Genomic DNA, 57,671 nt, shown 5'->3' with positions numbered 1-57,671 from the left:
GCCAATTCCAAACACAGCAGAGCATGGTAGCAGCTTTGCTGTGTTTCTTCCTTTATAGTAGGAGAAGTGAACAAGAAAAAAGGAACGCGGCTGTTTGTGGCCACGTTCCTTTTTGGTTAAAACACCGCCCAGGCATTCGGCAAGTAACGTCCGCGATAATACGGACAGGAGGTTTTGGTAATGGCCTCGCCATTGTGCAGCATCATCGAGCTGGACCCGCCGTCCATCGCCATCGCGTTGACGACACCGCGCTCCTGTAAAAGGTCTGCGAGGTCTTTCATCGTGGCGCCGATGGAGTGGTCAGGCTGGCGGCCGTCGATCACAACGAACAGGATGGTGCCATCTGCCTTTTGCCCGACCGCGGTGCGCGGCTGAATGCCCCAGCTTTTCGCGGCTTGATCGGCAAACATGTTTTTGCCGTTGACGATCAGCTGCGGGCGGAAGCTCATGGCATCGCGCGCGCCCATCTCAATCAGCTCTTTTGCCGTGTAGTTGCCGGTGACAAGGCGGCCGTCATAGAGCAGCGCGAGTGCGGTTTCGCCGCCTTTCGCATTGTAGTTTTGCAAAATCTTGCCGTCATGAATGACGAGGCCGAATGCTTTCGCTCCTCTCCCGTATCCATCCGGGTCGCTGAAACCGCTCGCATTGACGATCCCGATCGCATTGGTTTTTTTCGTGAATTCATCCAGCAGATCGCCGCGCCCATCCTTGCGATTGGTGATGACGAGGTGCACGCGATTCGGGTCGGAGATCGACATGATCTTTCCTTTGAAAAAATAACCGGATTTCTTGACGTTGATGTCCTCGATTTCGACGAGTTCCCGCGGCTTTGTTTCCGGAAGCGTTTCTTCCTTCGCCTTTTCCTCCGCTTCGACTTCAGGCGACATCGCTACCACGGGCGCGGAATTGACGACGGTCGGATTTTGGATCTGGTTTTTCAACTCTGCCAGCTTGGCAGCCGGGAGAAATGTATATTTCGCCCAATAGTCGTGCTGTGTCGTGAGCAAGGTTCCTGCTGCCCATTCGCGCAGTTCTTCGCCAGCATCGGTTGCAAAAAGAAAGATTGTGCTCCCCAGCGCCATGCCAAAAACGATAACGAATAAGATTGCCGTGGTTCGCAGCAGAAGGCGGATCACATGGGGTCGCCGGCGTTTCGACCGTTTCGGCCGTTCTGTATGAGTGAGTGTTTGCACCATATTTGTTTTTCGATTCCTCTCCTCTTCACAATCAAAAACTTTTACTTCTCTTTATTTTGACGAATGAGCGGATAAAAAGTTTCAGTGAGCAAAGCAGGTAGCCATCGGCATGAGGAAGGGAAAATAGGGGAGAATACTGCGCAGGAGGTGATGAGCAGGTGAGAGAGTTTGACAAGGAATTCCAGAACCAGGTCGAGGAATACCGCCAAAATCCGCCTGGAACGAACAACCAGCGTACGGAAAAAGACCGTCATGACAAGCAGGAGAGAACCGAGACGCGTTTGGATACGAATCAATAGCGGCGCACAGCGGCGGAGTCCACCATGGATTTCGCCTTGCTCGTTGTGGGGCGAGGTTTCTTTTGCGGGCAAAACATGGTAAGCTTACCGTTGATATGCCATGTTGTAGGAGGACTACCAGTGTCACAAACGTTTTCGTCTCTATTGACAACCGAACCATTATTACATAAATTGGCTGAACGCAAATTTGTCGAAGCGACCCCGATTCAAGCCAATGCCATCCCAGCCGTTCTCGCCGGGAATGACGTCATTGCCGAGGCGCCGACCGGCTCCGGCAAGACATTGGCGTATTTGCTGCCGATTTGCGAAAAGCTCGATCCTTCCATCAAGGAAATCCAGGCGCTGATCCTCGCTCCGACACACGAGCTGGTGATGCAGATTACCAAGGAAGCGGAGCTTTACACAGGAGCGCTCGGCTTGGGTGCAGCTTCCGTTATCGGCGGTGTCGATGTGAAGCGCCAGCTGGACCGTTTGAAAAAAAATCCGGCCATCGTGGTCGCGACGCCGGGACGACTCAACGAGCTGCTGGAACAGCGAAAAGTCAAAGTCCACATGGTCCGCACGCTTGTGGTGGACGAAGCGGATCGGATGCTGGATTCGGGCTTTTCCCGCGCCGTGCAGCAGATCAGCAAGCGTGTGATGCGCGATACGCAGCGGGTCTTTTTCTCGGCCACGCTCCCGTCGGTCGTCGTGGAGACGATCAAATCGATGATGCAAAAAGAACCGGTGCTGATTCAAGCGAGCGGGCCGGATTCGAAATATAGCGTGCTCCATTTTTATTTGGTCAGCGAGCCGCGCAAACGGGCCGATACGCTCCGCCGCCTGATTCGGCTGGTGAATGCCAAATCGACGATCGTCTTCGTCAACACGTTGGAAAAGGTCGAGGAAATTCAGGCCAAGCTTGCCTACCACCATCTGGAATGCCGGTTGATCCATCGCGACACGAGCAAAGAGGACCGCAGCCGTACGCTCGCGGATTTCCGCAAGCAGGCATTTCCCGTGCTGATCGCGACCGATGTCGCAGCCCGGGGATTGGATATCCAGGGCGTCGAATGCGTCGTCCATTTTGAGCCGGCAATGGATGCGGACGCCTATGTCCATCGCAGCGGACGGACGGGCCGGATGGGGGCTGCCGGTCTTGTCTTCTCAGTTATCACCCCGCAGGAGCGATTCATCATTGAGAAGTTTTCCAAGAAAACGGGGATTCCCATCGTGGAAAAAGAAATGGCGTTCGGTGAACTGAAAGACCCGCGGCCGCCAAAACAGGCGACCGTACATAAGAAACGCCCCTTTCGAACAAAGTAGGTAGAGGAGCGTAAGGCTCTGACACTTCGTTGCACGGTGGGAAAGGAGCGTTTCGATGCGGAAAGACCGGTTATATGAGGAACAACTGCTCGTAAACGGGGAGGTTGGCGGCGAGGAGCTGTCAAGCCAGGAGAAGCGCACGCTGAGCCGGGAGGCGGGCGAGCTTGCAACCAAAATCGAGCAAGCCAAAAACCAGCCGATCAGCGAATAGGGCAATCCGAAACGGTATCTCGTCAAAAGGATACCGTTTTTCCCTGTAAATAAACCGTCAGCGCATCAATCAGCTCCTCGATGTTTTGATACGGAGGATCATGCTGCAAGAGGCGGCGCAGGATCGTGCGTAATGCCGGAGAGAGGGAAAGCTCCTCTTCCCAGCTCTTTTCTTCCTGTCCTTCCTTTGCTTCATAGGTGGAGTACAGCAAAAACAGCAGAAAATGCCCCAATGCATACAGATCGCTATGCGGGTGGACGGCACGTTTGAGCTGTTTTTCCGCAGGATAGCCGTCGAGCGATTCAGCGCTGTAGGCAGGCGAGTCGCCGAGAAACCGGGCCAGGCCAAAATCGATCAGCTGCAGCCGGTCACCGTCAAGCAAAACGTTCGGGATGCGCACATCGCGATGGATAATGCGTCGCTCGTGCAAATGCGAGACAAGCACTGCGATACGCTTGACCATCGTGACCGCTTCGCGCTCCGAGAAGCCGGCGCTGCGCTCGAACAGCAGCGTTTCCAGCGTTTCCCCGCGCATGTGCGACATAATCAAATAATGCTGGCGCCGCCACGTGAAATGGTCGAGAAAGCGGGGAAAGGCCGGATGGGACAACGATTGCAAAACCCGTGCCTCATACGCCTGCATCGCCTCGCCCTTCGGCGTGCCGCGCAAGCTCGGTTTCACTTGTTTCATGACAACGGTTTGCCCGGTGCCGGTATGCCGGGCGCGGTAGGCAATGCCATAGCTGCCGCTGCCCAACACCTCGTCAATCAAATAGGTGGCGATAACAGTGCCTGGCTTGTGAGGACGGTTGGTCCAGTTGTCATCGATCCATCGTTTGACCGTTTGCCACATGCGTGCCGCTCCCCTCTCCGATCGGTCGGTTCTCTTTCTTTCGTTATTCTATCAAATCAGATGTTTTACTGCACTCCTGGCTCTGCTATAATCGATTCTGCGAGTTTAGTAGCAGGCAGGAGTCGAGATAGATGAATTTTGAGATTGAATGGCTTCATTTTACCGTTCTGGAGGCTTCGGAGGACGACGCTTCCGTCAAGCAGATCCGGATGCAAAAGCTCCTGACGGGGGACGAATACCGTTCCAGTGAGCTTCGTTCTTTTTTGGACGGCGAGTTCACGCGTATTGCCAAGCGCAAGGTCGAAACCAATCCGAAATCAGAGAGCAGCCCGACAAAGATCGGCCAATTCGTCATCGTCGAAGGCCATTCGCTTGATTCCAATCCCAACTTTGCACAATTTATGCAATTGCTGAACGCGACGACAAGCGATGCCGTCAATCAGCACTGCCGGGAGATGCTTCAATCGTATCTGCGCACGCCACAGGTGCGGGGCGGCGTTCTGCTCATCGTCAAAACCCGACTGGAGCGCTTTGACGATCACTTCCTGTTTTTATTGAAATGCGATTTCGAGCAAAAAACAGCCGTGATCACGGATGAAAAAAGCTTGATCAACAATGTGCAAATGGCGATCAATGCGAAAAATATGAAATCGATCATGTTTCCGCTGCTGCTCGAAGAAGGCATGGTCGATTCGTACCATGTGAAAATCCATCAATTCTCCCATGCGCGCTATTTTGAAGAGTTTTTGAAATACATCGATTATCCGCAGACCGTAATGGAGATCGTCTCGCAGGAAGTGATCTCTCTCGCACGGCAGCATATCGAGATGATTCACCCGGAGGAGACGGACGAGCGCAGGCAGGCAGAAGAGGCGATCGAGCTGATGGCCGCGAGCCCCAAGCGTGAGCTGGCTGAGCGGTGGGATCATGAGACCGTGCTGGAGGCGGCGCAAATCATCACAGACCAACAGCCGGAAGTCGAGCTGAAATTCAAGCTCGACCATATCCAGGTGCGGTCGCTTTTGGCCGATTATGGGGTGCGCGTCCATATCGGCAAGGTGAACGGCAGCTATGTGGTCGTGCTGGAAGGCGAGACGCTCACTTTCGAAAAAGGCATGTCGCCGGTCGAGTTTTTGAAGCCGAAAGAATTGGAAGACATTTTGCACGAGCTAAAACGTCCGCGGCAGCAGCACGATGATACGCCGCCGTGGTAGGAGGGAATACTGTGACTGACCGACAGGAAGGGAAGCCGACCGCACCGCGTACCCTGGCAGGGCAGGAAGAGCGCGTGTTTCCGATCATGCGCCATCGCTCGTTTCTGGATGGGGCGAAAGGGGCGCCAACCATCGTTTCCCGTCACCATACCGCCGAGACGATCGTCCTGTATGCATGCGACGTGGGAGAAGGGTATTTTTTGATCAGCCATGCCATGTTGACGGAGGCTGGCTTGAGCGAGGATGCGCTGCATCGGCTTGCCTTGAACAATCTGCGGGCCTTGCCGATGAAAAGCCGTACCGAGGAGCTGGGCGGCAATCGAATCACCTTCATCAGCCCTCCCGATGGCTACGCGGCCAGCCGGATTTTGCTGGACGATCTTTTGGAAAGCCATGAAACACACAAAAAAGGCACCCATTTGGGCGTGGCCATCCCGCATCAAGATGTGCTGATCATCGCGGATCTCGCGGATGAAAAAGGCGCACAGCTGTTGGCTCGCCTGACAATGGATTTCGCCTCAAAAGGAGACACGCCGATTTGCCCGATCCCGTTTTTGTATGAGAAGGGCGAATGGGAGATGTTCCTGATCGTTTGACTTTGCGCACGGTTATGTGCGGACGTAAAAAAGCAAGGAGGGTAAAACGCATGTTGACCAAACCGGAAAAAGAATTGCTCGAGGAATGTATGGACGAGCTGTATGAAGATTTTAACCGATATAAAAAATCGTTGAAGCCGAACGAAGAGATGAATGCCACGTACAAAATGTTTCTTAGCATTGTAGAAAAGCTAAAGCTGCGCCGTCCCTAGCATCGTTTTGATGTGGATGTAGCCGGCGGCGTCCTGGATCAGCCAATACGGGTGGCGCGGGCCATGAATATAAAGCCGCTCTGCGGCGATGGTCATTTCCGCTGCCCGGGTGGCATCCCCCATCACGCACGCCCACTCGCCCATCGACATCCACGGATATTGATCCCCCGTTTCAAACCATTCAAAGCGCGGAAAATGCTCGATCAGCCGCCGATACAAGGACAGCGCAATGTCTGAACCCGCATCGAGCATGCCGGATAACACCGGAAACGCCTGGCTCGTCGCATCCGGATACCATTTGCGCCAATTGGGAAAATGACGGTCATACACGGCGTATGCCGCTTTTTTTTCGCTGTACATCGAGTCGATCCCGTCTGCACACCGTTCTGCCGCTTGGCGAGCCTGCAGTGCGCCGCGATGCTCGCCGATTGCGCCAAACAGCTTTTCCGCTGCATATAGCCCTTGTACAACCTCGCAATTATCCATCAAGTATTTGACTTTCCACGAACGTTTTGCCCATGTCAGCCCATCCTTTTGCTGCAAGGCGAGCAAGCCAGCGAGGATGCGATACAGCTTTTCGCGGGATTCGTATGCCCACGCGAAATCGCCCGTCGCATCGACATAGGCAAGCGCTAGCAAAAAAAAGGTGGCCGGGTAGCTGTCCTCGCTGTCCGCTTTACCTGTATCGATCTCTTTACCATCCTGCCATACGTAATCATTGACATAACTGTCTGCATGGAGATGGCCGAGGTACCAATCCAGCTGCTGCCTCGCGCAATCGCATTCCCCCGATTCCACAAGGGAGAGCAAGGCCAGATTCGTAAAGTACGGATTGATTCGCGCGTCCAGACTCCCTAACCGGAACGTACCGGTAGGAAGCTGGCATGACAAAATGTACGCGATTTGGCTCTCAATCGTCAAACTGCATCATCCTCCTTTCCCGTTAGCCGGAAAACGGGTGCAGCAAAGCGATCGCTGCCCGCATCAGCTGAAGGGAGCGACCGTATTCCTGATCCGTGAGTTCAGGCAATCTCTCTTCTTCATCGCCAAGCCAATCCAGCCATTTCCGATCGCGGTACCAGTCGACACCGTCGGCCGGGGCATGCGAAGTGTCCTTCCAGGCATCAGCCAATGTCGGACTGTAGATGCTTGTTTCGGCACGAACCGATGAAGATGTAAATCGTCCGGGCCAATAGTCTGCCCGTGAGCCGGTATGCGGAGTCCCTTTTGCCCACTGGACGATTTGGCGGAACCGGTTCGCATCTGCGCGCAGCATGGAGTAAGCGCTTTTTCCGATGCGGATGCGCTGTTCCAGCGAAGCGAAGCGATGCACCGTGATGCCGCATAGACGCGGCTCTTTTTCCACTGACGAGGTGTGATACGGAAACAGCAAATGATTGAAGGAAAACCATGATTGCAGATGGAAAGGGAGGGTGTCGAGCACCTCCTTGCGGTAAAACGGTTTCTGAACGACGCGCTGCTCGATGTAGTGCTGCTCATTGATGATCAAGCCGTGTGTCAGGCGGACCGAATCGCGCGTCTGCAAAAACTCGCGCCAGATGTCGATCATGAAGCGCGAGATGCCGAGCGGGACCAAAAGCTCGGTCAAATCGTCTCCCTGTTGCTTCATCGTCGCATAAAGCAGCAGCTGGGCATACGCATCGTGGAAAATCAGCCAGTTGCAACGCTCCAGAAAATGAAAAAAAGCGCCCCTTTCTTGTTCGTCCAATAAAAGGGGCAGCCAATCGCCTTTGAGATCGGTCATATTCCATCCGCCGTTGCGCGAGACGAGGTGAGCAAGCATGGCCCATTCGATCTCCGGGTGGTCGAGATAAAAGCGCAAGTACGCTTCTGTGCGTGTTACATTGTTGCGGTTGGCAAGAGCAGTAGCGTGCCGGATGTCGGAGAGAACATCCGCACCCGTGCAAATTGAGGGCTGCATGGAAAGACAACTCCTTTGCGACGAAACGTTCCATACGTTTGCCTAGTGTATGTAGGGTGCGCCCTGCTCATGCAAAACAAGAAGATGCCAGTTCAGTCTTCCAGCATGCCGATCGGGAAGCCGGTCGGTTCGGTCATGCCAGGGAATGTGCCCCAAGCAAATACGCCGTTAAAATACTGGATCGTGAACGGTTCATCGTGATTGTGCACACGGTATGCCTTTCCGATGCGGAACTCCCCGGTTCCGATATAATACGATTTTGCCATAAAGTATTTTTGCTCAAGGATGCCAAAGCCGACGAGGTCGCCAGCCTTTTTTTTCGCTTCCGCTTCCGTCCGCAGTCGCTCCATTTCCTCCTGAAGTTCCGCAAGTGTCATTTGACTCAGTAAACGCATGGTCCATTGCCTCCTGCTCATGTTGGTTCCGGTTGCTTCATTGTACCATAGATCGGGCGATGGGGTGTAAAGCCGGACAATTCATGATTCTCATTCATGCGAAAAACATGATATGGTAAGAGAGAATGAATTACGATTTTGGAAGGAGCTGTAACCATGCACAATCGTTTTGAGTTGACAGGCAAAACGGCGATCGTAACCGGGGCCGGAAAAGGAATCGGACGAGCGCTGGCAGTCGGACTGGCCGAAGCAGGAGCGCAGGTGGCCGTGGTCGCGCGTACTACGGGCGATCTTGACACGTTGGTCGCCGAGATTGAACAAAAAGGAGGCAAGGCGCTGCCGATCGCTGCGGACCTGACGGAGCAAGGAGCGGGCGAGCGCATTGTGGAAGAAACGCTGCGTGAGTTGGGCGGGCTGCATATTCTCATCAACAACGCAGGAATGAACATCCGCACCAAGGCGTTGGAGGTGACGGAAGAAGAGTGGGACCGCGTCACGGATCTTGATTTGAAGGGAACGTTTTTCATGGCGCAAGCGGCAGGGAAGGTCATGTGCGAGCAGCGCTACGGACGTATCGTCAACATCGCCTCGGTAGGCGGTTTGGTCGCGTTGCGCACAGGGGTTGCGTACGGGGCGAGCAAAGGCGGCGTCATCCAGATGACAAAAGTGCTGGCGCTCGAATGGAGCAAATTCAATGTAACGGTGAACGCGATTGCACCATGGTACTTCCGCACGGCGTTGACGGAAAAACTGCTGAACGATCCAGCCTATTACAACGAAATCATCAGCCGGACGCCGGCAGAGCGGGTAGGGGAGCTGGAAGATTTGATCGGCCCGGCCATCTTCCTTTCCTCAGATGCGGCCGCCTATGTGTCCGGCCAAACGTTGGCCGTGGACGGCGGCATGTCGATCTACGGGTTCTAAGGCAAGCGACAGCAAAAAAATGCCTTCTACTGTGACTCAAACAGTAGAAGGCCAAGTATTGGGGGTTTTGAGAAAGAGTCTCGTTCAGCGCGGTAAACATAGTCAAGATGACTCGATTTGACTTGCATATCCTTACCACGTTGATACGGGTAGAAGTTCAGACGCTTTCTCAAAGCGTTGAGTGTTGCTTGCAAAATGATCATACCAAGCAATTCTAAAAAGGGGGTTAAATAAAAATAAAATTACATAAATCAGTAAGCGAACACGTGATGACCGATCTTGATTGCGGTCGGACGCGAGAAAATCCAGTGGTCCGCTGCTGTTCGTGGATTATAAAAATAAAGCGCGCCATTGGTTGGATCGACGCCTCGCAGCGCATCCATGGCCGCTTGTCTTGACTCTTCATTCGTCCGGTTCGCCAGCTTGCCATGATGGACGACAGAAAATGCTCCTGGCGCCATGATGACCCCTTTCAGCGTCTTGGCGAATTGTTTGGACTCCACGCGATTCAATGCGACAGCCCCGACTGCTACTTTTCCTTTATACGGTTCTCCACGACTCTCCATATAAATTAAACGGGAAAGCAAATCAAGTTCCGTCGGGTTGAAAGACTCCCGCTTTCCTTGTTTTGCGCTCCCTTTATCAGCCTCGCCCTTCGGCGCACTTTGCTGTTTTGGCGGTACTGCAGCGACGGTTTTGACAGGAGCCAATGCTGCATCCTTGCCTTTGCTGTCCGTCTCCCCTTGAAAGAACCCCACTTTTTCTATGCCCTTTTGCAGGTCAGCGGTATTCGTGATTTTTTTCACTTGTGGCGCTGCTGTCAAAGGTGTCTGCGCTTCGGTCGGTGTGACCAGCCAAGCCAGTGTGAGCAATACGACCAGCGTCGCCAAAATCGCGTATCGACGCTTCGTAATGGTGAATCGATTCAATTGACTTCACTCCTTTTCGCCAGTCTCGCTTGTTTCGCTGCTCTAAGCTGCTCTAAGCGAATGAGTCATGGACCAGTTTACCGGAGTGGTTGCGCCAAAATCAATCGGTAAATATAACTAAGAGAAATAGTGGAAAGAAAAATATGCTTTTCTTCGGTATGAAGATTTCGGCGATTTGCCTGAAAAGCAATAAAGAAAAGGCGACTGCATGCAGCCGCCTGAAGCTTTTATTTCTCTTCAATTTTGATCGATTTGATCACCGGTGGCGTGACAGGTGTTTCTTTTTGCCCTGTGATCGGGTTCGCTTTTACCGGGACGGACGCGATTTTGGTGATGATGTCTTGTCCTTTGATCACTTTGCCGAAAATGGTGTAAGCCGGATCGTGCTTCAAGTTTTTTACGTCAGGACCAGAGCCGATGAAAAACTGGCTGCCGTTTGTGTTAGGGCCCGCGTTAGCCATCGCCACGACGCCTTCTTCATACGTATGGCCGTTGTTCAGCTCATCTTCGAATTCGTAACCAGGGCCACCCATCCCGGTTCCTTGCGGGTCACCCGTCTGCACCATGAAATCTTTGATGATGCGGTGGAAGGTGATGCCGTCATAGAAATGGTCTTTTGCCAGGAAGACGAAATTGTTGACCGTTTTCGGCGCATCTTTGGCGAACAGTTCGATTTGGAAATCGCCGAGAGAAGTCGTGACCGTCGCGGTATACTTTTTATCCTTGCTGATGACCATATCCGGATATTTTGTATATTTCCCTTTCGGTACATCATGCTTGAGCGGAGGTGTTGGCTGCTGCTGTTGTCCACCCGCCGTATTCGCCGGGTCATTTGCATCAGGGGCAGCGGTCGAGCTGCAGCCGGCCAACAGCGCGAGGGAGAGAACCATCGTGCCAAGTGTAAGTAAAAAGCGTTTCATCCAGTTCATTCCTTTCAACTCTTTTATGCTACTCAATCACTAACAATATAATAAAACGATAATTGTGGTCAAATTGTGGGAGAGCGGTGGAATTTATGAGAGATTGAGCGAATGCTGCCCACGATCGTGCAAAAACAGGGAAAGATGGTGCTAGTTTGCTCTTGAAATCGCTCCTACATTCATCTACCGGATCGCTATGGATTTTCCGTATAATGGGGGAAGGGAAAAAACTTGCACAAAAAGAGGTGTGGCGCTTTATGGAGAAAAAGCAAGTGTTTACCGGTTCTCCCTAGGAGCCGGTCGTCGGCTATTGACGGGCGATCCGGGTTGGCAATCGCATTGAGGTCGCAGGGACGACCGCGATGAAGAATGGACAGGTTGTCGGCGTCGGCAATCCGTATGAACAGACCAAATTCATCCTGCAAACGATTGAAAAAGCGCTGCATGAACTCGGTGCCGATTTGTCGCATGTCATTCGTACGAGAATGTTTGTGACAGACATTTCCCAATGGGAAGAGATCGGAAAGGCGCATGGCGAGTTTTTCCGCGAGATTCAGCTGGTAGCGACGATGGTGGAAGTGCAGGCGCTGATTGATCCGCAGCTTTTGGTTGAAATCGAATGTGAAGCGCAAGTGGAATAACAACAACGAAAGGGAGTTTGGGAGATGGCAGAGCGTTTCGAGACAAAAACCGTTCATTTTCACCATCCGCATTTGGAACACGAAAAAGCGAAAGCGACACCGATTTACCAAACATCCGTCTTTTCCTTCCCGGGGCTTGAAGAAGTGGAAGACTTTTATGCAGGCGGACGAAATTATTTGTACACCCGCAACGGCAATCCGAATCAGGTTGAGCTTGCAGAAGCGGTCGCCGCGCTTGAGCAAGCGGAACGTGGAGTCGCCGCAGCTTCCGGCATGGGAGCGATCATGGCGGGCGTGCTCGCCGTCGTGAAGCCTGGCGAACGGATTCTCGCCTCCCACGAAATATATGGCGGCACGTATGCACTGTTACATAACGAGCTGGCGCGCCTTGGCATCGAGCTGGCTTTGATCGACTTGACAAAAAGCACGTCGCTGGATGACGCGATCACGCCAAATACGCGATTATTTTACATGGAGTCGATCACCAATCCGCTGCTGACTGTGGCAGACATGCCGCATTGGATCAAGGAAGCCAAGCGATTTGGTTTGATTACGATGATTGACAATACATTCGCGACGCCTTATCTGGTCCAGCCCGCTCGATTGGGCGCAGACCTCATCGTCCACAGCGCCACCAAATATATCGGAGGCCACAGCGATGTGACGGCGGGCGTCCTCACGGGAAAAGCGGAATATGTGGAGCGGGCGCGTGAAATCATCAGCACGTACGGAGCTTCTCTGAGTCCGTTTGAAGCATGGCTGGGTGCCCGCGGGATCAAAACGCTGGCGCTGCGGATGGAACGGCAATGTGAAAATGCGGCAGCCGTCGCGCATTTTTTGGAAAGCCATCCGTCCGTGAGCCGCGTGTACTATCCCCGTGAGGAAGACGTCCAGTTTTTTCACAGGCACAAGCGCGGCGCCATGGTCTCGTTTTGTTTGAGCGAGGAAGAAAAAGTGTACGATTTTTATCGCCGCTTGCGCTGGATTACACTGTCTCCTTCCCTTGCAGGGGTGGAAACGACAGTCTCCCATCCGGTGACGACGTCCCATCGCGCATTGACCGAGGAGCAGCGTTTGTCTACGGGGATCACCCAAGGCTTGGTCCGCCTTTCGGTAGGAATCGAAGCAAGCGAGGATATCATCGACGAGCTGAACCAGGCGCTCGTGTAGCAAAAGGGCCCCGTTCTCTGTCAACTGCTGACGGAACGGGGCAACCAGCATGCAGGGAACCATTTTCGCCAATTTCTCCGTCAAGATGTGACTTTTTTCAATGACGGCACGTCAAAAAAGATAGAAAAACGGCGAGGGTGGAGGAAGAGGGATGGGCATGGCGATCAAGCAGGGCGAAGACGAGGTCGTATCCCCTACTGATAATAATAAACCGGTATATTATGAGTCGCGCGACTTTACGGAACTGTATGATGAGTTTTTTGACCGGGTGAACCGCTATTTGCGGTGCAGGGTCAATCATTCGTGGGACGCTGACGATTTGACGACGACCGTATTTTTAAAAGCATTGGAAAAATTTGACCAGTACAGCCGAACGAGTCCGTTCGCTTCGTGGATTTTCCGGATTGCGCATAATACGTACGTCGATTTTGTGCGCAAGAAAAAGGAGATTCCTACGGAACAGGACGATTTGTTGTACGGCGAGATTGATATGACCTGGCAGCCGGAAGTTCAGGCTTTAACCAATGAAGAAATTCAGCTGTTGAAGGAACGGATGGAAAAGCTGAATCAAGACCAGCGGGACGTGCTGACGCTCCGTTACTTTGGCGATCTTAAAATCAGTCAGGTCGCAGAAGTGCTGGGGCGCACGGAGTCCAGCGTCAAAATGATTTCGCACCGCGGGCTGCTGCAGTTGCAAAAACTGTATGGGAGGGGGAAACGTCATGAGATTTGATGATCATGTACAGGCAGATGAGCAGCTCGACCCTACGATTTCCCAGCTTCTCACCCATTTGAAAAGACTGCGCAAAACGGTTCCGGTCAATTACGAGCTGAAGGAAGATTTGCGGCGGAAGCTGCTGGAGCGGATGCAGCAAATGGAGATGCAAACGGCCGGAGCGGTGATGCCTCGGCGCAGACGGCGAGTCTGGTGGATCACGGGCGGTTTATTTGCGCTCGCGCTCGCCTGCGTCCTCTGGTTTGGGACAAACGATACCGCCCGCTATTTGGCGGAAGAGCTGGTGCTGCCTGCCGACGTCAGCGCGGTTTCCGTCTCGGCTTCGGGAGAGCACGTCGCATGGGTAACACAGTCTGGAGCACTTTCGGTTTTGCCTGGCAAAGAGGCGGCCCAGGATCAACATATCGTGACGCTGAAACTGCCTTCTACTTCTGGCACTTATCAATCTCTTGCGTATGCCAATAATGACGAGCAAATGGCAGCCATCGAGCTGGCGAGCGACGCCTCCCGCATATGGCTGGTTACGATAAAAAAAGATACGGCGCAAGCGAGCAGCAGACTGCTGTTCGAGATGAAAAATAGAGGACTAGCAGGTCTCAGCTGGTCGCCCGACAATTTGATGGTGGCATTTACCCGCATGGAGCGCGGGCTGGATGAAATCTGGCTGGCCAGCACGATCGCTTCGGATGTGAAAAAGCTGACGGAAGGGAGCCAACCCGCCTGGTCGCCGGACGGCAAGCGGATCAGCTTTGTCGATGGCGACAGCGTATCGGTGATGGACATGATGTCGGGTTCGATCCAGCGATTGGCAAAAGGCCGATTCCCGTCCTGGCAATCGGCCGATCGTCTGACCTTCACGACGAACGAAGGAACGCTTGCGGAATACGAACTGGAGGCAGGTACGCTGAAAGAAACGAAAAGCCATATCTACTTGCCGGAAGCTTACCGAACCGGACTCGTGAGCACCACCTGGACCCAAAACGGCAAGTACGGCATCGTACAAAAACACGTTGGCGCGCAGGCGCAAACCGCGCTTCTTGTAAAAAAATAAAGGCTCGACCGCACGAGCCAGGCTTAAGGCCGCGTCAACAGACGCGAAGGGGGAGAGAGGGTTGAGGATTTGGAAATGGATGCTGGTCGCGCTCATACTCATCACAGTGCTGCCTGTTTCAACCGCAAAAGCGGAGAATCAGGTCGAACTGTCCGTAGATCTTGCGCTTGGCGGCATCGTGAAGTATTCCCAATGGACGCAAATCATCGTGACGATGACCAACCATGGGGAGGCGTTCGCGGGACAGCTCGAACTGGGTGAAAAAGAAGGCGCGCGTCACGGTACGGCTGTCCTGTCCCAGTCCATGCAAATCGGCGCGGGCGAAACGAAACAGTTGGCCTTCACGATTCCGGGCGAATCGCTGCAGCAGATGAGTCCCGGCTATTTGCGGGTGAAGAAAGAGGGGAAAGAGGTCGGGAAAAAAGAGCTGCCGCAAGTCCGTTACGCAGACAGCAATGTGATTGCTGTTTTGGATGGCGGTTCCAATACGTTCCACTTTTTGGCCGGTTCAAGCATTGATGAAAGTCAGCGGCAGCGCTACTCGGTCGAACGGCTGAACCCGCAGTTGCTGCCGGAGGAATCCTGGCTGTATAAAAATATCGATGCGCTGGCAGTTGGCAATTTGCCAAATACGGCACTGTCGGCAAAGCAGACCGCCGCGTTGAAGGAATGGGTGAAGCGCGGGGGCGTCCTGATCCTGTTTGCGGGAGAGAAAGGCAATGGCATCATTCCGGCTTTCGCTTCCGAACTGGGTCTCGGTGCGGGGGCACCAGCCGCTCAGACCCAGTTGGATGAAATTCGCAAGCTCAGCGGCAAGGCGTCGCTTTCCGTCGATTCTCTCCCGGTCTATGATTCGCGCAAACCGCTGTTTATCAGTCGCGAATCTGGCGACGGGCTGCTTTTGTTCGCCAACTACGATATCGGGGCGGAGCCATTCGCCTCCTGGCAATACAACAGGGATTTGTGGCGCGCCGTTTTCAGCAAATACAAAGTGTTGGAGCGATTCGAGCGATCCAATTACCAGTTTGCCGTCGATGGCACATTGCTGCGCTTGAGTCAAAATATTCCGGATGTAAAAACCCCGTGGGTTGGCACGATCATTCTGATCTGGTCAATCTATTTGATCGTTCTGGCCCCTTGTCTGTATTGGGGGTTGAAAAAACTGGATCGACGCGAGTGGGCGTGGGGGATCATTCCGATTTCGGCTGTGTTGCTGACGGTGGGGGTCTATCTTGTAGGACGCCCGTTTATCGTTTCCACAGATACGGCTTTTCACGTCAATACGATCGACATTGCAGATGACCAATTTGCGGAAGTCCAGACGGCCTCGTCCTTTTTGGCTGTGATGGGCGGAACGTTTGACGTTCGATCGATGTCTGCCTTCCAAACCGTGCCGATCAGCAACCATCGCAATGGGGGCATGACCGCAAGCGGCATCTGCGAGGCAGATCACAACGACAACACCATGATCCGCTATGAGAACGTCCCCTACCTGTCCATCCGGCAAGCGACGGCGATGGGTGTCAAAACGGGGATCGGCTCGTTTGCAAGCAAGCTGTCCATTGAACAAAATCGGATCAAAGGGACGGTCACCAACCATACGATCTATCCGATGGATGAACTGTATATCCAGCTTGGGCGGCAGCGCATCGATCTCGGCGCTGCCAAGCCGGGCGAAACGAAACAGGTCGATGCCTTGCTTGCAAACAACTATTTGTCGCAACAGGATTTCTCGGCCGGGCGCGACCAGCAGAAACGAACCGACGCGGAGCGCATCAAGGAATTGAAAGATGCGATTGCCGACGGCGGGCAGGTCGGAATCCGGCTGGTGGGCATCAATCAGGCGGCGCTCCCCGTCATGGAGATGGAGAAGCCGCACCGCGCGCATTATTGGAATGTGTTCCATGAAAATGTTACCTTGCTGCCGTCAAGCACCGGGCGAATCGTGTATCCGTATGGAACGCTGCCGATCGACGACACGAAAGACGCGGGAAATGTGAACTACCGCGACGGCATGTGGGTGCTGGAAAAAGGCAGTCTGACATTCACGCTGGCGGTAAACCGCGCTCCGTTCACACCGGAAAAAGTGGAAATTCCGTTCGACCAGAGCGTGTATCACCCGTTCAAAAAAGCAATATTCCGGGCCAAAACCGGAAAATGGGAAGAGCTTGACAAAGATCAGCCGCTTACGCTGGAGCAAAATCTCAACGATTACTTGACGATCGACGGCAAGCTGTTGATCCGCTTCAGCAATGACACCAATACGCCGCTCTCGATGCCGGAGCCATTTTTCCAAGTGGAAGGGGTTGAAAACTGACATGATTCGCACCGAACATTTGACGAAACGATACGGGAAGCTGGAAGCCTTGCGCGATTTGAATCTGACGATCGAGAAAGGAAAGGTGTTCGGCTTCATCGGCCCGAATGGTGCGGGAAAATCAACCACGATGATGATCCTTTCCACCTTGCTTACGCCGACGGAAGGAAAGGCGTATGTGGCAGGCTATGACGTGGAGAAGGAGCCGCGGCGGGTGCGGCAGTCGCTTGGCTATATGCCTGACTTTTTCGGGGTATATGACAATTTGAAAGCGACCGAGTATCTTGATTTTTACGCCGGCGCGTACCATATTCCGATCGGGCAGCGAAAACGGCTGATCGGCGATCTGCTCGAACTGGTGAACTTGTCGAACAAAGCGGATGCGTATGTAGATTCGCTGTCGCGGGGGATGAAACAGCGGCTGGGGCTTGCGCGCTGTCTGGTGCACAGCCCTGATGTGCTGATTTTGGATGAACCGGCGTCGGGTCTGGACCCGCGCGCCCGCATCGAGATGCGGGAAATCTTGAAGCAGCTGCGCCAGATGGGCAAGACGATCCTGATCAGCTCGCACATCCTGCCCGAACTGGCGGAGCTGTGCGATGAAATCGGGGTCATTGAAAAAGGGCGGCTCATCGCGTGCGGTTCCGTGGACGAGGTCAGCCTGACACAGCGGGGCATCGCGGTCATGATGGTCAAGGTGATCGGCGATACGGCCCGGACACATCGCATATTGGCAGATTCGAACTATGTCAAACGGCTGGACAACAAAAACGATCATTTCCGCTTTCAGTTTACCGGGACCGAGCTGGATAAGGCACAGCTGCTCACCGCATTGGTGCAGGCTGGCATCCAGGTCACGTTTTTTGGCGAATCGAAAGAAAACCTGGAAGATGTCTTTCTGGCCATCACGGAAGGAGTGGGCAGCTGATGAATGGCTTTTTCAGCAATCCGCTGATCGTCAAAGAGATGCGCGAACGGTTCCGCTCGAAAAAAAGCTTTTGGATTCTCGGCATCTATTTGTTCGTGATGGGCGCGATCCTGCTCGGCTTCATGTACGTGGAACAACTGGACAAAAGCCTGGTGCCTGGCGAAAACCGGGAATGGTTCATTTTGATCGCCGGGCTGCAGTACGGCATGATTTGCTTCATTGCGCCCGCGTTGTCGGCAGGGACGATCAGCGGGGAGCGTGAGCGGCAGACGCTCCATGTCCTGCTCACCACCCAGCTGTCGCCGCTCTCCATCATCTGGAGCAAGCTGGTCACCTCGCTTGCCTTTATTTCCGTGCTGGTGCTGTCGTCCTTGCCGCTTTACAGCTTCGTGTTTTTGTACGGCGGCATGTCACCGCAGCAGCTGGCGACGCTCGTGCTATTTTTCGGCGTCAATATTTTGTTTTTCGGTTCGCTGGGTCTGTTTTGCTCGACTTGCATCAAGCGTACCGGGGTCAGCACCATCACCTCCTACGGAATCGCCTTCTTTTTCGTCGTCGGTACCGGCTTGCTGCTGCTCTTCATCGGAAACTTGCTGAGAGAGATCATGCCGGCGCAATATCCGCTTGAGGAGGTATGGCAGCTTCCTGCCTTGAAAGTGTTGGCGATGCTAAATCCGGTCGTCGTCATGGGCGATCTGTTTGGCGAAACGATCGGACCGATGAGCGAATTTCCGATGCCGCCGTGGGCCGCGTTTTCGATGGTGTACGTGGCCTTGTCAATCGGGCTGATCCTGGTCAGCGGTTATTTGCTGCGGCCGAACCGCAAGCAAAGATGGGGTTGGAAGAAAATCTAGCGATTGTGTAAAATAGGGGAATCGCCAAACGTTGAGGGGGAACTTATCGTGTCCAACAAAGAATACGGAAACCAGGAAGTGCAGATTCTCGATTTCGAGGAGCTGCTGCGTTTCATCGAGAACAAGCTTGCGGCAGCGGGGAAAAAAGTGGGTCGCGACGAAATCATGCTCATTTTGCAAGCGCAGGATGATTTTTTGATGGAAAAAGGCGTTCTGGAAGAAATTGACGAAATGTAAAGAAGCGAGGCAACGGCAAGGAGCAACTTGCGGTTGCCTTTTTACATGGGGAAACGGAAATTGCCAACAAGTTCCTTTTTCTTACAAAATGGGACGCGATCAAAAGTAAAATATTGACAAATTTTATTGGATATACTATTTTAATGAGAAACAAGCTTTTTTTCTGATGATTCTTCATTTGCGCAGGAGTCCTATTTCAGGAGGGATAGAGATGGTCAGCATGTCCGGAATACATACTGATTGGAATCGTCTCGCTACCTGTTCGAATTCGACACCGGTCAGCAAGCGTGCATATCCCTTTCGCAAAGCATCTGCGTGATGCTATTTTTTATGCGTAAATTGTCGTACTTTCGCTGAAAAAGTCGATTGAATCCGACGATTCGGGACTTTTATGCGGAGGGGCGGCAAGTACCAGAAAGGTGGAGGAACGAACTTGTGAGTAACGTCATTCTTACAGAAGACCCGGCAAGCCAACGTGTGATGGCTTTGGAAGAAGAAGTGCGATTTTTGCGGCAGCGCGTGTTTGATCTCGAAACCTATTGTGAGCTGATCGAGCAGTCGCAGACCGTCAAACAGCGCAAAAAAACGGAAGAAATGGTCCGCAAGTCTGAAATGCTTTCGATGATCGGACAGCTCGCTGCAGGCGTTGCTCATGAGATTCGCAATCCCCTCACCTCCATTAAGGGATTTTTGCAGCTCATGCAGGCCAATGCGACGAAAAATGAAGATTATTTTACGATCATGCTGACAGAGCTTTCTCGCATTGAATTCATTATCAGTGAATTTCTTGTGCTCGCGAAGCCGCAGCTCGTCAAAAAAGAGCGCAGAAATTTGGTTCACCTTCTGCAAAATATTATTGTCCTGGTTGAAACGCACGCGATTTTAAATAATGTCCAGATTTTTTTGCATTTTGAACCTGAACTTCCACTCATTCTTTGCGAGGAGAGTCAACTGAAACAAGCATTCGTGAATATTATGAAAAACGCGATTGAAGCGATGCCGGATGGTGGCGAGCTTCTGATCACCGTGAATCGCGAAGGCAATGATCGCGTTGTGGTCCAGTTTATTGATGACGGTGTGGGCGTCCCCGAGGAGATCATGCCGAAATTGGGGGAACCATTTTATACGACGAAGGAAAAAGGAACAGGTCTCGGCTTGATGGTGAGTTACAAAATCATCGAGAACCACCGCGGACACATACAGGTACGGAGCACGCCGCAAAAAGGGACTACGGTCGAAATCCAATTACCGACGGACTGAACGAAAAGATTTTGCTTCTTGCACCAAAAATCAGTAAGATGGAAATGTAGGATACTTTTTTTGCGAAGGACGTGTCTCAATTGACAAATGAAGAAAAACAAGGCATCGAATTAGGAGACATCATCAGCCTGGATGATGAAAACGGTGAACTTCTGGGAGATTTTGAAGTCATTGCCCTGTTTGACCACAAAGGAAAACAGTATGTTGCATTGACCAACTCCGTTGACGAAGATAACGAATCGGAAGAAGACGAAGAGCTGGATATCTTTGTTTTCGAAGTGGATGGAGAAGAGCTGGTTCCACTTGATGAAGCACAGGAAGAAGAGATTTACGAAAAGCTGGACGAAGTTCTGGAAGATATTGAACTGATCGAGCCAGAAGACAAGTAAGCAAGAAAACCCGTCGCCCTTGCGCAGCTGCGCGAAGGAACCGACGGGTTTTTTCTTTTTTCGAAAAGCCGCTATGACATTTTGATGATATTGTCCTTCAGGTCGCGGACGAGGAGAATGCAGGTCTTATCGGTCTCCTGGATCTCGCGGAACAGTGCCGAAGCCTCATCTTTGGTCAAGCCGAGATGCTCCATTTTCGTTCGAAGTTCCTCTCCGCCATTATCAAAAAACTGGGCTTTGGAATCAATATCCCCGACAGCGCTTTCGAAATGGGTGCTGTACTTGTAGAAGTTGTTCCGTTGGTTGGAATGATTTTTGTCGGGATTCCATTTCAGCACGTAGATGTCATCTTTCGCGTAGCCGGAAGAATTGAGCGCTTGAATGTCGGACACCAGCTCTTGGTCATACTTGTGCAATTTGACAAACGGTTTGGTTGCAGAGATCATGCAAAAGCCCTCCTCTCAGTGCGGGATCAATACATCGTTAGCGTTCCCGATTTTGGCTGGTGAATACTCGTTCTCATTTTCCTTTGACCACACGAACAACGAAGTGCTAAACTAATAGACGGAAATCTTTACAGGATCAGGGCATGTGCGCCACTTTTGAAATAGATGACAACGAAATGGAAAACCTATTATGATAGAGTAACCGTGTCTGCCATCTTGCCATTGCAGGGTGGCTGATTTATTATCTATGCAAAAGCGGCTGCAGGCGACGGATAAAAATTTATCCTGTATAAGTGCAACTAACAGAGGAGAGAACTGGATGAACGATAGCCATACACTTTCCTATACGGAAGAGGATATTCAGGTACTGGAAGGCCTGATAGCGGTACGGAAGCGGCCGGGCATGTACATCGGTTCGACAGGCACCCGCGGACTGCACCATTTGCTATGGGAAATCGTGGATAATGCCAAGGATGAAACGCTGGCCGGTTTCAATGACCAAATCATCGTCACCTTATACAAAGATGGCAGCGTAAGCATTGAGGACCATGGACGCGGCATTCCGACCGGCATGCACAAAACGGGGCGTCCTGTGCCCGAAGTGATTTTCACGACATTGCACGCCGGGGGGAAATTCGGCGGCGGCGGCTACAAAAAGAGCGGCGGTTTGCATGGCGTCGGCTCAAGCGTCGTGGTGGCCCTTTCGAAGTGGTTGGACGTAGAAATTCATCGAGAGGGTAAAATACATAAGCAACGCTTCGAGTACTTCGTTGACGAAAACGGTGTCGAACATGTGGGAGAAGCGGTAACGGATTTGCAAATTACCGGTACGACCCGTCGGACGGGAACAACGGTCACCTTTTTGCCGGACCCAGAAGTCTTCTCGGTGACCAAATTCGATTATGAGCTGATTCGTGACCGGTTTCGTGAGACGGCCTTTTTGCTCAGCAAGCTGAAAATGGTGTTGATTGACAAGCGGGGGCCGGAGGAAAAACGCGAGGAGTTTTACTTCGAGGACGGCTTGAAGTCCTATGTGGATTATTTGAACGAAGGCAAGCACACGCTGCATCCGATCATTTACTTTAATGGCGAAAAGGACAATGTGTTTGTCGAACTCGCTTTCCAATACAACGATGGCTATGCGGAGACGCTCGTGTCGTACGTGAACTCGATTCCGACGACGGACGGCGGCACGCATGTGACGGGCTTCCGCAATGCGACAACAAGGGTATTCAACGAATTCGCCCGCAAAAAAGGACTTTTGAAGGAAAAAGACCCGAATTTGTCCGGCAACGATTTGCGCGAGGGCTTCCTTGGCATCCTGTCGCTCCAGATGGCGGATGTACAGTTCGAATCGCAGACGAAGGACAAGCTGGGGAACGAGGAAGCGCGGCCGATCGTCGAGCAGATTATCGCCGAGAAGCTCGGCTATTTCCTGGAGGAAAATCCGGAAACCGCCAAGCTGTTGGTCGAAAAAGCGATTCGCTCTGCGGAAATCCGCGAAGAACTGAGAAAACAGCGGGAAGCGCTCCGTGGCGATAAAAAGGGAAAAGGCGCGAAAAAGCGCAAATCCATTTCAGAAAAATTCACACCGCCACAATACAAGGATTCGGGCAAAAACGAACTGTTTCTGGTCGAGGGTGACTCTGCCGGCGGTTCGGCGAAGCAAGCGCGCAACTCCGAGTTCCAGGCGATTTTCAGCTTGCGCGGCAAGCCGTTGAATACGGAAAAAGCGAAGCTGTCCGACGTCTTGGCCAATGAGGAATTCCGCACGGTGCTGGAAGTGCTGGAAACCGATATCGGTACGGATTTTTCCATCGAGAACTGCGCGTTTGACAAAATCATCATCATGTCCGACGCGGACGTCGACGGTTCGCACATCCAGACACTGCTGTTGACTTTCTTTTTCCGCTACATGCAGCCGCTGATCGGCGCAGGCAAGCTCTATATCGCGCAGCCGCCGCTCTATCAGGTGAAAAAGGAAGGGAAGAAGGCGGAAAGCGTCTACTGCTGGAATGATTTCGAGCTGGAGCAGGCGTTGAAGCGATTGGGCCGCGGCAGCGAAATCCAGCGCTACAAAGGTCTCGGCGAGATGAATGCGGACCAGCTGTGGGATACGACGATGAATCCGGAAACGCGGAAGCTGATCCAGGTCACACTGGAAGATATGGCACAGTGCGAGCGATTGGTGACGACCTTGATGGGTGACAAAGTTCCTCCACGACGCGAGTGGATCGAAAACCACGTGACGTTTGAAGTCGGGGAGGATGAATAAGCATGTTGTCCAATCGAATCATTGAAACAAGCTTTGCCGAGATTATGGGCAAACGCTTTGGCGATTACGCCAACCTGGTTATTTTGTCCCGGGCGATCCCGGATGCACGCGACGGCCTGAAGCCGGTGCAGCGGCGAATTTTATACGCCATGTACCAGGAGAACAATACGTTTGACAAACCGTACCGCAAATCGGCCAAAACCGTCGGCTATGTCATGGGTACGTTCCATCCGCATGGCGATACGGCGATTTATGAAACGATGGTGCGGATGGCGCAATGGTGGAAAATGCGCCAGGTGCTCATCCAGGGCCACGGGAACTTCGGCAGCCTGGACGCAGACCCGCCTGCAGCGATGCGTTATACGGAATCGCGGTTGTCCGCCATCGCCAATGAGATGCTGCGCGACATCGACAAAGAGACGGTCACGTTCATCCCGAACTATGACAACTCGGAGATGCAGCCAGCGGTCTTGCCAGCCCGGTTCCCGAATTTGCTGGTGAACGGCGCTTCCGGTATCGCCGTAGGGTTCGCGACCGATATTCCGACGCATAATTTGGGCGAGGTCATCGATGCGACGATCGCCCAGATGAAAAATCCGCAGATTACGCTGGATGAGCTGATGGAGCATGTCAAAGGCCCCGATTTCCCGACGGGGGGAATCGTGCAAGGCGTCTCCGGCATCCGCAAAGCGTTTGAAACCGGGCGCGGCCAATTCATCATCCGGGGGAAAACGCATATCGAGGAGCCGGAAAAGAGCAAGGTGAAAAAGATCGTCATTACGGAAATCCCGTATGACGTGATCAAATCCCGCCTTGTCGCGCAAATCGACGAGCTGGTGCTGGAGCGCAAAATCGAAGGGGCGCTCGCGGTCCGCGACGAAACGGGGCGCAAAGAGGCAGAACAGAAGAAGGTTCGGATCGTCATCGATTTGCGTAAAGACGTGAATCCCGATGCGATTTTACAATATTTGTTCAAAAACACCGATCTGCAAATTTACTACAACTACAACATGAACGCGATCCACGAGGGCACGATCAAGCAGATGGGGCTCAAGCAGCTGCTGGACGCTTACATCACGCACCAAAAAGAAGTGGTGACGAACCGTTCCCGCTATGATCTGGACAAGAAGAAGACACGCGAGCACATCGTGGAAGGGCTGATTCGCGCCAAATCGATCTTGCGGCAAATCGTGGATACGATCATGGCCTCGGAAGACCGTGCGGATGCGCGCAGAAACATCGTCGCGCAGTACGGCTTCACGGAGCAGCAGGCGGATGCGATTCTGTCGATCCAGCTGGCATCCTTGACGCGGATCGATATTGTCAAGCTGGAAAAAGAGCTGGCGACGCTGAACAAGGAAATCAAGGAGCTGGAAGCGATTTTGGCCAGCGAGAAAAAGCTGATCCAAGTGATTGTGCATGAGCTGACCGACATCAAGAAGCGCTTCGATGAGCCGCGCTTGACGGAAATTCGCGGCGAGATCGAGGAGATCAAGCTCGATCTGGCGATGCAAATCAACGTCGAGGATTGCATTCTCACCTTTACCCACGAAGGCTACATCAAACGGGTCAGCCCGCGCTCCTTCAAATCGATGGGCGGCACGATTGAAACGTGCGGCGTAAAGGATGGCGACAAGGTGCGGGTGTTTGCCGAGGCGAACACCTCGAACACGGTGCTGTTTTTTACGCAGGATGGCAAATATTTCGCCACGCTGCTGCACGACATACCGGAGGCCAAGTGGAAAGATCTCGGCACGGCTTTGGTCAACATCATTCCGCTTGAAAAGCACCAGAAGATCGTCGGGCTTGCGATCGTCGACGATTTTTCCAAGCCTGTGTATGTCTGCCATCTGTCGCGCACTGGCTTCATGAAAAAGACACTACTTGCCGAATACGCGACGAACCGTTCCGGCGCGCTGGCGGCTGCCAAGCTGAAGTCGGATGAGGACGAGTTCGTGACGGTTCAAGTAACGGATGAGACAGGCGATTACATCGTCTCCACGAAAGACGGCATGATCATCCGCTTTGCCAAAGCGGAGGTTTCCCCAACCGGCCGCGCGTCAAGCGGCGTGAAGAGCGTCAATCTCGCTGCAGGCGACGAGGTGATCAGCCTGCTCAGCGTAGATGGCAGCGACGAAGGCAAAGTGATCCGTGCCGTCACGCGGGAAGGGATGGTCAAACGTACCCGCCTTGGCGAATTGTCTCCGCAAGGCCGTGCGGGCAAAGGACTGGTGCTGCTGCGCAAACGGAAAAACAATCCGCACCAGCTGCTGATGGTTCAGCTGGAAGGCGCGGAAAAGCTTTATGCAGCGGGAACCGGCCATGGCTATACGCTGGTTGAAACAGAGAAAGTACCGTTTACGGAGCTTGGCGGCAATGGGCGGCTCGTTATCGAGGGGGGCGTCAAAGCGTTGTTGCTGGAAGCGGCGATTCCGAACGACGAGGAACAAAGCCACGCACCGGATGCCCCAGGACCGGGGACGCGAAACGAGCCGGCAGGGCAGACAAGTCTGTTCGATGACACGAATGAGAAGAAGGAATGAGCATGGAGAAGCCATTTGAAGCCTTTGAAACCGAATTGAGCTGGCAGCAGCTCTCTCTGTTGGCGGACACCGCCTCCTATTTTGAAGATGCACCGAAGCTGTTATCATTGCCAGCGGCGAGCGGGGAGACCGTGTCGGTTCCTTTGACGGCGGAAAGCTTGCGGACCATGGTGGCGCAGCTGTCCGAGGATACGCCTTTTGACAAGAAGCGGTTTGCGATCAGCTGGAAGGACGACGGCGGCGATCACGGAACGGTGGCGATAACCATGCCGTCCGGAGACGTGTTGGAACAGCCGACCGAACTCGCGCACTTTTCACTGCTGTAGATATTTTTGTGGCGCTTGGCAACACTAAGGGGCAGGAGGTGTTGGGAGTGGAACAAAACATCGAGGTAAATGGCCGCGAGCTGAACTTTGCCACGACGTACGACGGTGATTCGCAGTACAATGTGCAGGTGCGCAGCGGTGAGAAGGTCGTGACGATGTTCAAAATTGCTGCTGACGAGGAACATGACGTGTTCGCAGCTGCCCTTGCGCACGTCAAAGCGGATATCGAGATGGGCAATCTCAAAATCTGACAAGCTTTGCGGGTTGTTTTTTGCCCGTCCGGACAAGCTGCTGGCATGATGCTGGCAGCTTGTTCTTTTCCGGCGGGGTTGCAAAAGGATACAATAAGAGCAAAGGGATGCGGAACGAATGGGTGGACATATGCAAAACCAACAACGGAAACAATGGAACCGGGAAGAGATACAAGCGATGAAAACGACAGGTGAGCTGTATGCAGCCCTGCGAACAATTGAAACGCAGCGAAAAGATGCCGAGCAGCAGGCTCAGCCTTCGCTGGATGGTGTGGAAGCAGCTGTCTTGACGCGGCTTGCCGCACATCGGCTGGAAAAGCGGACCGGGTTCGATTTGGCATGGGAATGGATCGAACGGGCGCTGGCGCTTGAACCGGAGCAAAGCGAAACAGCCGAGCTTGCCATGAGCATCCTGCTTGCCCAATTGGCCCAAGCCGACGATCATGCCCGGGAGCTGCCGGTAATACGTGAAACGGACAGCGCCATGATGCGCAAATCACAGGCGGCAGCGCTCACCGAGACGATCGGAAGCGTGGAGGAACGAATTGGCGCGCGAATGGGCAAAATCGAGCGGCTGGAGCAACTTGCGGCGAAGGTCGAACAATCGCAGGCTGGGAAGCAGGCGTTACCGCTAAAACGGATCGACGAACGGATGCTGGCGGTGCTCAGTCAGTTGCGGGAGCTTGCCGAGGGGTATCTGGAGTCGCTGCGAGGCAGTTTTTACTCATCCGACATGCTGGCGGAGGTACAGCGGGCCATACGCGAGTTTGCTGCACTGGTTGCCGAGCGGGAGCAACTGCTTGAACCGTATCGCGGTCACCGGATGGACAAGAGCGCTCCTGCGGCATTGGATGAGCTGGAGGAGCTGATTGGCTTGTCGGCGCCAAAGGAGCGTATCCGCAAGCTCGCCCAATTTTTACGCTACCAGCAAGTGAGGAGCAAGCGGGGCTGGGTCATGCAGGACAAGCCTGAGCTGCACATGGTGCTGATGGGCAATCCGGGCACAGGGAAGACGACGCTGGCCCGGCTGATCGCGCGCATGTATCACGAGCTGGGGCTTTTGCCGAGCGCTGAGGTGATCGAGGTTGACCGCTCCCAGCTCGTCGGCGCTTATGTGGGCCAATCGGAGCAAAAAACGATGGACGCGATTGCGCGGGCGATCGGCGGCGTCCTGTTCATCGATGAAGCCTACAGCTTGAAGCGCCCTGACGCCAGCGGCAGCGATTACGGGCAGACGGTGATCGATACGCTTGTATCCGCGATGACCAGCGGTGAATATGTCGGCAAATTCGTCGTCATTTTGGCGGGCTATCCGGAAGAGATGCGACAATTTCTGTTTGCCAATCCGGGGCTGCGCAGCCGTTTCCCTGAGCAAGGGCATTTTTTGCTGCCGGACTATACCACGGAAGAGCTTATCACGATCGGCGAGCAAGTGGCGGAGCGCAACGACTTTTCGTTAACCCCAGAGGCGGTGCATGCGTTGCGCGAGCGGATCGAGCGCGAACGCGTCGATGAAACGTTCGGCAATGCGCGCGCCGTCAAAAGCATCGTGCTTGATGCGATTTTTCACAAAGGCGAACGGGTGGAGAAGAACGGTCAGGAAGGGCTGCAGGTCGATGATTTCACGGTGCTGTACCCGGATGATATTTTGCCACATGACCTGCAAGTACATCAGCCAACGCAAGCGGGAGCGTCGGCGCAGCTGGAACGAATGATCGGGCTTGCGGCAGTCAAGGCTGAATTCCGTAAAATCAAAGCGTTTCTGCAGGTCCAGCAGCTGCGCATCGCTAATGGACTCGCCTCCGTGCCGGTCGAGATGCATGCTGTCTTCAGCGGAAGTCCGGGCACAGGCAAGACGACGATCGCGCGACTGTATGCGGAGCTGTTACAAGAACACGGGTACCTGAAGCGCGGCCATCTGGTCGTCGCGAGCCGCACCGACCTGGTCGCGGGTTTCGTCGGGCAAACAGCGGAAAAAACGCGGAGAAAGATCAAGGAAGCGCTCGGCGGCGTCCTGTTCATCGATGAGGCGTATGCGTTGGTTACAGGAAGCGAAAACGACTTTGGCCGCGAAGCGATCCACACGCTGGTGGAGGAAATGACGCGGCACCGTGAAAACCTGGTCATCGTCGTCGCGGGGTATCCGGCGGAGATGGAGCAATTTTTGGCGCTGAATCCGGGACTTCGCTCGCGGTTTACCCGGTTCGTCCATTTTCCCGACTACACCGCTGAAGAGCTTGTGGCGATCATTGCCCAACGCGTGGAGGAATTGGGGTATCGGGTGAAGCCGGACGTGCTGGGAGAGCTTGAAACCATCATCGCATCGCTTCATGCTGCAGGAGTAAACGGCGGCAATGCCAGGTTCGCGCGCCATCTGGTCGACGAGGCGATCATTCGCCAGGCGCTGCGCATCAGCGAAAACGCAACGGAAACGCCGTCGCCGGACATGTTTGTACAGCTTGCGCGCGAAGATTTCGTCTCGGAAGAATCCCCTCTGTTCATGCCGGACAACGGGTGATACACTCCTGGTAACGGCTTGTTCACGTTCATCACCATGCAGACAGAGAGGACGACTTTTCGTGAAAACAAGATGGCATGCTGCATTATCCGGCCCGGTGGCGATTGCACTGCTTTTTGCCGCCATGCCGACGTTTGCAAGTGGAACAACGCTTGACGATCGCACAGGAACAGAGCTTTCGCTTAGAAACAAAAACACCGAGCTTGCGCAGCCGCATGTCATGCGGACGGCCGCTGTGCAGTCCCGGCTGGTCATCATCCAAATGGCGGGACCCGTGCAGGCAGAATGGAAAGAGGAGCTTGCCCAGGACGGGGTCCTTTTGGGCGATTATGTGCCAGACTTTTCATTCGTGGCCAAACTGTCGGAAAATACCGATCCGAGCAAGTTGGAGCAATATTCGTTTGTGAAACGAATCGTGCCGTACCGGCAATCGTATAAAATTTCGCAGGAACTGCTTGATGCGATCAATCGGGACGGCAGCGCGACCGTCGCCATCCACGGTTTGCAGACTGAAATGGGCCGGAAAATCGTCACAGAGACGATCACACAGCGCGACCTGGCTGGCTATCTCGCCTCCGACGATGTGGTCGCGATCATGCCTGCTAGCAAGCGTGTGGCGCTGAACAACGTAGCTGGCGGTATCATTCATGCGGACAAGCTGGCGGATACAGGCTATACCGGTGCGAACCAAATCGTCGGCGTGATCGACACGGGCCTCGACAGCGGCAAAAAAGCGACATTGCATCCCGATCTGCAAGGGCAGGTCAAGGAGCTGATCGCGGTCAGCCGAAAAGGTGACGCGAGCGATCCGAACGGCCACGGCACACATGTGGCGGGCTCGATTGTGGGCACGGGAGCCGCGTCGGATGGCAAAGTGAAGGGGATGGCACCCGATGCCAGGCTGATTTTTCACTCCGTCCTGGATGAAGGCGATTCTCTTGCGATCGACGACGACAATCTGACGGCGATGCTGACCGAAGCGTACGATGGCGGCGCCCGGATTCACAGCGACTCGTGGGGAGAAGCTTATGGCAGCGGCGAATATGACAGCGATGCACAAGAGATGGACTGCTTTGTCTGGGAGCATCCGGACATGGCGATACTGGTCGCGGCGGGCAATGACGGCAGCGACGAGGGGACGATCAGCAGTCCGGCCACGGCCAAAAATGTAATTGCAGTCGGGGCGTCGGAAAGCGTTCGGCCTGCACTGAAAGATCGCAGCGCCGACAATCCGGACGACATCGCGTATTTTAGCAGCCGCGGACCGACGATTGACGGACGCATCAAGCCGGATGTGGTCGCACCGGGAAGCATGATCCTGTCGCTGCGCTCACAGCTTGCCGCCGAAGGAGAAGCATCGGCTGATCAGGGAATCGATCCGAACTTTTATACATACTTGAGCGGGACGAGCATGGCAACGCCGATTTTGGCAGGCGGCGTGGCGCAAATCCGCCAGTTTTTGCAGGAAAATGGGACAAGCGACCCGAGCGCAGCGCTGATCAAGGCGATGGTGATCAATGGTGCGGATGATCTGAACCAAGATACGATGGCGCAAGGGTTCGGGCGAGCCAATCTGCTGTCTGCAATCGCAGCAAGCTGCATCGATGAGCAAACAGACGGCTTGCAGACCGGCAATCAGCGCACGTACACGGTACAGGTGACCGATCCCGACCAGCCGCTCATTGCGACATTGGCATGGACGGACGCGCCTGGCTCCGTCACCGCGCTGGACCAACTGGTCAACAACCTCGACCTGACGATTGAGACGCCAGGAGGCGAGATTTATCGCGGAAACGATCGTGAAGCGCCGTATGATGATGAAGCGGACGAAACGAACAACGTGGAGCGAGTCATCATTCCCCATCCGGAAAAAGGGACGTACACGATTACGGTCAATGGGGTGAACATACCGATCGGACCGCAGCCTTTTGCGCTCGTCGCAAACGCTACGATCGGCGAGAGTCAACCGGGTTCGGACTTCAAAAAAGAACGCCACACAGGCACGGTCCGCACCGGCAGCCTCGAGACGAAGGTACGGGAATACGCCATCAAAACGGGAGCAGCCGGAACGATTTCGCTGGCTTTAAACTGGGAGAGCGAGGCGAATCTTCACCTATACTTGCTCGACAGCAAAGGGAAGACGGTTGCCAAGGCGACGAATCGCAAGGGAAGGCCGAAAACGATCAGCTATACGGGGAAAAAAGCAGCGGCCTACACAGTTCAGGTGCGCGCCGTAAGTGGAGAGGCCGATTATACGATCGAAATGAAATATCCGAAAAAACAAAGCAAAAAGTAAAGCGGTGCGGCTCGTGAGCCGCATCACCTCTTCTTTTCCACCCATTCGTACGCCCGCAGCGCGACCTCCAAACAAATGCGCTGGTGCGGCTCCAAAAAATTGTCCCCGATCAGCGAGCGAATTTTATCCAGCCGATGGTACAGTGTTTGACGGTGAATAAACAGCGCCTCCGCCGTCTCTTGCTTCGACGCGTTGTGATCCAGCAGGACACGCAGCGTCTGCAACAGCTGGCTGTTGTACTCCTGGTCATGCCGGATCAGCGGGCCGAGATAATCGGTGATGAACGACTGCAGCGCCTGACTGCTTTGGACGTGCATCAGCAAGCGGTATACGCCGAGATCGTCAAAAAACGGACTGCCGAGATCGGTGCGGATGGACAGCACCTGCTCCGCCTCCTGAAAATGGCGGTACACGTCGGCATAGCGGTCGGACGGGCGGCTGATCCCGTACAGCAGCACATCGTCGCGCCCGAGCGCCTGGGAGCAGATCCCTTCCAGCTCTTTGAATGCATCCGCAACCATTTCGCGCGGCGCTTCCAGGGGCTGCTTTTCGATCAGCAAAAGATAGAGCCGGTGCCCTTTGATGCGCAGAAGGGAGCGGAAGCCTTTGCGCAGCAGGACGGAGCGGATCACCCCGGTCAAATCGTGAAACGGCGACTCGGCCACCGCATCGTACCGCATTTTCCCCCAGCTGACTTCCATCATCGCGGCATAGTAGGTGGCGATTTTTTTTGTCGGACGAATGCCCAGCAACCCGCGAATCTGTTCCTCCTGCTTGTACCGGTCTGCCAGCAGATCGTCAAACAGGCGGTTCTGGCTGTCCAGCGAACGCTCCTCGGAAAACATTTTGCGCATGAGGATTTGCGCCATTGCGGTGGCGGTATAGTCCAACGTGAGATGCAAAAATTCCTCTGGCTCCCGTTTATACAAAACAATGCCCAAGTAACCGAGAACATGACCCATCAGCTGTATCGGCTGATACATGACCTGCTCGTTTTCCGCAAAGTCGAACAGGCCATGCTCTTTTTCCGAAAATTTGCCGGAGGAAAGGGCGGCTGCGAGCTGCCCGGTCAACTGCTCCTGCAATGCTTTCGACCGCTCCGGCGCGTAAATCGGCGCCTCCTCCACCGGCATAAAAAAGACGGTCTCGTGGACGTGCGCCTGCAAATGGTTCAACAGCTTGGGAATCCCTTGCGCCTGCAACGTGAGCTGCTGCAAGCCGCGCGAATAGGCTTCCAGCTTGCGCAGCGCTTCCGTCTGGCGGCTGACGATCAGCTCATGCAGATCAAGCGTAATGTCGACAAAGCGGACAGGCTGGTGGAACACGATCAAGGGAAACTGGTTCTGTTCGGCGAGTTCCAGCATGTCCGACGGAATGTGGGGCACATAGGAGCCAAGCTCGATGCACAAGCCGACCGCTTTGCGGTTGATCAGCTCATGCAAGTAATCGAGACGTTTGTCCGTGTCCTCCCCGAATCCCACGCCGGTCGAGAGGATCAGTTCGCCGCCGTTCAAAAAATGGGCGTTGGCTGCTGCTTCAAGAATATGGACCCAGCGGATCGGGTGGGTGAGACCTCTCTTTCCCGCAACGACTTCGGCGTGCGCGAAAACCGGCCGCTGAATGACTTCTGCGATGGTTAAACTCCAATTGCCCGTCAAGAAATATGCAAACCTCCAAATCGACATTTTGTATGATACATTATGACAAAAGCGCGACAGTCCGTCTAGTGAAGCAAGTGAAAATCTTCTGATAAAATAAAAGCATACAAAACCAAAGGAAAAAGCGTGCGTTCATCGAAATGGTGAGCACAGGCAATTGTTGCAATTGCCTGACAATGAACCGGAAAACGCGCTGTTTTTCGAAAAAAAGGAGCGGAATCAATGAGTTCAACCATGTTTGAGAAAAAGTTGAAAAACTATATTGGCGGTGAATGGGTGGAAGCGGTTACAACCCAGTACGCGGATGTGCCGAATCCGGCAACGGAAGAAGTGTTGTCTCAAGTTCCGCTCTCCAGCAAGGAAGATGTGGCACGCGCCGTAGCGGCAGCGAAAGCGGCGTTCCCGGCGTGGAGTGCGACGCCGGTCATCGAGCGTGCGCGGATCATGTTCAACTTCCAGCAGCTGCTGTTCAAGCATCAGGATGAGCTGGCACAGATCGTAACGCTCGAAAACGGCAAAAACTTGCCGGAAGCGGCAGCGGAACTTTTGCGCGGCATTGAAATGGTCGAGTTCGCGGCTGGCATGCCGACATTGATGATGGGCGATACCGTCCCGAACATCGCGCGCAACATTGACAGCTATACCTTGAAATTCCCGCTGGGCGTAGTGGCTGGCATCGTGCCATTCAACTTCCCGGTGATGGTGCCGATGTGGATGTTCCCGATCGCGATCGCAGCGGGCAACTGTTTCGTCCTGAAGCCATCGGAGCGTACGCCGCTTGCGAGCGCGCGCGTTGCCGAGCTTTTGAAAGAAGCGGGATTGCCGGATGGCGTCTTCAACATCGTCAACGGGGCGCACGATGTCGTCAACGGCATTCTGGAGCATCCGGACATCAAAGCGGTCTCCTTCGTCGGCTCGCAACCGGTCGCCGAATATGTGTATAAAACAGCAGCTGCCAACGGCAAGCGCGTACAAGCGCTGGCAGGGGCGAAAAACCACCATCTTGTACTGGCGGACGCCGATTTGCGCCGCGCAGCCAAAACGATTGTCAGCGCCGCTTTCGGGTGCGCAGGCGAACGCTGCATGGCAGCGAGCGCAGTTGTGGTGGACGATTCCGTTGCCGATGAATTCGTGCAATATTTGATTGAAGAATCCGATGCGCTCAAAATGGGCGATGGCATGATCGCAGGCAACGATCTCGGCCCTGTCATCCGCTCCGAGCATTTGAATAAAGTGCATGGCTATATCGACCGCGGTCTGGAAAGCGGCGCGCAGCTTGTGCGCGATGGACGCAAAGATGCGGAAGCGCTGCCTGCTGGCTACTTCCTCGGCCCAACCATTTTTGACAAAGCCGACGCCGAAATGGTCATCGTGCGCGACGAAATTTTCGCACCGGTTCTGTCTGTCATGCGTGTCAGCGGCTTTGAAGAAGGGCTTGACGTCATCAGCAAATCCCGTTTCGGCAACGGTGCATGCGTATATACAAACAGCGGGCGCTATGGCCGCGAGTTCGTGCAGCGCGTCGAGGCCGGCATGGTCGGCGTAAACGTGGGTGTGCCTGCACCGATGGGCTTCTTTGCCTTCTCCGGCTGGAAGCAATCGTTCTACGGCGATCTGCATGCGAACGGCAAAGACGGCGTGGAATTTTTCACGAAAAAGAAAACCGTTACCGAGCGCTGGTTCGATCAAGGCGACCAATCGATCGGCTCGCAAAAAGTGTTCGTAAAATAATCGAAATGATTGAGGAGGGCACCGCCCATGTCCATGGAAAACCAAACCATTCCAGAGCTGAACAAAGAGGAATTGCTTGAAAAAGACCGGGAACACATGTGGCATCACATGTCCGTCTACAACCCGAACCCGATGATCGCGACAGAGGCGAAGGGCTCGTGGGTGACGGACATTGACGGCAACCGCTATCTGGATGCCATGTCCGGCTTGTGGTGCGTCAATATCGGCTATGGCCGCGAAGAACTGGCAGACGCGGCAGCCGAGCAGCTGAAAAAAATGGCCTACTTCCCGCTGTCCAACAGCCACGTGCCAGCGATCGAGCTGGCGGACAAGATCAGCGAATGGCTGGGCGGTGAGTACCGTGTCTTCTTTTCCAACAGCGGCTCGGAAGCGAATGAAGTGGCATTTAAGCTGGCACGTCAATACCATCATCAAAATGGCGAGCCAGGCCGCTACAAATTCATTTCTCGCCATCGTGCCTACCATGGCAACACGATGGGGGCGCTCGCCGCTACAGGCCAGGCTGTCCGCAAGCAAAAATACGAGCCGCTGGCACCAGGCTTCCTGCATGTGCACCCGCCCTATTGCTACCGCTGCCCGTTTGGCAAAACGGAAGATTCGTGCGGCATGGCTTGTGCGACCTTGTACGATGACGTCATCACATGGGAAGGCGCTGGCACCGTAGCAGCCGTCATCATGGAGCCGGCGATTACAGGCGGAGGCGTGATCGTGCCGCCAGCAGGCTATATGCAGAAGGTGCGCGAAATTTGCGACAAGCACGGCGTCTTGATGATCGTCGACGAGGTGATTTGCGGCGTGGGCCGATCCGGCAAAAACTTCGGCCACCAAAACTTTGGCGTCCAGCCAGACATCATCACGATGGCAAAAGGGATCACGAGCGGCTACTTGCCTTTGTCTGCGACGGCCGTTCGCAAAGAGATCGCGGACAAATTCAATGAACCGGGCTTCAATCAGCATTTCCGTCATGTCAACACATTCGGCGGCAACCCAGCCTCGTGTGCGCTCGCTGTGAAAAACATGGAGCTGCTTGAGAAAGAAGGCCTGGTGCAGCGGGCGGAAGAGCTAGGCAAAGAGCTGCGCCAAAAGCTCTCCATCTTGGAAGACCATAAGTATGTCGGCGATATCCGCAGCTTCGGATTCCTCGCCGGCTTGGAAATGGTAGAAGATCGCGGCACGAAAGAACCGGCAGCGGTTGAAAAAGTGACACAAGTGATCGTCGAGTGCAAAAAACGCGGGCTGATCATCGGCCGCAACGGAGATACGGTACCTGGCTTTAACAATGTCCTGACACTGTCCCCGCCGTTTTCCACCACGTCTGAAGAGCTTGATTTCATCGTAAATACGCTGAAAGAGGCGTTTGATACGCTGCAATAAGAAAACGAGTGCAATCCTCTGCCTTCTTTTGGCGGGGGATTTTTTATTGCAAATCGTCCTGATTTCATACGATTGTATGACTTGTATTGTATGGATTTTGGACGAATCAAACGAATAACAGTTCAAATAGCAGCGAGTGTTTACCTCTCTACCGAATGGCAGGATTGTTGCAAGAGAAGTGAGACATCGATCCATCGAATAAAAAGGAGGCAGTTACATGGCACGTGCGAACATCATCGGGGTGGGGATGGTCCCGTTCAAAAAGCCTGGACAACAGGAACCATATGAAGTCATGGCAGCGAAGGCGGTGCAGCATGCGCTTGCGGACGCGCAGATTGACTATCGCGACATCGAGCAGGCGTATGCCAGTTATGTGTACGGGGACAGCACATGCGGGCAGACCGCGCTGTACCGGATCGGCTTAACCGGCATTCCCATCATCAATGTGAATAACAACTGTTCATCCGGAGCGACCGCCTTGTTTTTGGCCCGCCAAGCCGTTGAGTCGGGCGCGGCAGACTGTGTCCTTGCCTTTGGCTTCGAAGAAATGAAGCCCGGCGCCCTCGGTTCGGTCTGGAATGACCGCACTTCGCCATTTCAATCATTTTTGAGCCAACTCGATGCGCTTGCGCCGGATACGCCGGAAGCGCCGCTCGCTCCGCGTCTGTTTGGTGCAGCAGGAAAAAGCTATGTGGAAACGTACGGAGCCAGTCCCGACATATTTGCCCACGTCGCCGTAAAGACGCGTGCACATGCAGCGCATAACCCTTATGCGATTTTTCGCGATCCGCTCACAGTGGAGGAAGTGCTGGCGTCTCCACTGTTATTTCCGCACTTGAACCGTCTGTGCGCATGCCCGCCATCCTGCGGGGCAGCGGCGGCAGTCGTTTGCAGTGACGCGTTTGTCCGCAAGCATGGCGGAAGCGGCGCTGTACAAATCGTCGCCCAGGCGATGACGACGGATACAGGGGCGATGAGCGAGAATCCGATGAATCTCGTCGGTTATGACATGGCCCGCAGAGCGGCCCACAAAGCATACGAGCAGGCTGGTTTCGGACCCGAGTCGGTACAGGTCGTCGAGCTGCACGATTGCTTCACCCCAAACGAGGTAATTTCGTACGAGGCGCTCGGTCTCTGTCCGGAAGGCGGAGCCGAGGCGTTGATTCGGGAGCGGAATAACACGTATGGTGGCAAATATGTGGTCAATCCGTCGGGAGGCTTGATGTCAAAAGGACATCCGCTCGGAGCGACCGGCCTGGCCCAGTGTGCAGAGCTTGTTTGGCAGCTGCGCGCTCAAGCGGGGGAGCGCCAGGTGGCAGATGCAATCATCGCGCTGCAGCATAACCTCGGCCTTGGCGGCGCGTGCGTCGTCACAATCTATCAAAAACCGTAGGGAAGTACGCGAGCTGTACTTTCGCTTTCCCGGCTTTTCGTCGTATGGTAAGGTAAAAGCAGGAAAAGTAGAAAGAAGGTTCTTGCAAAAATGGAATTTGCGACCGGTTATGCCAGCCAACATGAATGGCGTGAAAAGCTGTACCCGCTCTTTGAAAAAGTGTTTGGATTGGATGCCACCTTGCTGGCAGATTTTTATCAACGCGGCTTTTGGGACCCCACCTACACCCCCGTCACTTTTTTCGATCAAGGGAACGCGATTGCCAATGCCTCTTTTTTCGTCACGCCGATGATGTTCGACGGCAAGCGGATGGAAGCGGCATGCATCCAATCGGTTATGACAGATCCGGCCTATCGCGGCCAGGGGCTGATGAAACGGCTGATGGCGGAGATGCTCAAGCAGATCGATGCGGCACATCAGTGGACGTTTTTGTTCACGTCGTCACCGGAACTGTATGTGCCGTTTGGTTTTGAAGTCGTTTCTCATCATCGCTGGAAGGCGGCGAATCCGTATCTGTCCCAAGGGAGGAAAGCAGAGACCGGGCTTGTGCGTCTATCGATTTTTTCCGAGTCGGATGCTGCCCTCATCCGCGCTTGCTTCGACAAGCAAACGGCGCTATCGCACGCCTTCGCACCGATTGACTATCGATCTTCCTTTTTCCTGAATCTGTATGACCCCGCATGGCAGCAAAAGCTGTACGATGCCCGCGAGCTGGATGCCGTGCTCGTGTTTGAAGTGATTGAGGAAACGCTTCATCTGTACGCCGTCATCGGGCATGCGCAGCCATCGATCGAACGAATTGTCGGCCTGGTCGAAGGGAAGATCGAGCAGGTGGAACTGCATTTTTGTCCCGATCTGTTCGAGGCAGAGCTTGCGTTTACGCCTTTGCCGATCGAAAAAGCGAACAAACTGATGGCGCGCGGGCCGCACTCGCTGCAACAACGTCAACTGGCGTGGCCGCTCATCGCGGAGTTTTGACGCTGGCATCCAGGCGAGTGGCAGAAAAGGAGGGAAGCCGTTGATTTCCGTTCGCGACATCATGACACCGTTAGACAAAGGCTTGCTTGCCACTGACACCCTGGCACAGGCGATCGAATTGATCAAGCGGCTCAAATGGAATACCGTCCCGGTGACGGATGAGGAAGGGCGCCCGATCGGCGCTTTTCCGAAAAGCTCCTTATACCAGATGCTGGTCGAAGGCAAAGAGCTGGAGACGCCGATCTCGGCTTATATCAAAAAAGGGAGCGCATCCACGATTCCGGTGACCATCCGTTATGACGAGCTTGAAGAGATCGTCTGGACGAGCCCGGTGGGGACTGGAACGATCGTGGATGAAGAGGGACGCGTTGTCGGGTTGATCACGAAAACGGATGTGATCTTCGCACTCTTCCACAAGACAAGGCTTTTAAAGGAGCAGCTGGAGGAAATTTTGGATACCTCGCAGCTGGGAGCACTGCTGACCGACGAAAACCGGCGGATTCAGTTCGTCAACCGCAGGCTTTGCGCACTTGTCGGGAAATCCGAAGCAGAGCTTTTGCATCGGGATTTGGCGGAGTTTATTCCGCTGCAAGAGCGTGAATGGAGCAACGAGATGCACCGGCCATTGCAGCTGGGCGGACAGCAAATGGTCATCCGCGTTTGTACCTATGAGACCGTGAGCGGAAAAGATGGGCTGATCGCGTTGGTCCAGCCGGTTTCCGAAGTGGAAAAAATCGCGGAGGAACTGGAGACCGCGAAAAAATGGAAAAGCTTGCTGCAAACCGTGATCGACCACGCGTACGACGGCCTTGTGATGATCAATGAGCAGCACGAAATCACCTTCATCAGCCAATCGGTGCTCGAATTGTTTGAGCTTGATGAAAAGAAGGCGGAAGCTGCCAAAATCGATGCGCTTTTGCCGCAGCTCGGGTTAACCAATGTGATGAAAACGGGCATTGCGGATGTCAGCGAGTTCATGGAAGTGAAAGGGATCGCCTATATCATTCACCGGATTCCGGTCTTCCAGGGCGATGAGCTGATCGGCGCGGTTGGAAAAATCGTCTTTCGCCAGCTGAAAGAAGTGCGGGAGCGGTTCCGGCGGTTTGAAAAAAATGAAGAAAAAGACCAGTCCGCCACAACGCAGCTGCGCAAGTCGGAAGGTGCCCGGTTCACATTCGAGCAGATCATGACCCAGGATGAACCGATGCAAAAGGTGATCCGCAGCGTGACGAAGGCGGCAAAAGGGCCGTCGACCATCCTGATCCGTGGGGAGAGCGGGACGGGCAAGGAGCTGTTCGCCCATGCGATCCACAGCAGCAGCTCGCGCAATGCGGGGCCATTCGTCACGGTGAATTGTGCCGCGATTCCCGAGCATTTGCTTGAGTCGGAATTTTTCGGCTATGAAGAAGGCGCTTTTACCGGGGCGAAGCAGAAAGGCAAGCTGGGCAAATTCGATTTGGCCAATGGCGGGACGCTGTTTCTGGATGAAGTAGGCGACATGTCGCTCACGCTGCAGGCAAAGCTGCTGCGCGTATTGCAGGAGAAGGAGTTTTATCGGGTAGGGGGGACGGAGCGGATTCATGTTGACGTGCGGATCATCGCTGCGACCCACCGCTATCTCGAGACGATGGTGGAGCAAGGGCAGTTTCGCGAAGACTTGTTTTACCGGCTGAACGTCATCTCCGTCGAAATTCCGCCGCTGCGCAAACGCAAGGACGACATTCTCCTGCTCGCCCGGTTTTTCATCCAGGAATTAAACAAGCAGAGCGGGACCAGCATCACCGGGCTCGAACCGGGTGTCCAGCGGCTTTTGCAAGAGTATCCCTGGCCTGGCAATGTGCGCGAATTGCGAAACGTGCTGGAGCGGGCGATGATTTTTGCCGAGCACGGCCGGATACAGTTGGAAGATTTGCCGGATTATTTGCTGAAAAAGACGAATGCCGACGAACTCGGGAAGCCGCACGAGCAGCCGGTCAAGCTGATGGAACAAGCCGAACATGCGGCGATCCGTCAGGCGCTTCGCGAGGCGAACGGAAACAAAACGAGGGCGGCACAGCTTTTGGGCATCAGCCGTTCCGTGTTATATGAAAAGCTCCGTCGGCAACAAACAGATGTCCGATAAAACGACAGCATGCTGACGAGGCTGTCTTGAAAGCACACGCTGCAAACCGTCCGGTGCCCGGATTATACGCTCGGATGAAGGATAACGCGGATGGCACACGGATTGCTACTGATCCACGTAACAAACAGGAAGCGAAACGAAGAAAGGAGCATCTTCATGACGGCAACTTATTTGAAAGAAGAGCATCATATGTTTCGCGAATCGCTGCGCAAGTTTTTGGCGATCGAAGCGGTTCCCCATTACGATCAGTGGGAACGGGAGCGCATGATCCCGCGGGAGTTTTGGCGCAAGCTGGGCGAGCAAGGGTTTCTCGGCGCCTGGATCGATGAGGAGTTTGGCGGACTGAATGCGGACTTTGGCTATTCGGTCGTCCTGAATGAGGAATTGGAGCGCGTCGGCACCAGCCTGATCGGTGTCGGGCTGCACAACGATATCGTCGTCCCGTATTTGGACACCTACGGCACCGACTGGCAGAAGCAGCAGTGGCTGCCGCGCTGCATCACGGGAGAGACGATTACAGCGATCGCGATGACGGAGCCGGGGACCGGATCGGATTTGGCGGCGATCAAGACGACGGCCGTCCGGGATGGTGACCACTATATCGTCAACGGCGAGAAAACGTTCATTACGAACGGCATCCATGCCGATCTGATCGTCGTTGCCTGCAAGACGGACACGGCGGTGCGGCCGGCGCACAGAGGCATCAGCCTGCTTGTCGTCGAGCGCGATACCCCAGGCTTTACGCGAGGGAAAAAGCTGGATAAAGTCGGACTGCACGCACAGGATACGGCAGAGCTGATTTTTCAGGATGCGCGCGTTCCGGCAGCCAATCTGCTTGGCGAGGAAGGCAAGGGCTTCTATTATTTGATGGAAAAGCTGCAGCAAGAACGGCTCATTGTCGGCATCTCCGCACAGGTGGCCGCAGAAGAGATGCTGCGCATGACCATCGAGTATGTGAAAAACCGCCGCGCGTTTGGCCAGACGATCAGCCAGTTCCAAAACACGCAGTTTGCCATCGCGGACTTGGCGACAGAAATCGAGATCGGCCGTACGTTTCTCGACGATTTGATCGGCAAGCATATGAATGGTGAACATGTTGTTACACAAGTGTCCATGGCCAAAATGTGGCTGACGGAAATGGCGAAAAAGGTCGCGTCCGAATGCATGCAGCTGCATGGCGGCTACGGCTATATGGAGGAGTACCCGATCGCACGCCGTTACCGCGATATTCCGGTGGCAGCGATCTATGCCGGAACAAACCAGATCATGAAAACGATTATTGCCAAAAACCTCGGGCTATGAGAAGGAGTTGAAACAAATGGAGCGAGATATTACAGCGAAAGTGGGATTTCGCTTTGCGCCGTTCCAATTCGCGATCGAGCGGGGAAAAATCAAAGAATTTGCGCTTGCGATCGGCGATGAGAACCCGATTTATTACAGCGTGGAAGCTGCGCGTGCAGCCGGCTTTCGCGATGTGCCGATTCAGCCGACATTTCCGACGGTGATTGAGATGTGGGCGGGTGCGGATTTCGACGAACTGATCCGGGTGCTTGAGCTGGACCCGATGAAGGTGCTGCATGGCGAGCAGGAATATGAGTATGTGCAGGACATCGTCGCAGGCGATGTGATCACCGGCCAAACCGAGGTTACCCATGCGGCGGTGAAACGCGGCATGTCGTTGATTACCTTGAAGACGACGTTTTCCAACCAAGCGGGCGAGGTTGTGTTGCACGCCACCAGCCTGATTATTGAACGACCTTAAAAGGCAGGAGGATGAATGATGGAGCCATTGCAACCGATCATCAAAAACAAAATCACCCACACCCAGCTGGTGCGGTATGCCGGCGCATCCGGCGACTTCAATCCGATCCATACGGTCGTGCCGATCGGGGAGAAAGCGGGGCTTGGCGGTGTCATCGCACATGGCATGCTCGTGATGGGCTTTGCAGGTCAAGCGCTTGCCCAGTGGTTCCCGCGCCAGCATTTGCGCCGGTTTAACGTGCGTTTTTCCAAAATGACGCGTCCGGGCGAACAGCTGACCGTCTACGGGAGCATCACGGGGGAAGTGGAGCAGGCGGGCGAACGTTTGCTGCAAGGGGAGCTTCAGGTAAAAAATGAACAGGGCGAGGTAAAGCTTAGCGGAACGTTTACGGTCGTCAAACCGGAACAATAGCGAAAACGAAGGGGGAAGGAAAATGGGCATGCTCGACAACCAGGTGGCACTCATTACAGGGGCAGGGCGCGGCGTAGGTCGCGCCGTTGCCGAAATGATGGCGGAACACGGCGCACGCATCGTCGTCTCCGACAAGGATCAAGGTCCGGCGGAAGAAGTGGTGCAAGCGATCAAGGCGAGCGGGGGAGAAGCGATTGCCGTTTGCGGCGATGTGACGGCATCTGAATTTGCTCCCATGATCATAAAAGAAACGGTTGCGTCATTCGGGCAGCTGGATATTTTGGTGAACAATGCAGGCTACACGTGGGATAGCCTGATTCACAAGATGACGGACGATCAATTTCAGAAAATGCTGGACATTCATTTGATCGCCCCATTCCGTCTGATTCGCGAGGCTGCGCCTTATATGCGGGACGCAGGCAAAGCAGATGCCGAGCAGGGCGTCAATCGTTATCGGAAAATTGTGAACGTTACGTCGGTGGCAGGCGTGATGGGCAATGTCGGGCAGGCGAACTACGCCTCGGCAAAGGCAGGCTTGATCGGGCTGACCAAGACGGTGGCGAAAGAATGGGCGGGCTTTCAGGTCAATTGCAATGCCGTTGCATTCGGGCTGATCGACACGCGGCTGACGCAGGCCAAAGAAAAAGGGGAGACCGTGGATGGCGTAGCGGTCGGCATACCGGAAAAAGTGCGGACCATGTTCGAGCAGTCGATTCCGCAAAAGCGGGCAGGACTGGCTGAAGAGGCTGCGCACGGGATCTTTTATCTGGCTTCCCCGCTTTCCAACTATGTGAATGGACAGGTGCTGCACATCAACGGGGGCATGTACACATAATGTCAAAGCGATTTGGTTCATTTCGTTACACGCGCGTATTCATCACATGCTTATGAGAGGGAGATGGGTATGGATATCGGCAGTTGTTTGGCACGGAATGCACGGCGGCATCCAGAGAAAGGGGCGCTCATGTGCGAAGGGCGCACATGGACCTATGCGGAAATGAACGCGGAAGTGAACCGGTTGGCACATGGCCTCGCGCGGCTTGGCGTAACCAAAGGCCAAAAGGTGGCCATGATGATGAAAAACTCCGACTGGTTCGCCATCGCCTTTTATGCGGCTGCCAAGCTTGGAGCGGTGCTGGTCCCGATGAATTTTCGCCTGACAGCTGTGGAGGTTGCCTACATTCTGGAACATTCGGATGCCATGCTGGTCGTTTGTGATGAAGAATATGCGGGGCTGATTGCGTCCGCCGTGCAGGAAGCGCCGTTGGTAAGCGGTGTGGTGGTCGCGGGCGAAAAAATATGCGCTGGGCAGCTCCGGTACAAAGACGTGCTGTCTGACCAGACGCATGATCCTGAAGTTGCACTTGGGGAGCGGGATGATCTGGAAATTTTGTACACGTCCGGTACGACCGGAAAGCCAAAAGGCGTCGTCCTCGATCACCACCGCGTGATGCAGGTGAGCGTGAAGATGATGGCCGAGATGGGGCTTAATCCGAACGACCGGCTGCTCCATCTGGCGCCGCTGTTTCATGCGGCACAGCTGAACCTTTGCTTGCTTACCGGGATATTCCTCGGCTGCGTCAATGTCATCCACCGCGATTTCGATCCACGGGCGGCGCTGGCTGCGATCCATGAGCACCGCATCAGCTTTTTCTTCGGCGTCCCTGCGATGTATAATTTCATGCTGCAGGTGCCGGACCGCGGCCAATACGATTTGTCATCGGTCACGCGCTGCAGCTATGGAGCAGCCCCAATGGCTCCGGCACTGGTCCGTCAAAGCATGGAGCTGTTTGGCACCGACCAGTTTTACAACCTGTGCGGCTTGACAGAAGGCGGTCCGGGCGGGATCGCGCTCAGGCCGGACGGGCACAAGAGTAAGCTGGGCGCGAGCGGTACCGCGATGTTTCTTACCGAAGCGCGTGTCGTTGACGAATACGACCGTGACGTGCCGCCTGGCGTGATCGGCGAGCTGGTCATGCGCGGAGAGACGATCATGAAAGGATACTACAAAAATCCGGAAGCGACTGCGGAGGCGATGCGCGGCGGCTGGCTTCATACCGGGGATTTGGCGGTGATGGACGAGGACGGCTACATGACGCTTGTCGATCGAAAAAAAGACATGATCATCTCCGGCGGCGAAAACATTTACTCCGTGGAAGTGGAGCAAGTGCTCTATTCTCATCCCGCTGTGCTGGAGGCAGCGATCATTGGCGTGCCCGATCCGGTCTGGGGGGAAACGGTAGCGGCGATCATCGTGCCGAAACCGGGGACTACGATCGAACTTTCCGAACTGCAAACGTTTTGCCGCACGTATTTGGCAGGCTACAAAATCCCGCGCGTGCTGCATCTGGTCAAGCAATTGCCGCGCAACGCATCGGGGAAGATTTTGAAATACAAGCTGCGCGATGAGCTTCATGAGAGCGGTTTCACAAATGACGCCATAGGCTAAGCGAATCACAAAGCGGTTTCCGATTCAAACAGCCACTGGAGAGGAGAAACAAGGGATGGAGCAGATCGTTGGGTATGTAGTGGAAAATGGCGTGGCAACGATTACGTTCAATCGCCCGCAGAAAATGAATGCGCTCTCTGCAGAGCTGGTGAGCGCTTTCCAAAGCGCATTGGAGCAGGCAGCTGCCGATCCGCACGTGCGCAGCGTGATTATTACCGGCAGCGGAAAAGCGTTCAGCGCGGGCGGCGATCTTGCCAGCTTTTCCGAGTTGGATGCACTAAAGGGCAAACGCTATTTGCAGCAGGCCCATCGGCTGCTGCTCACACTGCACGGCCTGGAAAAACCGGTCGTCGCTGCGGTGAACGGCTTTGCGACAGGAGCGGGCTTTAACCTTGCACTTGCCTGCGATTTGGTCATTGCGGGAGAAGAGGCCAAATTCGGGCAAGTGTTCGCCAAGGTCGGGCTGATCCCGGATTTTGGCGGCATGTACTTTTTGCCGCGCGTGGTCGGGCTTGCCCGCGCGAAGGAACTGATGTACTCCGGGCGGATCATCACCGCGAAAGAGGCGCATGCATACGGCATCGTGCTGGAGGTGACCGCGCAGGATGAGCTGATGGAGCGGGCCAGGGCAATCGCCGAGTCTTTGGCAGCAGGGCCTGGCGCTGCCTTGGGGATGGCAAAAGCGATCTTGAATCGCAGCCACGAGCTGTCGCTGGAGCAGCTGCTGCATGAGGAAGCAATGGCACAGGGCATCGCGTTTTCCACGAAAGACCATCAGGAAGGCGTCCGCGCCTTTTTTGAGAAGCGTGCGCCCCAATTTACGGGAGAATAGGAAACTAAGAGGTCGGCATGCCTTGCTGGCCTCTTTTTCTTGATTGAAGAATGTAGAATGGGCTGATTTTCCAGTGTACAAAACGAATCGTTGATGTACTATATAGTTAATCAATTTAATTATAAAACAAATTAATGAATCTGCGGTTTATTGAAAGAGGAGATGACCATGATGAACGCGATGGATGAAAAAATCGACCGGCTGCAGACCGCCATCGCCATCTCGATGAAGCGGCTTGGCCATGACATGCTAGAAGAGAGTGAGATCGGGCTGACCCGCCCGCAATACTTCATTTTGCGGATTCTTGCGAAAGAAGGCAAATGTATGGGGAGCGAGCTGGCACACATGCTCGAAGTCAAGCCGAGTGCGATTACGGTGATGATTGACCGGCTGCATAAGCATGGGTACGTGGAGCGGCTGCGTCACGAACATGACCGGCGGGTCGTATTCATTGCATTGACGGACAAGGGGCGGATGACACTCCGTACGACCGATCAAAAACGCAAGGAAATCTTGTCCTGCTATTTGAGCCAGCTTGACGAGAGCGAGCTGGATGCGCTGGTTCGAACGCATGAAAAGCTGGCCGAAATCGTGCTGGCAAAGAAATAAACACGAGGTGAACGCAACGTGAGTGAACAGACAACACAGAATCGACAGAAAAACAGCTGGGTGCTCATTACCGGCTTGCTGGTTGCGATGTTATTCGCAGCCCTGGATAATACGATCGTCGGAACGGCGATGCCGCGCATTGTCGGCGAACTGGGCGGATTGGCCGTCATGACCTGGCTGACGACGGCGTACATGTTAACCTCGACCGCAGTCGTGCCGATCGCCGGGAAGCTGGCTGACATGATCGGGCGCAAAACCGTTTATGTGACGGGTCTGGTGATTTTCATCGCCGGGTCTGCGCTTTGCGGGATGGCGGATACGATGACACAGCTGATCGTTTACCGGGGGATTCAAGGGATCGGCGGGGGCGTCATGATGCCGATGGCGATGATCATCATCGGCGATATTTTTACCGGTGAGCAACGTGCGAAATGGCAAGGTGTCTTTGGTGCCGTATTCGGCCTTTCCTCCATCGTCGGGCCGCAGGTTGGCGGATGGATCGTCGATTCGTTCAACTGGCGCTGGGTGTTTTACATCAATTTGCCGGTCGGCATCCTGGCGACCGTGCTGATTTTCCTGGGATTGAAAAACCGCCGCGTCGACGGACCGATCAAGCTGGATATCGCCGGCATGTTTACGATGATCGCGGGTGTCGTCAGCCTGCTTTTGGCACTGACCTTTGGCGGCAAAGAATATCCATGGCTCTCCTGGCAAATCATCGGCCTGTTCGCGCTGGCGGCTGTATTCCTGGCGGCGTTTGTACGGGTTGAATCGCGGGCGAGCGAACCGATTTTACCGCTTCATTTGTTCCGTAACAAAGCGTTTGCCGTGCTGAACGGGATCGGGTTTTTGATGTCGATCGGCATGTTCGGGGCCATCATGTTCGTGCCGTTTTTCATGCAGGGAATCATCGGCATGAGCCCGTCCGAATCAGGCACGATGATGCTGCCGCTGATGCTTTCGATGATGGTCACAAGCATTCTCGGCGGGCGGTTTGTCCGCAAAGTCGGAATCCGCAAGCAAATCATGTTCGGTATGGTATTGATGGGCATCGGGTTTGTTCTCCTGTCCATGATGAATCTGGATACGACCCAATTCGTCGCAGCAGCCAATCTGGTCGTCTTAGGGCTTGGAATGGGTCTGGTCATGCCAGTCATTACGCTGGCGCTGCAAGAAAGTTTTCCGAAATCCGAGCTTGGCGTCGTGACGTCCTCGAGCCAGTTTTTCCGTCAAATCGGAGGAACGTTCGGGATGACCATTTTGGGTGCGGTCATGAATGCGCGTTCTGCAAACTTGCTGAACGAGCAGCTTGTTCCGAAACTGGAGGCGCTGCCAGCGCAAGCGCATGGCATCGCGCAGCAGCTTGAAGGCATGATCGCGCAATCTCCGCAAGGTCTGTACTCCATGCTGCTCAGCCCGGAAGCGATGGCGAAAATTCCGGCACCGATCCAGCAAACCATCGTGCCGACGCTTCAGTCGACATTGGTGGAAACGTTGAGCCACGTATATTTGTACGGTCTGGGTTTCATTGCGTTCGGGATTGTGCTCACCTTCTTCCTTGGCACGATCAAGCTTTCCGCTGCCAAAGGAAAAGCGGAGCAGGGGGAAGGGACGGACATCAAGGCGGTTGCCAATCCGGTAAACGCGAAATAAATGGAACAGACGAAAAGGGGGGCTGTCCAAAAAGGGCAAATCGGCGAAAATTCAAAAACCAGAAACATTGATTTATCAACGTTTTCGAACGGCAAAAGGGGCGTCTCCAAGTCGAAAAACCGACTTTTGAGACAGCCCCTTCTTTTCAAATTTTTTGTTGAAAAAAGAGGGTAAGTATGGTAGATTCAATTTGTAAGAAACATGCGGTCGTGGCGGAATTGGCAGACGCGCTAGATTCAGGTTCTAGTGGTGGCAACACCGTGGAGGTTCAAGTCCTCTCGACCGCACCAATGTAAAAATCAAACCCTCCTGACGCGTTCAGAAGGGTTTTTTGTTTTGTGACAGCTTATCGCAGCGCCCGCTTGATCAAGCCCTCCAGCCATTTCCACGGAAGCAGCGCCTTTGCCGCCAGGAGCAGCCGCGTGCCTTTGCCCATCGTGTAGCGCAGGCGCGGCGCGGGTGTTTCTGCCGCTTTTACAATCGCCTCAACCACCTCGCGCGGATCGGCAGCGGTTTCGGCGGTTTTGCGGGAGTAGGCGAGAACGGTGTCCATCATGGCACGATACGGGGAGTCGGCCGCAACCTCCATGCCGTTGAAGCCTTTTTGCCAAATGCTCGTGTTGTAGGCGCCCGGCTCAATCAGCACGACATGAATCCCGAAGGGCAAAAGCTCCATCCGCAACGATTCGCTGAAGCCTTCGACGGCGAATTTGGAGGAAGCATAAGGGGCGTACCCGGGCAAGCCGATCCGCCCGCTGACACTGCTGATGTTGATGATCGTGCCTGTGCGCTGCTTGCGCATGTAGGGGAGCACGGCTTGTGTCACGCTGATCAGGCCGAACAAGTTCGTCTCAAACTGGTGCCGCCAGGAATCGAGCGGAATCTCCTCAATCGCGCCGCCCAAGGCATAACCGGCATTGTTGACCAGTATATCGATCCGCCCGTATCGGTTGATCGTTTCCTCGACAGCTCGCTGGATCGTGGCCGGAACGGTGACATCTACCTCGAGATAATCAAGGCGGGATTGGAGCTTCTGCTCCTCGGCAGCAGCCTGCAATGAGGTACGGCCCGCCAAATTCCGCATGGTTGCCATCACGCGATACCCCCGACGGGCAAAGGCGAGGGCCGCGCCCATTCCGAATCCACTGGCAGCGCCTGTGATGAACACGATTTTATCTGTTGCTGGTTGCTGCATAACTTCCTCCCCGAGTGTCTTTTCACTTACTTTTTAATAGTTGATTGCAAAATGATAGCTAAGGCTGTATGATAGAAAAAACTGATTCTACACCGTACAGGAAAAATTCAGCCGAAGGCAGCAGGTTTCAAGACGCTGCCGGCTTTTGAAGGAGAAGATGCCATGATTATCGATATTTATCAGGACACGATTTGTCCGTGGTGCCGCATCGGCAAAAAAAATCTCTTTGATGCGATTGCACAGTGGCAGGGAGAGCCGATCACGGTACGGTACCGCTCGTTTATCCTTGATCCGCATGCGCCGAAGGAAGGGTACCCGTTCCGTGAAGCGATGGCCAAAATCGCGGGCGGCCCTGACGGCGTCGATCGGATTTTGGAGCATGTGACGCAAGCGGGCGAGCGAGTTGGCGTGCCGTTCCGTTTTGATCGGGTCGAATTCAAACCGAATACCCTCTTGTCCCACAATCTTATTAAAGTAACACCGGAAGCACAGCAAACGCAAATGGTCGATGCCATCTATCGCGCGTATTTTGAAGATGGTCAGGACATCGGCAATCTGGACGTTTTGGTAACCATCGCCCGGGAGCAAGGCTTCGATCCGGAAACGGTCCGGGTTCAAGTGGCCAACGAAGCGAAGCAAAAAGAGATTGAAGCAGACCTCCATCTGGCGCGCGAGCTGCAAATTACCGGCGTTCCGTTTTTCGTCATCGATGAAAAGCTGGCTCTTTCCGGCGCGCATCCTGTGGAAAACTTTTTGAAGGCTTTTGAGCAGGCAGCCTTGACAGAGCAAGCGTAATGGTACAAAAGAAGGTGCAGAGCATGGCGTGCATCTTCTTTTTTATCTCGATTTGAAAATACGAGACATGCCGTGCAAAATCCTTTTTCTCATCCATGCTAGAACCGCATTGTTTTCGGGCATGTTCCGCTTCTCATCCGCATAGGTTGTACGGACAAGCGCATGACCTGTCAGGCGAAAACGAATGCGAAGCGAGGGATGAGCGATGAAAAAAATCATTCGTGGAGGAACGGTCGTCACTGCCTCCGATACGTACCAAGCGGATGTCCTGATCGATCAGGAAAAAGTGATCGCGATCGGCGAGAGCCTCGATGCGGAAGGGGCGGAAATCATCGATGCCGCGCATTGCTACTTGTTTCCCGGCGGCATCGATCCGCACACGCATTTATCCATGCCGTTTGGCGGAACGATGACATCGGATGACTTTACAACAGGCACGATTGCGGCGGCTTTTGGCGGTACGACGTCGATCCTCGATTTTTGCCTGTCGAGCAAGGGGCAAACCTTGCAGGAAGCGATCGGGATCTGGCATGAAAAGTCACGGGGCAAAGCCGTCATCGATTATGGCTTCCATTTGATGATCGCAGAGGCGAACGATGCGATTCTCGAGGAGCTTGGCAGCGTGGTCGAACACGAGGGCATCACGTCTCTGAAAGTATTCATGGCGTACAAAAATGTGCTGCAAGCCGATGATGAGACGTTGTTCAAAACGTTGATCCGGGCGAAAGAAATCGGTGCGCTTGTGCAAGTTCACGCCGAGAACGGGGATGTCATCGATTATTTGACGCAAAAGGCGATCGCAGCCGGACACACGGAGCCGATCTACCATGCGTTGACCCGTCCGCCTGAGGCCGAAGGGGAAGCGACAGGCCGCGCGATCGCGCTGACGGCCCTTGCGGATGCGCAGCTGTACGTCGTCCATGTGTCTTGTGCCCAAGCGGTCCAACGCATCGCGGAAGCGCGGGAAAAAGGCTGGAACATTTATGGCGAGACGTGCCCGCAATATTTGGTCCTCGATATTCATGAGCTGGAACGTCCGGATTTTGCCGGCGCCAAATATGTCTGGTCGCCGCCGCTGCGTGAAGCATGGCACCAGGAGACGCTTTGGAGCGCACTTGCCAGCGGGATTTTGCAAACGGTAGGATCGGATCATTGTCCGTTCAACTTTGTCGGGCAGAAGGAGCTTGGTCGCGAAGATTTTCGCAAAATTCCGAATGGCGGACCGATCATCGAGGACCGATTCGGCATCCTGTTCTCGGAAGGCGTACATGCCGGTCGCATCAGTCTGAACCAGTTCGTCGACGTCACCTCGACAAAAGCAGCCAAGCTGTTTGGCCTCTTCCCCAAAAAAGGTACGATCGCCATCGGCTCCGATGCGGACATCGTCATTTTCGATCCGAAGGCGACGCGCGTCGTTTCCGCAAACACGCACCACATGAATGTGGATTACAATCCGTTTGAGGGGATGAAGCTGCAGGGAGATGTCGTCTCCGTCCTGTCACGCGGCAATTTTGTCATACGTGAACGCCAGTATGTCGGCTCGACAGGTGCCGGACAGTATCTCCATCGGAAACGATTCGCCAGGCCATAATGAAGATAAATTGGGACAAAATCCGTGGCAAAACGCAGGAATGCGTGCGCCCGGATTTAAGTGAAGATTCCGATCGGGAAACGAGAAAAGCCAACTTTTCTGTCACAAGGAGAAGGTGGCTTTTTTGGCTTTGTTGTTTATGCAAAACAAACGTAAATAAATTTTGTCTATTGTATTTACAAACAAATATATTTATCGTTTAATAATCATCAAGGGAGCTTGCAGCCGCAATCGGTCAAGACAAGGATGTAATCGGCGACATCTATGGGAATGACAAATTTTTGAATATCACGAATTTGCAAGAGTTCCCTGCAAAGCTGGTCCGGATGATCGCCCGTTATTTGTAGGTGAAACAAAAGGAAAGGATGAGAAACATGAATCGCAGGGCTGAAATCAAGCTCCAGTATAAAGAAATCAAACCGGAAGCGGGCGTGTACCAGATACGCAATACGCAAAATGACAAGCGCTTGGTCGCTAGCACGCTGAACCTGAAGACGATCAATGGCAAAACGTTTTCGCTCCGACAAGGTTCACATGTAAACAAAAGTCTGCAGCAAGAGTGGAATGAATACGGGGAAGGCGCTTTTGCCGTCGAGGTTCTGGAAGTATTGAAGCGCAAAGAGCAAGGTTATTTCGATCCGGCCGATGCTTTGGAGAAGCTGGAGGCAAAATGGATCGAGCAGTTGCAACCGTTCGGCGAGCGGGGCTATAACGGGAAAAAACCATAAAAGATGGAAATGGTAAAAATAAGGGGCAGATATACCATGAAGGCGAAAGTAGCGGTCATTACGGGTGCGGCAGAAGGAATCGGCAAAGCGCTCGCACTGCGGAGCATAAAAGAAGGGATGAAGGTCGTTCTTGCCGATGTGGAGGAACGTGCGCTGGCAGCCACAGAAGCTGAGTTGCGAGAGGCAGGCGCTGACATCATGGGGGTAGTCACCGATGTGGGGAATGAAGCCGACATCAAACGTCTGGCAGAAGAGACGATACGCACATATGGAGGCGTCCATTACTTGTTCAACAATGCCGGCGTTGGGGCGGGGTCCTTGTTGTGGAACAGCACGGTGGCCGACTGGCAGTGGGTGTTGAATGTCAATCTATGGGGGCTGATCCATGCGACTCGCACGTTTGTCCCGATCATGCTGGAGCAGGACACACTTTGCCACATTACCAATACAGCGTCGATGGCCGGATTGGAGAGCGGGCCGGGGAATAGTATCTACCGTGTTACCAAGCATGCCGTCGTCGCATTTTCCGAGACGCTGTACCATGAGTTGAAGCTATCGCAGGCCAAGGTGGGGGTATCTGTGCTCTGTCCCGGCTTTGTCCAAACCAAAATCTGCGATGCAGAGCGGAATCGCCCGGAAGGACTGCGCAATTCGCCGGAGGAAGAGGGACGTTCGCCGATCGGAACCGCTATCGCGCAATTCATCCGCGAGGGCGTGAAAACGGGAATGAAGCCGGATGAAGTCGCGGACATCGCGTTTGCGGCGATCAAGCACAAACGTTTTTACATTTTGCCTGACAGCCAGTGGAAACGACCGGTCAAACAGCGTCTGGAAGACTTGTTGGAGGAGCGCAATCCAACGTTTGTGGTGCCGTAAATAGTGTTCGATTCAAATAGACAAACGACAAAACGCCAACCATGTTAGTTGAAGCCATGGTCGGCGTTTTTGTCATTGGTTATCCGATAAAGCCCATCTGCCTTTTCACCACATTGCAGTTTTCGGTCGATGTCAGCATTTCGAGCAGTGTGAACGCCACATCGAACGCAGTCGAAGGGTTAAACGAGGTGATGACGTTCCGGTCGACGACAATCGGCTCATCGCCAAGGACGTTTGCACCCATTTCGGCAAGCTGATTTTGGCGGTTGCGATTGCTCAAGTTGTACGTCGTTGCTTGGCGACCTTGCAGAACCCCGCTTTTGCCGATCGGCAGCGCGCCGACGCAGATCGAAGCGATGACCTTGTTTTGACGATCGAATTCACGGATGAAGGCCAGCACATCCGGGCGATACGCATCTTCGTAAAAGCCAGCCTGTTCAAAGCCTCCGGGCAGGGCCAACGCATCGAATTCGTCGACGGTAACCTCGTCAAGCGTTTTTTCCGGCAGTACGGTAAAGTTCCATGTGCACGTCAATTGAGGGCGTGTCCCAACCGTGATCAACTCGGTGGCGCCATCGCCCTCTTCTTTGTTCCAGCCGAACACATCGGTGAACACGCTCGCCTCGACAGCTTCAAATCCATTGGGCAACAACAGGCAAATTCGTTTCATTCCACTCTCGCTCCTTGTCTGATCGGTGATCTACAAGGATCATATGCCACATTCTGTGATTCGTAAAATTGAAAGTTCTGATCCGCACGTTCAGGATTTCTAATCAGAAAGAGGCTACCTGACAACGGCGCGCGCAAAATGGACATGCTCAAAAGCGGAGTAGCCATGGGTCTGTCCTTGGAAAAAGCGGGCCTGAATGTCAGCGGGAGCGAGGTTTTCTTCCAGCTTCCAGCCGAGGTCCGCAAGCAAGGCGGCGAGCGTCTGCGGGTCAAAGCCTGTTATCATCGGCTCGCCGGTTCGGGCTACGACCTGGAGCATTTTTTGTACGCGAGGAGCGGCGATTGCGGGATCGAATGCAGCGGGATCGAGATAGTCGAAAAGGATGGTGCTGCCGGAAGGGGCGAGCTGGGCGATGGCCCGGAGCGTATCCTGCACCACATCCTGCGGCAGGTAGTACGTGACGCCAAGCCAGCTGAAAAAGCTGCGCTGATTCGGAGAAAACGGTGATGCCAGCAATTTTTCGACCAAACGTTCCCGGGTGAAATCGACAGGTACAAAGTGGAGGCAGTCAGGAAGCTCTGGCGAAAAAGCAGCAATCCGTTCGCGCTTGTCTTGCTGTGTCGCGGGATGATCCACTTCAAAAACGTGCAGCTGCGCCGTTGGCGGCTTCCGGAACGCATACGTATCGAACCCGGCGCCCAAAATGACATACTGCTGTACGCCATCGGCGAGGGCTGCATGAAGTGAATCTTCGGTATATTTGGCCCGGGAGAGCGTGATCGGGGTGCTCTGGTTGCGCATGACGATCGCCAGTGCTTCCTCCTGATTCAACTGCTGATCGGCATACTGAGGGGCAAAAAAGGGAAGCGCAGCCGCCATGTTTCGGCCAAGCAGAGCGAACTCTCCTTCGCGAAACAAGCGGTGCGCCATGGAATCGTCAAAAATGTGCGGAGAATCGAAGCGTGAATGATACGCGCGCCCGAAAGCGCTGATCAATGCGGTCAGACTGGATTGATGATCTTGCATAGAGATAACCTCCTAAACAGGTAGGGTGGAAGGCAGGTGCATCTCTATTTTTATCACAAGAAAACGTATGAAGTAAATATATTAAATTTTAATCATAACACAAAAATAAATTTTTGTCAATATATCGATGTGCAAAATTTTGTGCGTTTTTTACTGGGAAATGACATGCGTATGATGCGAACGCTGCTGCTTCTTCTGCCAGCGGACATGGCCATTGCGGAAAAAAATCAGGCTGATCAATAAAATCGCAGCGAATCCGAAAAACATCGCGGTGCCTCCGTACTTTTGCAGCAGCAGACCACCGATGACAGGGCCGAGGAAACTGCCCAGCTCGGTCAGATTTTGTGCACCGTAATACGTGCCGCGCATGTCGTCAGGCGTAATGCGGTCGATCAGGATGAATTCGCTTGGTATCATCAAAATCTCGCCGACCGTGAAAACAATCATGGATGCGATGAACGATGCCCATCCGCTTGACAGCCCGAAGCCGATCGTACCGAGGGTGAACAGGAGGGTGCCGGTCACGACCATGAAAAACGGCGAATGCTTTTCCGCCCAGCGGGTCAGCGGGTATTGGAGGAGGATGACGCCGACGCTGTTGACTGACACGAGCGTGCCGTAAAGCAGCTCGCCATTCGCGATGCTCCCTTCCAAATGCTGCTGAATGGTGACGGACCATTTGCCATGCACCATTGTGCTGATGATTCCTCCGAGGATAAAGGACAGCAATATTTTGTCCCGCGCGATCGTTTTCATGGCGGAGGCAAATGTGGTCTGCTCGCCGGACTGGCCGGACACATGCCTGATGCCGTAACGGTTGAGGCAGATGTGCAACGCGATGGTATAAACCAGGAGAAGCACTGCCGAACAGTAAAACGGGTTCAAAACGCCAGACAGTGAAATGTAGGCACCGATCGCGGGCCCTGCCGCATAGCCGATGTTCGTGGCCACATAGCGCAGCGAAAAGACGCGCATCCGTTTATCCGTTGGCGTCATATCGCTCATCAATGCTTTTGCCACAGGAGCGTAACAGGCGACACACCAGCCGTCGAGGATCATGATGAAAAACAGCGCCGCGGGATGATCCGCCATGCCCAACGCAACGAACAGCGCGACCGACAAATACAGCGAGACGAGAATGACTTTGCGCCGGCCGATCATGTCGGAAAGCGTGCCGGCAAAAAATCCGCCGAACATGGATGCAAGCGAGCCGACGCCGACGATCAACCCGATCATCACGGGATCGATGTGATGGACGCGCACGAGATACAGCGGCAAATACAAAATGCTGATGCAATTGGCGACGGCCAGTGTGACCGCGCCAGCCAGCAAGAGATGGACGACCGGATGGAATTCTTGCAAAAAGAGCCGTAAGCGATTCATTGTCCACCCTCCTGGTTCGACGGGAAAATGAAGGATTGCAAAAGCTGCTGCAACGTCTCAAAACCATGCGGCCGCAAACTGTAACGCTGCGCAGTCGAATGCCCGGCATAATGAGCGTGAATCATCCCGGCCCGGCGCAATAACGACAGATGGTGATTGACCGTGCTTTTTGCCAACCCGATGTTCTGTTGAATATCGGAAAAACTGCAAGGCTGCCGGGCGATCAAGCGGAGAATTTTCAGCCGCTTGTCGTCCGCAAGTGCTTGCGTAGCGTCCTGAAGCGTCCATGAAGGCTGGTTGAGTCGCTCGTCTAAAAGCCGGGAAGGATACAGGCACGTGCAGACCGAACGGTGAAAATCGATGATCGCATATGGATGGCAATGGTACTGAGGGATGAGATAGACCGTCTGCAGCCCGGAAACCGGCTCGATCACCATGCCGTTGGTAGCCCGATCCACCACCTCCCAAGCCGGCAGCGTATCTGCCATCTGTCGCTTCTCGGAAGCGTCCTGATGCAGTCCTTCAATCAGGCTGCTGTCGACCGTTTGAAAATAGTGGCGGTTCCATTCCGACAGCAAATAGACGGACCGGTCGCGAATCTCTTCCAGATTGCCAGGGATGCTATCGACCCAAGGAGCGAGCCGTTCATAGATGTCGCCAGGCGATTGGGCGGCAAGCCAGTCCAGAAATGACGGGACGGAATCTTTTTGGGGGCAGAGGCTGACCAGCAAATTGATGCGGTGCAGCACTTCCCAGCGTTCGTCCGACAATTCCTGTGCGAACGAATGAGAAAGGCCGCGGGCGACTTGATCGCGCCATTCACTCCCAAGCCGCGCATGCTTCATTTGCTTCCAATGAATGAACGTATAAAAGCTGGTGACCAATTCATAGACGGGCGAGCTGTCAACGATCAGGTTATATGTCATCTTGTTCGACTCCTGTAAAATTTAACGTTAGTTCGATAAAAAACGAACAAAATGAGCGTACCATAAAATCGCTCGGTTGGAAAGAGCGAGTTCCAACGAACAATCCGGATCGTGTAAAGATAGTACCAAGGGCTTGTCTTGGCCATGAATGGAGAAAACGGGGACGTCTGACGTAAACAGACATCCCCGCTTGGCAATGGATGTTTAATAGTAAGGGCCGTAAGGTGGAAAGCCAGGCGTGGTTTGATAGGTCG

At 54.1% G+C, this 57,671-nt stretch carries 54 protein-coding genes, 1 tRNA gene and 1 pseudogene (1 of these 56 cut by a window edge); 41 read left to right on the top strand and 15 right to left on the bottom strand.

Features of this window, described 5'->3' with window-relative positions; genetic code table 11:
* Positions 1 to 116: 116 nt before the first annotated feature.
* Positions 117 to 1,193 (bottom strand): phosphodiester glycosidase family protein, encoded by a 1,077-nt coding sequence (locus ACTID9_RS16325; protein ID WP_441072621.1) that lies wholly within the window; start codon positions 1,191 to 1,193, stop codon positions 117 to 119.
* 161 nt (positions 1,194 to 1,354) lie between these two features.
* On the opposite strand from ACTID9_RS16325, the gene ACTID9_RS16320 reads away from it, so the two are divergent.
* From ACTID9_RS16320 to ACTID9_RS16310, 3 genes are all read left to right on the top strand, one after another.
* A complete protein-coding gene (locus ACTID9_RS16320) occupies positions 1,355 to 1,495 on the top strand; it encodes a hypothetical protein (RefSeq protein WP_441065605.1) in 141 nt (46 codons plus the stop codon).
* A gap of 120 nt (positions 1,496 to 1,615) precedes the next feature.
* The gene (locus tag ACTID9_RS16315) at positions 1,616 to 2,800 is read left to right on the top strand and encodes a DEAD/DEAH box helicase (protein WP_441065603.1); all 1,185 of its coding nucleotides are present in this window, start codon (positions 1,616 to 1,618) and stop codon (positions 2,798 to 2,800) included.
* 55 nt (positions 2,801 to 2,855) lie between these two features.
* Entirely contained in the window at positions 2,856 to 3,011 is a 156-nt protein-coding gene (locus ACTID9_RS16310; protein ID WP_441065601.1) for a hypothetical protein, read from the top strand.
* Positions 3,012 to 3,033: 22 nt separating this feature from the next.
* Here the strand turns inward: ACTID9_RS16310 and ACTID9_RS16305 are convergent, their stop codons facing one another.
* Complete coding sequence (locus tag ACTID9_RS16305) at positions 3,034 to 3,864, bottom strand: serine/threonine protein kinase (RefSeq protein ID WP_441065599.1); 831 nt, start codon at positions 3,862 to 3,864, stop codon at positions 3,034 to 3,036.
* A gap of 131 nt (positions 3,865 to 3,995) precedes the next feature.
* Here ACTID9_RS16305 and ACTID9_RS16300 point away from each other — a divergent pair, with 131 nt between their 5' ends.
* The 3 genes from ACTID9_RS16300 to ACTID9_RS16290 are packed head-to-tail and all read left to right on the top strand — an operon-like array spanning position 3,996 to position 5,886.
* Positions 3,996 to 5,078: a DUF3900 domain-containing protein gene (locus ACTID9_RS16300; RefSeq protein WP_441065597.1), complete on the top strand. Its 1,083-nt coding sequence runs from the start codon at positions 3,996 to 3,998 to the stop codon at positions 5,076 to 5,078.
* Positions 5,079 to 5,089: 11 nt separating this feature from the next.
* Entirely contained in the window at positions 5,090 to 5,674 is a 585-nt protein-coding gene (locus ACTID9_RS16295; RefSeq protein ID WP_441065596.1) for a DUF1444 family protein, read from the top strand.
* Between the two features lie 50 nt (positions 5,675 to 5,724).
* Positions 5,725 to 5,886, top strand: coding sequence for a hypothetical protein (locus ACTID9_RS16290; RefSeq protein ID WP_441065594.1), 162 nt, complete (start codon positions 5,725 to 5,727; stop codon positions 5,884 to 5,886).
* On the opposite strand, the gene ACTID9_RS16285 is transcribed toward ACTID9_RS16290, so the two are convergent.
* The 3 genes from ACTID9_RS16285 to ACTID9_RS16275 form a co-directional block, all read right to left on the bottom strand.
* Positions 5,866 to 6,807, bottom strand: coding sequence for a hypothetical protein (locus tag ACTID9_RS16285; RefSeq protein ID WP_441065592.1), 942 nt, complete (start codon positions 6,805 to 6,807; stop codon positions 5,866 to 5,868). The two genes, ACTID9_RS16290 and ACTID9_RS16285, sit on opposite strands and share 21 nt — an antisense overlap.
* A gap of 22 nt (positions 6,808 to 6,829) precedes the next feature.
* Positions 6,830 to 7,828: a DUF2515 family protein gene (locus ACTID9_RS16280; protein WP_441065591.1), complete on the bottom strand. Its 999-nt coding sequence runs from the start codon at positions 7,826 to 7,828 to the stop codon at positions 6,830 to 6,832.
* 92 nt (positions 7,829 to 7,920) lie between these two features.
* On the bottom strand, positions 7,921 to 8,223 hold the full coding sequence (locus ACTID9_RS16275; protein ID WP_441065589.1) for a YfhH family protein: 303 nt from the start codon (positions 8,221 to 8,223) through the stop codon (positions 7,921 to 7,923).
* 156 nt (positions 8,224 to 8,379) lie between these two features.
* On the opposite strand from ACTID9_RS16275, the gene ACTID9_RS16270 reads away from it, so the two are divergent.
* Positions 8,380 to 9,147, top strand: coding sequence for an SDR family NAD(P)-dependent oxidoreductase (locus tag ACTID9_RS16270; RefSeq protein ID WP_441065587.1), 768 nt, complete (start codon positions 8,380 to 8,382; stop codon positions 9,145 to 9,147).
* A gap of 251 nt (positions 9,148 to 9,398) precedes the next feature.
* Here ACTID9_RS16270 and ACTID9_RS16265 read toward each other — a convergent pair whose 3' ends face one another.
* A complete protein-coding gene (locus tag ACTID9_RS16265; protein ID WP_441065586.1) occupies positions 9,399 to 10,076 on the bottom strand; it encodes a cell wall hydrolase in 678 nt (225 codons plus the stop codon).
* A gap of 227 nt (positions 10,077 to 10,303) precedes the next feature.
* Positions 10,304 to 10,996 carry a peptidylprolyl isomerase gene (locus tag ACTID9_RS16260; RefSeq protein ID WP_441072619.1) on the bottom strand — a complete coding sequence of 231 codons (693 nt, stop codon included), beginning with the start codon at positions 10,994 to 10,996 and terminating at the stop codon, positions 10,304 to 10,306.
* A gap of 257 nt (positions 10,997 to 11,253) precedes the next feature.
* Here ACTID9_RS16260 and ACTID9_RS16255 point away from each other — a divergent pair.
* From ACTID9_RS16255 to ACTID9_RS16210, 10 genes and pseudogenes are all read left to right on the top strand, one after another.
* Positions 11,254 to 11,637: pseudogene (locus ACTID9_RS16255) on the top strand (RidA family protein).
* 24 nt (positions 11,638 to 11,661) lie between these two features.
* Entirely contained in the window at positions 11,662 to 12,807 is a 1,146-nt protein-coding gene (locus ACTID9_RS16250; RefSeq protein WP_441065584.1) for a trans-sulfuration enzyme family protein, read from the top strand.
* A gap of 151 nt (positions 12,808 to 12,958) precedes the next feature.
* Complete coding sequence (locus ACTID9_RS16245; RefSeq protein WP_441065582.1) at positions 12,959 to 13,540, top strand: RNA polymerase sigma factor; 582 nt, start codon at positions 12,959 to 12,961, stop codon at positions 13,538 to 13,540.
* Positions 13,530 to 14,594 carry a hypothetical protein gene (locus ACTID9_RS16240; protein WP_441065580.1) on the top strand — a complete coding sequence of 355 codons (1,065 nt, stop codon included), beginning with the start codon at positions 13,530 to 13,532 and terminating at the stop codon, positions 14,592 to 14,594. Before ACTID9_RS16245 ends, ACTID9_RS16240 begins: the two co-directional genes overlap by 11 nt.
* Before the next feature lie 61 nt (positions 14,595 to 14,655).
* The gene (locus tag ACTID9_RS16235) at positions 14,656 to 16,911 is read left to right on the top strand and encodes a hypothetical protein (protein WP_441065578.1); all 2,256 of its coding nucleotides are present in this window, start codon (positions 14,656 to 14,658) and stop codon (positions 16,909 to 16,911) included.
* Between the two features lies 1 nt (position 16,912).
* Positions 16,913 to 17,839 carry an ABC transporter ATP-binding protein gene (locus ACTID9_RS16230; RefSeq protein ID WP_441065576.1) on the top strand — a complete coding sequence of 309 codons (927 nt, stop codon included), beginning with the start codon at positions 16,913 to 16,915 and terminating at the stop codon, positions 17,837 to 17,839.
* The gene (locus ACTID9_RS16225) at positions 17,839 to 18,693 is read left to right on the top strand and encodes an ABC transporter permease (RefSeq protein ID WP_441065574.1); all 855 of its coding nucleotides are present in this window, start codon (positions 17,839 to 17,841) and stop codon (positions 18,691 to 18,693) included. Before ACTID9_RS16230 ends, ACTID9_RS16225 begins: the two co-directional genes overlap by 1 nt.
* Positions 18,694 to 18,741: 48 nt before the next feature.
* Positions 18,742 to 18,930 carry a hypothetical protein gene (locus ACTID9_RS16220; RefSeq protein ID WP_441065572.1) on the top strand — a complete coding sequence of 63 codons (189 nt, stop codon included), beginning with the start codon at positions 18,742 to 18,744 and terminating at the stop codon, positions 18,928 to 18,930.
* Between the two features lie 435 nt (positions 18,931 to 19,365).
* Positions 19,366 to 20,190, top strand: coding sequence for an ATP-binding protein (locus ACTID9_RS16215; RefSeq protein WP_441065570.1), 825 nt, complete (start codon positions 19,366 to 19,368; stop codon positions 20,188 to 20,190).
* A gap of 80 nt (positions 20,191 to 20,270) precedes the next feature.
* Entirely contained in the window at positions 20,271 to 20,579 is a 309-nt protein-coding gene (locus tag ACTID9_RS16210) for a DUF1292 domain-containing protein (protein WP_441065568.1), read from the top strand.
* A 71-nt stretch (positions 20,580 to 20,650) separates the two neighbouring features.
* Here ACTID9_RS16210 and ACTID9_RS16205 read toward each other — a convergent pair whose 3' ends face one another.
* A complete protein-coding gene (locus ACTID9_RS16205; protein ID WP_441065566.1) occupies positions 20,651 to 21,025 on the bottom strand; it encodes a general stress protein in 375 nt (124 codons plus the stop codon).
* 319 nt (positions 21,026 to 21,344) lie between these two features.
* Here ACTID9_RS16205 and ACTID9_RS16200 point away from each other — a divergent pair, with 319 nt between their 5' ends.
* From ACTID9_RS16200 to ACTID9_RS16175, 6 genes are all read left to right on the top strand, one after another.
* Positions 21,345 to 23,300 (top strand): DNA gyrase/topoisomerase IV subunit B, encoded by a 1,956-nt coding sequence (locus ACTID9_RS16200; RefSeq protein ID WP_441065564.1) that lies wholly within the window; start codon positions 21,345 to 21,347, stop codon positions 23,298 to 23,300.
* A 2-nt stretch (positions 23,301 to 23,302) separates the two neighbouring features.
* Positions 23,303 to 25,843, top strand: a complete 2,541-nt coding sequence (parC, locus tag ACTID9_RS16195) for a DNA topoisomerase IV subunit A (RefSeq protein ID WP_441065562.1) — start codon at positions 23,303 to 23,305, stop codon at positions 25,841 to 25,843.
* 2 nt (positions 25,844 to 25,845) lie between these two features.
* The gene (locus ACTID9_RS16190; protein WP_441065560.1) at positions 25,846 to 26,169 is read left to right on the top strand and encodes a hypothetical protein; all 324 of its coding nucleotides are present in this window, start codon (positions 25,846 to 25,848) and stop codon (positions 26,167 to 26,169) included.
* Between the two features lie 47 nt (positions 26,170 to 26,216).
* A complete protein-coding gene (locus ACTID9_RS16185) occupies positions 26,217 to 26,420 on the top strand; it encodes a hypothetical protein (RefSeq protein WP_441065559.1) in 204 nt (67 codons plus the stop codon).
* A gap of 130 nt (positions 26,421 to 26,550) precedes the next feature.
* Entirely contained in the window at positions 26,551 to 28,938 is a 2,388-nt protein-coding gene (locus ACTID9_RS16180) for an AAA family ATPase (protein ID WP_441065557.1), read from the top strand.
* A gap of 61 nt (positions 28,939 to 28,999) precedes the next feature.
* Positions 29,000 to 31,234 carry a S8 family serine peptidase gene (locus tag ACTID9_RS16175; protein ID WP_441065555.1) on the top strand — a complete coding sequence of 745 codons (2,235 nt, stop codon included), beginning with the start codon at positions 29,000 to 29,002 and terminating at the stop codon, positions 31,232 to 31,234.
* Between the two features lie 23 nt (positions 31,235 to 31,257).
* Here the strand turns inward: ACTID9_RS16175 and ACTID9_RS16170 are convergent, their stop codons facing one another.
* Positions 31,258 to 32,892 (bottom strand): PucR family transcriptional regulator, encoded by a 1,635-nt coding sequence (locus ACTID9_RS16170; protein WP_441065553.1) that lies wholly within the window; start codon positions 32,890 to 32,892, stop codon positions 31,258 to 31,260.
* A gap of 222 nt (positions 32,893 to 33,114) precedes the next feature.
* Between ACTID9_RS16170 and ACTID9_RS16165 the strand changes: the two genes are divergently transcribed.
* From ACTID9_RS16165 to ACTID9_RS16100, 14 genes are all read left to right on the top strand, one after another.
* Entirely contained in the window at positions 33,115 to 34,623 is a 1,509-nt protein-coding gene (locus tag ACTID9_RS16165; RefSeq protein WP_441065551.1) for a CoA-acylating methylmalonate-semialdehyde dehydrogenase, read from the top strand.
* A gap of 27 nt (positions 34,624 to 34,650) precedes the next feature.
* Positions 34,651 to 36,018, top strand: a complete 1,368-nt coding sequence (locus ACTID9_RS16160) for an aspartate aminotransferase family protein (RefSeq protein ID WP_441065549.1) — start codon at positions 34,651 to 34,653, stop codon at positions 36,016 to 36,018.
* Between the two features lie 217 nt (positions 36,019 to 36,235).
* Complete coding sequence (locus tag ACTID9_RS16155; RefSeq protein ID WP_441065547.1) at positions 36,236 to 37,411, top strand: lipid-transfer protein; 1,176 nt, start codon at positions 36,236 to 36,238, stop codon at positions 37,409 to 37,411.
* Positions 37,412 to 37,501: 90 nt separating this feature from the next.
* Positions 37,502 to 38,389, top strand: a complete 888-nt coding sequence (locus ACTID9_RS16150; RefSeq protein WP_441065546.1) for a GNAT family N-acetyltransferase — start codon at positions 37,502 to 37,504, stop codon at positions 38,387 to 38,389.
* Positions 38,390 to 38,429: 40 nt separating this feature from the next.
* A complete protein-coding gene (locus ACTID9_RS16145) occupies positions 38,430 to 40,511 on the top strand; it encodes a sigma 54-interacting transcriptional regulator (RefSeq protein WP_441065544.1) in 2,082 nt (693 codons plus the stop codon).
* A 156-nt stretch (positions 40,512 to 40,667) separates the two neighbouring features.
* Positions 40,668 to 41,813, top strand: coding sequence for an acyl-CoA dehydrogenase family protein (locus tag ACTID9_RS16140; RefSeq protein ID WP_441065542.1), 1,146 nt, complete (start codon positions 40,668 to 40,670; stop codon positions 41,811 to 41,813).
* 16 nt (positions 41,814 to 41,829) lie between these two features.
* Positions 41,830 to 42,273 carry a MaoC family dehydratase N-terminal domain-containing protein gene (locus ACTID9_RS16135; protein ID WP_441065540.1) on the top strand — a complete coding sequence of 148 codons (444 nt, stop codon included), beginning with the start codon at positions 41,830 to 41,832 and terminating at the stop codon, positions 42,271 to 42,273.
* Between the two features lie 15 nt (positions 42,274 to 42,288).
* Positions 42,289 to 42,684 carry a MaoC/PaaZ C-terminal domain-containing protein gene (locus ACTID9_RS16130; protein ID WP_441065538.1) on the top strand — a complete coding sequence of 132 codons (396 nt, stop codon included), beginning with the start codon at positions 42,289 to 42,291 and terminating at the stop codon, positions 42,682 to 42,684.
* 22 nt (positions 42,685 to 42,706) lie between these two features.
* Positions 42,707 to 43,519: an SDR family NAD(P)-dependent oxidoreductase gene (locus tag ACTID9_RS16125; RefSeq protein WP_441065537.1), complete on the top strand. Its 813-nt coding sequence runs from the start codon at positions 42,707 to 42,709 to the stop codon at positions 43,517 to 43,519.
* 69 nt (positions 43,520 to 43,588) lie between these two features.
* A complete protein-coding gene (locus ACTID9_RS16120) occupies positions 43,589 to 45,133 on the top strand; it encodes a long-chain-fatty-acid--CoA ligase (protein WP_441065535.1) in 1,545 nt (514 codons plus the stop codon).
* 55 nt (positions 45,134 to 45,188) lie between these two features.
* A complete protein-coding gene (locus tag ACTID9_RS16115; RefSeq protein ID WP_441065534.1) occupies positions 45,189 to 45,965 on the top strand; it encodes an enoyl-CoA hydratase/isomerase family protein in 777 nt (258 codons plus the stop codon).
* Between the two features lie 168 nt (positions 45,966 to 46,133).
* Positions 46,134 to 46,574, top strand: coding sequence for a MarR family winged helix-turn-helix transcriptional regulator (locus tag ACTID9_RS16110; protein WP_441065532.1), 441 nt, complete (start codon positions 46,134 to 46,136; stop codon positions 46,572 to 46,574).
* A gap of 18 nt (positions 46,575 to 46,592) precedes the next feature.
* The gene (locus tag ACTID9_RS16105) at positions 46,593 to 48,227 is read left to right on the top strand and encodes an MDR family MFS transporter (protein WP_441065530.1); all 1,635 of its coding nucleotides are present in this window, start codon (positions 46,593 to 46,595) and stop codon (positions 48,225 to 48,227) included.
* Positions 48,228 to 48,430: 203 nt separating this feature from the next.
* A tRNA-Leu gene (locus ACTID9_RS16100) sits at positions 48,431 to 48,517 on the top strand.
* A 56-nt stretch (positions 48,518 to 48,573) separates the two neighbouring features.
* Here the strand turns inward: ACTID9_RS16100 and ACTID9_RS16095 are convergent.
* Complete coding sequence (locus ACTID9_RS16095; protein WP_441065529.1) at positions 48,574 to 49,422, bottom strand: SDR family oxidoreductase; 849 nt, start codon at positions 49,420 to 49,422, stop codon at positions 48,574 to 48,576.
* A gap of 162 nt (positions 49,423 to 49,584) precedes the next feature.
* Between ACTID9_RS16095 and ACTID9_RS16090 the strand changes: the two genes are divergently transcribed.
* From ACTID9_RS16090 to ACTID9_RS16075, 4 genes are all read left to right on the top strand, one after another.
* Positions 49,585 to 50,217, top strand: a complete 633-nt coding sequence (locus tag ACTID9_RS16090) for a DsbA family oxidoreductase (protein ID WP_441065527.1) — start codon at positions 49,585 to 49,587, stop codon at positions 50,215 to 50,217.
* 205 nt (positions 50,218 to 50,422) lie between these two features.
* Positions 50,423 to 51,808: a dihydropyrimidinase gene (hydA, locus tag ACTID9_RS16085; RefSeq protein ID WP_441065525.1), complete on the top strand. Its 1,386-nt coding sequence runs from the start codon at positions 50,423 to 50,425 to the stop codon at positions 51,806 to 51,808.
* A gap of 374 nt (positions 51,809 to 52,182) precedes the next feature.
* Positions 52,183 to 52,536 (top strand): GIY-YIG nuclease family protein, encoded by a 354-nt coding sequence (locus tag ACTID9_RS16080; protein WP_441065523.1) that lies wholly within the window; start codon positions 52,183 to 52,185, stop codon positions 52,534 to 52,536.
* 36 nt (positions 52,537 to 52,572) lie between these two features.
* Positions 52,573 to 53,412 (top strand): SDR family NAD(P)-dependent oxidoreductase, encoded by an 840-nt coding sequence (locus tag ACTID9_RS16075; RefSeq protein ID WP_441065521.1) that lies wholly within the window; start codon positions 52,573 to 52,575, stop codon positions 53,410 to 53,412.
* A gap of 79 nt (positions 53,413 to 53,491) precedes the next feature.
* On the opposite strand, the gene ACTID9_RS16070 is transcribed toward ACTID9_RS16075, so the two are convergent.
* The 5 genes from ACTID9_RS16070 to ACTID9_RS16050 form a co-directional block, all read right to left on the bottom strand.
* Positions 53,492 to 54,082: a DJ-1/PfpI family protein gene (locus ACTID9_RS16070; RefSeq protein WP_441065519.1), complete on the bottom strand. Its 591-nt coding sequence runs from the start codon at positions 54,080 to 54,082 to the stop codon at positions 53,492 to 53,494.
* A gap of 114 nt (positions 54,083 to 54,196) precedes the next feature.
* The gene (locus ACTID9_RS16065; protein ID WP_441065518.1) at positions 54,197 to 55,108 is read right to left on the bottom strand and encodes a class I SAM-dependent methyltransferase; all 912 of its coding nucleotides are present in this window, start codon (positions 55,106 to 55,108) and stop codon (positions 54,197 to 54,199) included.
* 150 nt (positions 55,109 to 55,258) lie between these two features.
* Positions 55,259 to 56,491 carry an MDR family MFS transporter gene (locus ACTID9_RS16060; protein ID WP_441065516.1) on the bottom strand — a complete coding sequence of 411 codons (1,233 nt, stop codon included), beginning with the start codon at positions 56,489 to 56,491 and terminating at the stop codon, positions 55,259 to 55,261.
* Positions 56,488 to 57,417: an ArsR/SmtB family transcription factor gene (locus tag ACTID9_RS16055; protein WP_441065514.1), complete on the bottom strand. Its 930-nt coding sequence runs from the start codon at positions 57,415 to 57,417 to the stop codon at positions 56,488 to 56,490. Before ACTID9_RS16055 ends, ACTID9_RS16060 begins: the two co-directional genes overlap by 4 nt.
* Before the next feature lie 204 nt (positions 57,418 to 57,621).
* Positions 57,622 to 57,671, bottom strand: partial view of a hypothetical protein gene (locus ACTID9_RS16050; RefSeq protein WP_441065512.1) — the 3' end only. It continues 268 nt past the right edge of the window; 50 of the gene's 318 nt are visible here — the last part of the coding sequence; the start codon falls outside the window, past its right edge; its stop codon occupies positions 57,622 to 57,624.

It is taken from the genome of Brevibacillus fluminis, assembly GCF_052072235.1.
GTDB lineage: Bacteria > Bacillota > Bacilli > Brevibacillales > Brevibacillaceae > Brevibacillus_D > Brevibacillus_D fluminis_A.
Note: the sequence above shows the minus strand (reverse complement) of the source record. Positions and strands in the feature narration are given on the sequence as shown.

Bases quoted from the DNA above. Each gene is read 5' to 3' on its own strand.
- ACTID9_RS16290 (WP_441065594.1), top strand. From the start codon at position 5,725: ATGTTGACCAAACCGGAAAAAGAATTGCTCGAGGAATGTATGGACGAG.
- ACTID9_RS16160 (WP_441065549.1), top strand. From the start codon at position 34,651: ATGTCCATGGAAAACCAAACCATTCCAGAGCTGAACAAAGAGGAATTG.
- ACTID9_RS16055 (WP_441065514.1), bottom strand. From the start codon at position 57,417: ATGACATATAACCTGATCGTTGACAGCTCGCCCGTCTATGAATTGGTC.
- ACTID9_RS16115 (WP_441065534.1), top strand. From the start codon at position 45,189: ATGGAGCAGATCGTTGGGTATGTAGTGGAAAATGGCGTGGCAACGATT.
- ACTID9_RS16300 (WP_441065597.1), top strand. From the start codon at position 3,996: ATGAATTTTGAGATTGAATGGCTTCATTTTACCGTTCTGGAGGCTTCG.
- ACTID9_RS16165 (WP_441065551.1), top strand. From the start codon at position 33,115: ATGAGTTCAACCATGTTTGAGAAAAAGTTGAAAAACTATATTGGCGGT.
- ACTID9_RS16310 (WP_441065601.1), top strand. From the start codon at position 2,856: ATGCGGAAAGACCGGTTATATGAGGAACAACTGCTCGTAAACGGGGAG.
- ACTID9_RS16150 (WP_441065546.1), top strand. From the start codon at position 37,502: ATGGAATTTGCGACCGGTTATGCCAGCCAACATGAATGGCGTGAAAAG.
- ACTID9_RS16135 (WP_441065540.1), top strand. From the start codon at position 41,830: ATGGAGCGAGATATTACAGCGAAAGTGGGATTTCGCTTTGCGCCGTTC.
- hydA (WP_441065525.1), top strand. From the start codon at position 50,423: ATGAAAAAAATCATTCGTGGAGGAACGGTCGTCACTGCCTCCGATACG.
- ACTID9_RS16110 (WP_441065532.1), top strand. From the start codon at position 46,134: ATGATGAACGCGATGGATGAAAAAATCGACCGGCTGCAGACCGCCATC.
- ACTID9_RS16190 (WP_441065560.1), top strand. From the start codon at position 25,846: ATGGAGAAGCCATTTGAAGCCTTTGAAACCGAATTGAGCTGGCAGCAG.
- ACTID9_RS16270 (WP_441065587.1), top strand. From the start codon at position 8,380: ATGCACAATCGTTTTGAGTTGACAGGCAAAACGGCGATCGTAACCGGG.
- ACTID9_RS16200 (WP_441065564.1), top strand. From the start codon at position 21,345: ATGAACGATAGCCATACACTTTCCTATACGGAAGAGGATATTCAGGTA.
- ACTID9_RS16245 (WP_441065582.1), top strand. From the start codon at position 12,959: ATGGGCATGGCGATCAAGCAGGGCGAAGACGAGGTCGTATCCCCTACT.
- ACTID9_RS16065 (WP_441065518.1), bottom strand. From the start codon at position 55,108: ATGCAAGATCATCAATCCAGTCTGACCGCATTGATCAGCGCTTTCGGG.
- ACTID9_RS16305 (WP_441065599.1), bottom strand. From the start codon at position 3,864: ATGTGGCAAACGGTCAAACGATGGATCGATGACAACTGGACCAACCGT.
- ACTID9_RS16125 (WP_441065537.1), top strand. From the start codon at position 42,707: ATGGGCATGCTCGACAACCAGGTGGCACTCATTACAGGGGCAGGGCGC.
- ACTID9_RS16250 (WP_441065584.1), top strand. From the start codon at position 11,662: ATGGCAGAGCGTTTCGAGACAAAAACCGTTCATTTTCACCATCCGCAT.
- ACTID9_RS16230 (WP_441065576.1), top strand. From the start codon at position 16,913: ATGATTCGCACCGAACATTTGACGAAACGATACGGGAAGCTGGAAGCC.
- ACTID9_RS16280 (WP_441065591.1), bottom strand. From the start codon at position 7,828: ATGCAGCCCTCAATTTGCACGGGTGCGGATGTTCTCTCCGACATCCGG.
- ACTID9_RS16260 (WP_441072619.1), bottom strand. From the start codon at position 10,996: ATGAAACGCTTTTTACTTACACTTGGCACGATGGTTCTCTCCCTCGCG.
- parC (WP_441065562.1), top strand. From the start codon at position 23,303: ATGTTGTCCAATCGAATCATTGAAACAAGCTTTGCCGAGATTATGGGC.
- ACTID9_RS16205 (WP_441065566.1), bottom strand. From the start codon at position 21,025: ATGATCTCTGCAACCAAACCGTTTGTCAAATTGCACAAGTATGACCAA.
- ACTID9_RS16130 (WP_441065538.1), top strand. From the start codon at position 42,289: ATGATGGAGCCATTGCAACCGATCATCAAAAACAAAATCACCCACACC.
- ACTID9_RS16095 (WP_441065529.1), bottom strand. From the start codon at position 49,422: ATGCAGCAACCAGCAACAGATAAAATCGTGTTCATCACAGGCGCTGCC.
- ACTID9_RS16060 (WP_441065516.1), bottom strand. From the start codon at position 56,491: ATGAATCGCTTACGGCTCTTTTTGCAAGAATTCCATCCGGTCGTCCAT.
- ACTID9_RS16080 (WP_441065523.1), top strand. From the start codon at position 52,183: ATGAATCGCAGGGCTGAAATCAAGCTCCAGTATAAAGAAATCAAACCG.
- ACTID9_RS16140 (WP_441065542.1), top strand. From the start codon at position 40,668: ATGACGGCAACTTATTTGAAAGAAGAGCATCATATGTTTCGCGAATCG.
- ACTID9_RS16225 (WP_441065574.1), top strand. From the start codon at position 17,839: ATGAATGGCTTTTTCAGCAATCCGCTGATCGTCAAAGAGATGCGCGAA.
- ACTID9_RS16075 (WP_441065521.1), top strand. From the start codon at position 52,573: ATGAAGGCGAAAGTAGCGGTCATTACGGGTGCGGCAGAAGGAATCGGC.
- ACTID9_RS16120 (WP_441065535.1), top strand. From the start codon at position 43,589: ATGGATATCGGCAGTTGTTTGGCACGGAATGCACGGCGGCATCCAGAG.
- ACTID9_RS16155 (WP_441065547.1), top strand. From the start codon at position 36,236: ATGGCACGTGCGAACATCATCGGGGTGGGGATGGTCCCGTTCAAAAAG.
- ACTID9_RS16070 (WP_441065519.1), bottom strand. From the start codon at position 54,082: ATGAAACGAATTTGCCTGTTGTTGCCCAATGGATTTGAAGCTGTCGAG.
- ACTID9_RS16180 (WP_441065557.1), top strand. From the start codon at position 26,551: ATGCAAAACCAACAACGGAAACAATGGAACCGGGAAGAGATACAAGCG.
- ACTID9_RS16275 (WP_441065589.1), bottom strand. From the start codon at position 8,223: ATGCGTTTACTGAGTCAAATGACACTTGCGGAACTTCAGGAGGAAATG.
- ACTID9_RS16240 (WP_441065580.1), top strand. From the start codon at position 13,530: ATGAGATTTGATGATCATGTACAGGCAGATGAGCAGCTCGACCCTACG.
- ACTID9_RS16090 (WP_441065527.1), top strand. From the start codon at position 49,585: ATGATTATCGATATTTATCAGGACACGATTTGTCCGTGGTGCCGCATC.